The sequence below is a fragment of the Mesorhizobium sp. USDA 4132 genome (assembly GCF_056279545.1).
In genome coordinates this window covers 1-57,671 of record NZ_JBWCCP010000003.1, presented here as the reverse complement: position 1 = coordinate 57,671, position 57,671 = coordinate 1, and the positions used below count along the sequence as shown (strand labels likewise).

At 57.0% G+C, this 57,671-nt stretch carries 50 protein-coding genes and 6 pseudogenes (1 of these 56 running past the window's edge); 38 read left to right on the top strand and 18 right to left on the bottom strand.

Translation table 11 applies throughout. From position 1 onward, the window contains the following. The 3 genes in view from ACZ9IU_RS30755 to ACZ9IU_RS30745 are tightly spaced (at most 17 nt apart) and all read left to right on the top strand, a layout consistent with a single transcriptional unit that may run on beyond the window. Positions 1-1,383, top strand: partial view of a S8 family peptidase gene (locus ACZ9IU_RS30755; RefSeq protein ID WP_498957858.1) — the 3' portion only. 1,149 nt of this gene lie to the left of the window's left edge; 1,383 of the gene's 2,532 nt are visible here — the last part of the coding sequence; the start codon falls outside the window, past its left edge; it ends in the stop codon at positions 1,381-1,383. 17 nt (positions 1,384-1,400) lie between these two features. After that, positions 1,401-1,550, top strand: a complete 150-nt coding sequence (locus ACZ9IU_RS30750) for a hypothetical protein (RefSeq protein ID WP_157885369.1) — start codon at positions 1,401-1,403, stop codon at positions 1,548-1,550. Then, positions 1,525-1,947 carry a hypothetical protein gene (locus tag ACZ9IU_RS30745; protein ID WP_040125945.1) on the top strand — a complete coding sequence of 141 codons (423 nt, stop codon included), beginning with the start codon at positions 1,525-1,527 and terminating at the stop codon, positions 1,945-1,947. The genes ACZ9IU_RS30750 and ACZ9IU_RS30745 overlap by 26 nt, the downstream gene beginning before the upstream one ends. Positions 1,948-2,333: 386 nt before the next feature. Here the strand turns inward: ACZ9IU_RS30745 and ACZ9IU_RS30740 are convergent, their stop codons facing one another. Then, positions 2,334-3,500 (bottom strand): IS110 family RNA-guided transposase, encoded by a 1,167-nt coding sequence (locus ACZ9IU_RS30740; RefSeq protein WP_040125946.1) that lies wholly within the window; start codon positions 3,498-3,500, stop codon positions 2,334-2,336. Positions 3,501-3,639: 139 nt separating this feature from the next. Then, complete coding sequence (locus tag ACZ9IU_RS30735; RefSeq protein ID WP_040125947.1) at positions 3,640-4,545, bottom strand: LysR family transcriptional regulator ArgP; 906 nt, start codon at positions 4,543-4,545, stop codon at positions 3,640-3,642. Positions 4,546-4,639: 94 nt separating this feature from the next. Between ACZ9IU_RS30735 and ACZ9IU_RS30730 the strand changes: the two are divergent. The 3 genes and pseudogenes from ACZ9IU_RS30730 (at position 4,640) to ACZ9IU_RS30720 (ending at position 7,333) form a co-directional block, all read left to right on the top strand. Further along, positions 4,640-5,247: pseudogene (locus tag ACZ9IU_RS30730) on the top strand (LysE/ArgO family amino acid transporter). Between the two features lie 95 nt (positions 5,248-5,342). Further along, entirely contained in the window at positions 5,343-6,410 is a 1,068-nt protein-coding gene (locus ACZ9IU_RS30725; RefSeq protein ID WP_244447642.1) for an MFS transporter, read from the top strand. Positions 6,411-6,622: 212 nt separating this feature from the next. After that, positions 6,623-7,333 (top strand): annotated as a pseudogene (locus tag ACZ9IU_RS30720) (GSU2403 family nucleotidyltransferase fold protein). 100 nt (positions 7,334-7,433) lie between these two features. Here ACZ9IU_RS30720 and ACZ9IU_RS30715 read toward each other — a convergent pair. Both ACZ9IU_RS30715 and ACZ9IU_RS30710 read right to left on the bottom strand, forming a co-directional pair. Continuing rightward, positions 7,434-8,042 (bottom strand): J domain-containing protein, encoded by a 609-nt coding sequence (locus tag ACZ9IU_RS30715; RefSeq protein ID WP_040125948.1) that lies wholly within the window; start codon positions 8,040-8,042, stop codon positions 7,434-7,436. 114 nt (positions 8,043-8,156) lie between these two features. After that, on the bottom strand, positions 8,157-8,375 hold the full coding sequence (locus ACZ9IU_RS30710; protein WP_040125949.1) for a helix-turn-helix domain-containing protein: 219 nt from the start codon (positions 8,373-8,375) through the stop codon (positions 8,157-8,159). Positions 8,376-9,015: 640 nt separating this feature from the next. Between ACZ9IU_RS30710 and ACZ9IU_RS30705 the strand changes: the two genes are divergently transcribed. Then, complete coding sequence (locus ACZ9IU_RS30705) at positions 9,016-9,483, top strand: hypothetical protein (RefSeq protein ID WP_157885370.1); 468 nt, start codon at positions 9,016-9,018, stop codon at positions 9,481-9,483. A 535-nt stretch (positions 9,484-10,018) separates the two neighbouring features. Here the strand turns inward: ACZ9IU_RS30705 and ACZ9IU_RS30700 are convergent. Next, the gene (locus ACZ9IU_RS30700; protein ID WP_040125952.1) at positions 10,019-10,576 is read right to left on the bottom strand and encodes a TetR/AcrR family transcriptional regulator; all 558 of its coding nucleotides are present in this window, start codon (positions 10,574-10,576) and stop codon (positions 10,019-10,021) included. A 98-nt stretch (positions 10,577-10,674) separates the two neighbouring features. On the opposite strand from ACZ9IU_RS30700, the gene ACZ9IU_RS30695 reads away from it, so the two are divergent. From ACZ9IU_RS30695 to ACZ9IU_RS30625, 15 genes are all read left to right on the top strand, one after another. Continuing rightward, on the top strand, positions 10,675-11,958 hold the full coding sequence (locus tag ACZ9IU_RS30695) for an NAD(P)/FAD-dependent oxidoreductase (protein WP_040125953.1): 1,284 nt from the start codon (positions 10,675-10,677) through the stop codon (positions 11,956-11,958). 40 nt (positions 11,959-11,998) lie between these two features. Beyond that, on the top strand, positions 11,999-12,319 hold the full coding sequence (locus ACZ9IU_RS30690; protein ID WP_040125954.1) for a DMT family transporter: 321 nt from the start codon (positions 11,999-12,001) through the stop codon (positions 12,317-12,319). Between the two features lie 106 nt (positions 12,320-12,425). Beyond that, on the top strand, positions 12,426-12,611 hold the full coding sequence (locus ACZ9IU_RS30685; protein ID WP_040125955.1) for a hypothetical protein: 186 nt from the start codon (positions 12,426-12,428) through the stop codon (positions 12,609-12,611). A gap of 288 nt (positions 12,612-12,899) precedes the next feature. After that, the gene (locus tag ACZ9IU_RS30680) at positions 12,900-14,342 is read left to right on the top strand and encodes an APC family permease (protein ID WP_040125956.1); all 1,443 of its coding nucleotides are present in this window, start codon (positions 12,900-12,902) and stop codon (positions 14,340-14,342) included. A 63-nt stretch (positions 14,343-14,405) separates the two neighbouring features. Then, positions 14,406-15,893 (top strand): aldehyde dehydrogenase, encoded by a 1,488-nt coding sequence (locus ACZ9IU_RS30675; RefSeq protein WP_498957857.1) that lies wholly within the window; start codon positions 14,406-14,408, stop codon positions 15,891-15,893. A gap of 8 nt (positions 15,894-15,901) precedes the next feature. Further along, positions 15,902-17,122: an NAD(P)/FAD-dependent oxidoreductase gene (locus ACZ9IU_RS30670; RefSeq protein ID WP_040125957.1), complete on the top strand. Its 1,221-nt coding sequence runs from the start codon at positions 15,902-15,904 to the stop codon at positions 17,120-17,122. 2 nt (positions 17,123-17,124) lie between these two features. Beyond that, positions 17,125-18,516 carry an aldehyde dehydrogenase family protein gene (locus tag ACZ9IU_RS30665; RefSeq protein WP_040125958.1) on the top strand — a complete coding sequence of 464 codons (1,392 nt, stop codon included), beginning with the start codon at positions 17,125-17,127 and terminating at the stop codon, positions 18,514-18,516. 12 nt (positions 18,517-18,528) lie between these two features. Next, positions 18,529-19,815 carry an aspartate aminotransferase family protein gene (locus ACZ9IU_RS30660; protein ID WP_040125959.1) on the top strand — a complete coding sequence of 429 codons (1,287 nt, stop codon included), beginning with the start codon at positions 18,529-18,531 and terminating at the stop codon, positions 19,813-19,815. A 9-nt stretch (positions 19,816-19,824) separates the two neighbouring features. Continuing rightward, the gene (locus tag ACZ9IU_RS30655) at positions 19,825-20,145 is read left to right on the top strand and encodes a 2Fe-2S iron-sulfur cluster-binding protein (protein ID WP_046635191.1); all 321 of its coding nucleotides are present in this window, start codon (positions 19,825-19,827) and stop codon (positions 20,143-20,145) included. Positions 20,146-20,154: 9 nt separating this feature from the next. Further along, positions 20,155-21,102, top strand: a complete 948-nt coding sequence (gene speB, locus ACZ9IU_RS30650; RefSeq protein ID WP_040125960.1) for an agmatinase — start codon at positions 20,155-20,157, stop codon at positions 21,100-21,102. Positions 21,103-21,119: 17 nt separating this feature from the next. Continuing rightward, positions 21,120-22,340: a cytochrome P450 gene (locus tag ACZ9IU_RS30645; protein ID WP_040125961.1), complete on the top strand. Its 1,221-nt coding sequence runs from the start codon at positions 21,120-21,122 to the stop codon at positions 22,338-22,340. A gap of 7 nt (positions 22,341-22,347) precedes the next feature. After that, positions 22,348-23,154: a coniferyl-alcohol dehydrogenase gene (locus tag ACZ9IU_RS30640; RefSeq protein ID WP_040125962.1), complete on the top strand. Its 807-nt coding sequence runs from the start codon at positions 22,348-22,350 to the stop codon at positions 23,152-23,154. A 9-nt stretch (positions 23,155-23,163) separates the two neighbouring features. Further along, positions 23,164-24,543, top strand: coding sequence for an acyclic terpene utilization AtuA family protein (locus ACZ9IU_RS30635; RefSeq protein ID WP_040125963.1), 1,380 nt, complete (start codon positions 23,164-23,166; stop codon positions 24,541-24,543). Continuing rightward, on the top strand, positions 24,540-24,857 hold the full coding sequence (locus tag ACZ9IU_RS30630) for a DUF4387 domain-containing protein (protein WP_040125964.1): 318 nt from the start codon (positions 24,540-24,542) through the stop codon (positions 24,855-24,857). The genes ACZ9IU_RS30635 and ACZ9IU_RS30630 overlap by 4 nt, the downstream gene beginning before the upstream one ends. 4 nt (positions 24,858-24,861) lie before the next feature. Then, the gene (locus tag ACZ9IU_RS30625; protein WP_040125965.1) at positions 24,862-26,373 is read left to right on the top strand and encodes a fumarate hydratase; all 1,512 of its coding nucleotides are present in this window, start codon (positions 24,862-24,864) and stop codon (positions 26,371-26,373) included. On the opposite strand, the gene ACZ9IU_RS30620 is transcribed toward ACZ9IU_RS30625, so the two are convergent. From ACZ9IU_RS30620 to ACZ9IU_RS30610, 3 genes and pseudogenes are all read right to left on the bottom strand, one after another. Next, positions 26,370-26,972, bottom strand: coding sequence for a TetR/AcrR family transcriptional regulator (locus tag ACZ9IU_RS30620; RefSeq protein ID WP_040125966.1), 603 nt, complete (start codon positions 26,970-26,972; stop codon positions 26,370-26,372). The two genes, ACZ9IU_RS30625 and ACZ9IU_RS30620, sit on opposite strands and share 4 nt — an antisense overlap. A gap of 590 nt (positions 26,973-27,562) precedes the next feature. Further along, positions 27,563-28,113 (bottom strand): annotated as a pseudogene (locus tag ACZ9IU_RS30615) (transposase); the annotation flags it as partial. A 181-nt stretch (positions 28,114-28,294) separates the two neighbouring features. Continuing rightward, positions 28,295-29,020 carry a helix-turn-helix transcriptional regulator gene (locus ACZ9IU_RS30610; protein ID WP_040125967.1) on the bottom strand — a complete coding sequence of 242 codons (726 nt, stop codon included), beginning with the start codon at positions 29,018-29,020 and terminating at the stop codon, positions 28,295-28,297. A gap of 153 nt (positions 29,021-29,173) precedes the next feature. Between ACZ9IU_RS30610 and ACZ9IU_RS30605 the strand changes: the two genes are divergently transcribed. Then, the gene (locus tag ACZ9IU_RS30605) at positions 29,174-30,658 is read left to right on the top strand and encodes a DUF1254 domain-containing protein (protein WP_157885371.1); all 1,485 of its coding nucleotides are present in this window, start codon (positions 29,174-29,176) and stop codon (positions 30,656-30,658) included. Positions 30,659-31,171: 513 nt separating this feature from the next. Beyond that, positions 31,172-31,660, top strand: coding sequence for a transcriptional regulator (locus ACZ9IU_RS30600; protein WP_437179082.1), 489 nt, complete (start codon positions 31,172-31,174; stop codon positions 31,658-31,660). Positions 31,661-32,101: 441 nt separating this feature from the next. Here ACZ9IU_RS30600 and ACZ9IU_RS30595 read toward each other — a convergent pair whose 3' ends face one another. Further along, a complete protein-coding gene (locus ACZ9IU_RS30595; RefSeq protein ID WP_040125969.1) occupies positions 32,102-33,892 on the bottom strand; it encodes a sigma-54-dependent Fis family transcriptional regulator in 1,791 nt (596 codons plus the stop codon). 318 nt (positions 33,893-34,210) lie between these two features. Between ACZ9IU_RS30595 and ACZ9IU_RS30590 the strand changes: the two genes are divergently transcribed. Further along, positions 34,211-35,683: a benzaldehyde dehydrogenase gene (locus tag ACZ9IU_RS30590; RefSeq protein ID WP_040125970.1), complete on the top strand. Its 1,473-nt coding sequence runs from the start codon at positions 34,211-34,213 to the stop codon at positions 35,681-35,683. Between the two features lie 92 nt (positions 35,684-35,775). Beyond that, a complete protein-coding gene (locus ACZ9IU_RS30585) occupies positions 35,776-36,543 on the top strand; it encodes a coniferyl-alcohol dehydrogenase (protein ID WP_040125971.1) in 768 nt (255 codons plus the stop codon). Between the two features lie 544 nt (positions 36,544-37,087). On the opposite strand, the gene ACZ9IU_RS30580 is transcribed toward ACZ9IU_RS30585, so the two are convergent. After that, complete coding sequence (locus ACZ9IU_RS30580) at positions 37,088-37,777, bottom strand: class I SAM-dependent DNA methyltransferase (RefSeq protein WP_040125972.1); 690 nt, start codon at positions 37,775-37,777, stop codon at positions 37,088-37,090. A 102-nt stretch (positions 37,778-37,879) separates the two neighbouring features. Here ACZ9IU_RS30580 and ACZ9IU_RS30575 point away from each other — a divergent pair. Both ACZ9IU_RS30575 and ACZ9IU_RS30570 read left to right on the top strand, forming a co-directional pair. Beyond that, positions 37,880-38,106: pseudogene (locus ACZ9IU_RS30575) on the top strand (3-methyl-2-oxobutanoate hydroxymethyltransferase); the annotation flags it as partial. Between the two features lie 242 nt (positions 38,107-38,348). Further along, positions 38,349-39,029, top strand: coding sequence for a hypothetical protein (locus tag ACZ9IU_RS30570; RefSeq protein ID WP_040125973.1), 681 nt, complete (start codon positions 38,349-38,351; stop codon positions 39,027-39,029). A 336-nt stretch (positions 39,030-39,365) separates the two neighbouring features. On the opposite strand, the pseudogene ACZ9IU_RS30565 reads toward ACZ9IU_RS30570, so the two are convergent. From ACZ9IU_RS30565 to ACZ9IU_RS30545, 5 genes and pseudogenes are all read right to left on the bottom strand, one after another. Further along, positions 39,366-40,045, bottom strand: a pseudogene (locus ACZ9IU_RS30565) (transposase). A 44-nt stretch (positions 40,046-40,089) separates the two neighbouring features. After that, entirely contained in the window at positions 40,090-41,328 is a 1,239-nt protein-coding gene (locus tag ACZ9IU_RS30560) for an MFS transporter (protein WP_051900757.1), read from the bottom strand. Positions 41,329-41,735: 407 nt separating this feature from the next. Then, positions 41,736-42,719 (bottom strand): molybdopterin-dependent oxidoreductase, encoded by a 984-nt coding sequence (locus tag ACZ9IU_RS30555; protein ID WP_040125975.1) that lies wholly within the window; start codon positions 42,717-42,719, stop codon positions 41,736-41,738. Positions 42,720-42,723: 4 nt separating this feature from the next. After that, a complete protein-coding gene (locus ACZ9IU_RS30550; RefSeq protein WP_040125976.1) occupies positions 42,724-43,746 on the bottom strand; it encodes a carbon-nitrogen hydrolase family protein in 1,023 nt (340 codons plus the stop codon). Positions 43,747-43,809: 63 nt separating this feature from the next. After that, positions 43,810-44,193 carry a RidA family protein gene (locus ACZ9IU_RS30545; RefSeq protein WP_046636061.1) on the bottom strand — a complete coding sequence of 128 codons (384 nt, stop codon included), beginning with the start codon at positions 44,191-44,193 and terminating at the stop codon, positions 43,810-43,812. A gap of 168 nt (positions 44,194-44,361) precedes the next feature. On the opposite strand from ACZ9IU_RS30545, the gene ACZ9IU_RS30540 reads away from it, so the two are divergent. From ACZ9IU_RS30540 to ACZ9IU_RS30530, 3 genes and pseudogenes are all read left to right on the top strand, one after another. Then, positions 44,362-45,276 (top strand): LysR family transcriptional regulator, encoded by a 915-nt coding sequence (locus ACZ9IU_RS30540; protein WP_040125977.1) that lies wholly within the window; start codon positions 44,362-44,364, stop codon positions 45,274-45,276. 286 nt (positions 45,277-45,562) lie between these two features. Continuing rightward, positions 45,563-46,768: an aminotransferase class V-fold PLP-dependent enzyme gene (locus ACZ9IU_RS30535; protein WP_040125978.1), complete on the top strand. Its 1,206-nt coding sequence runs from the start codon at positions 45,563-45,565 to the stop codon at positions 46,766-46,768. A 225-nt stretch (positions 46,769-46,993) separates the two neighbouring features. Further along, positions 46,994-47,381 (top strand): annotated as a pseudogene (locus tag ACZ9IU_RS30530) (alkyl sulfatase dimerization domain-containing protein). A 292-nt stretch (positions 47,382-47,673) separates the two neighbouring features. Here ACZ9IU_RS30530 and ACZ9IU_RS30525 read toward each other — a convergent pair. The 3 genes from ACZ9IU_RS30525 to nodD1 form a co-directional block, all read right to left on the bottom strand. Continuing rightward, a complete protein-coding gene (locus ACZ9IU_RS30525; RefSeq protein ID WP_040125980.1) occupies positions 47,674-48,882 on the bottom strand; it encodes a beta-ketoacyl-[acyl-carrier-protein] synthase family protein in 1,209 nt (402 codons plus the stop codon). A 1-nt stretch (position 48,883) separates the two neighbouring features. Continuing rightward, positions 48,884-49,162, bottom strand: a complete 279-nt coding sequence (locus ACZ9IU_RS30520; RefSeq protein ID WP_040125981.1) for an acyl carrier protein — start codon at positions 49,160-49,162, stop codon at positions 48,884-48,886. Positions 49,163-49,810: 648 nt separating this feature from the next. Further along, positions 49,811-50,722, bottom strand: coding sequence for a transcriptional regulator NodD1 (gene nodD1, locus ACZ9IU_RS30515; protein ID WP_040125982.1), 912 nt, complete (start codon positions 50,720-50,722; stop codon positions 49,811-49,813). 245 nt (positions 50,723-50,967) lie between these two features. Here nodD1 and ACZ9IU_RS30510 point away from each other — a divergent pair, with 245 nt between their 5' ends. The 7 genes from ACZ9IU_RS30510 to ACZ9IU_RS30480 all read left to right on the top strand — a co-directional run. Then, positions 50,968-51,558 carry a NodA family N-acyltransferase gene (locus ACZ9IU_RS30510; protein ID WP_080719412.1) on the top strand — a complete coding sequence of 197 codons (591 nt, stop codon included), beginning with the start codon at positions 50,968-50,970 and terminating at the stop codon, positions 51,556-51,558. Continuing rightward, positions 51,555-52,193, top strand: coding sequence for a chitooligosaccharide deacetylase NodB (nodB, locus tag ACZ9IU_RS30505; protein ID WP_080719413.1), 639 nt, complete (start codon positions 51,555-51,557; stop codon positions 52,191-52,193). The genes ACZ9IU_RS30510 and nodB overlap by 4 nt, the downstream gene beginning before the upstream one ends. 23 nt (positions 52,194-52,216) lie before the next feature. Continuing rightward, positions 52,217-53,518: a chitooligosaccharide synthase NodC gene (gene nodC, locus ACZ9IU_RS30500; protein ID WP_040125983.1), complete on the top strand. Its 1,302-nt coding sequence runs from the start codon at positions 52,217-52,219 to the stop codon at positions 53,516-53,518. 2 nt (positions 53,519-53,520) lie between these two features. Then, the gene (gene nodI, locus ACZ9IU_RS30495) at positions 53,521-54,564 is read left to right on the top strand and encodes a nodulation factor ABC transporter ATP-binding protein NodI (protein WP_244447643.1); all 1,044 of its coding nucleotides are present in this window, start codon (positions 53,521-53,523) and stop codon (positions 54,562-54,564) included. Positions 54,565-54,566: 2 nt separating this feature from the next. After that, positions 54,567-55,355, top strand: a complete 789-nt coding sequence (locus ACZ9IU_RS30490; protein ID WP_040125984.1) for an ABC transporter permease — start codon at positions 54,567-54,569, stop codon at positions 55,353-55,355. Positions 55,356-55,785: 430 nt separating this feature from the next. Beyond that, positions 55,786-56,682 carry a nitrogenase iron protein gene (gene nifH / locus ACZ9IU_RS30485; protein WP_040125985.1) on the top strand — a complete coding sequence of 299 codons (897 nt, stop codon included), beginning with the start codon at positions 55,786-55,788 and terminating at the stop codon, positions 56,680-56,682. Positions 56,683-56,783: 101 nt separating this feature from the next. Next, on the top strand, positions 56,784-57,671 hold an 888-nt coding region (locus tag ACZ9IU_RS30480; protein WP_498957856.1), incomplete at its 3' end, for a nitrogenase component 1.

Genomic DNA, 57,671 nt, shown 5'->3' with positions numbered 1-57,671 from the left:
ATGCGTATGCGCGCTGGCGCTCAGCCATCGGCACCGCACGTCATCATCGTAAATATTTCGCTCGGCAACATCAGGCGACCATTTTACGGGCAGCTATCGCCTTGGGCACGACTTCTTGACAGGCTCGCGTTTCAATTCGGCATCCTGTTCCTCGTGAGTGCTGGCAATATCACGGCGCAATTTCCTGTGGCCGCCTTTGCAAACAGGGTCGCGTTTGAGGATGCCAACGCCGATCAGCGCGCACGTGGTGTTCTCCACGCCGTCGCGGCTATTGTTGCAGACCGCCGGCTACTATCTCCGTCAGAGACCATCAATGGGCTGACGATCGGCGCCCGTAATCTGGATTGGGTGCCTGAACTTGACCGGGCACTAGCGCGCGCAAACGTAAATCCGTTCTCGGACTTGGACACGGCAAACCCGTCCAGCGCTTTGGGGCCGGGTTTCGCAGGCTCGGTAAAGCCAGATATCCTAATGCCGGGGGCGCGGGAACATCTTCGCGTCGTTGCAAGCGCAGACAGCATCATGGTCTCGCCGGCGGGCCCGAGTCGAGGAGCGGGGCTCAAAGTCGCTGCGCCGCCGCGGCCGGGCCTTGAAAATGCCGAAGGGTTTACAAACGGCACAAGTGCGGCGACCGCACTGGCTTCCCGCACGGCGCATCGCATTCACGACGCACTAGAGACGGCTTACGGTCAGGAGTTCCTCCAGCTAACGAATGTGCAGCGAGCTGTTCTCATCAAGGCCTTGCTTGTACACCCCGCGCGTTGGCCGAATGCGGCGGCTGGTCTCGTCAAGCAACTCCTTGGGCCGTTTGGGCAGGGTCAGGCTCCCCGCCAAAAGGACAACATTCGCCGCTTTCTCGGCTATGGCGTATTTGACAGTGATGACGCGGTTGCCTGTGCTGCGGACCGCGCCACTTTCTGGTGTGTTGGTTCGCTCGGACGTGAACGGAGCGTCGATGTGCTGGTGCCGGTTCCGGCTGCGATTGGCGGGCAGGCACGCTCTCATTCGCTGTCCGCCACGCTGGCGTGGTTCACTCCGGTCATTCCTGGCCGCAAGTCCTATCGCGCTGTAAGGATGAAGATCCTCGATCCAGCCGAAATCGCAGGCCTTGGCGTTTCCGCAGAGGCCTGGCAACCGGACGGCAACCAGACCAATCGTGGCACCGTCTTCACTCGGGTGTGGAGCGGCGCGCAGGCCGCAGTTGTCGCGGACGGCATGAGCTTACGCCTGAAAATCCAACGAGAGCCTGACCCGGCGTCCCCCGTTGACGATCTCGTACCCTTCGGTCTGGCTGTCACGCTCGCAATGCCCGGTGAACTCAGGCTCTACGATCAGGTGAGAAACCGAGTTCAGCCGCGTCCGGCGCAGCGAGCTGCCCCGTAAAAAGGAAGATAGATATAGTGGTAGAGATCCCGTCAAATTTCATCGGCGATTTTAAAGTCGGCGACAATCTCGTCTACAATGCAGATGTGCTGCGGTCGGTCTGCGAGCATAATGGCGACGGCAGCCTGAACAAGCTTGTGGTTGTTCAAGTCGGCTCGATACTTTGAGGCGGCGCTTGGGCAAATCATCTATCGCGCCCAGAATTTCAACCGCGAAGGCGTGCCCAATATCGCGGAAGCCGATCGCCAAGAAATCGAAGGCAAAAAAGTCGACAAGCTCAACAACATCATCGATGTGATGCGTAAATACGAGCTACTTAACGCGCGCGGCGGAAGCATCTACGACGAGCTTCATATGCTGCGCAAATTTCGGAACAAAGTTCACATTCAGGACGATAATGCAGATGTGCCACGTGACGAGGAAATGGCATTTACGGCATCAAGGTGCGCTTGGTCTCTGGACCTTTGCACGACCGTCCTTACCTTTCTAAGTCAGCAGTTTCCACGCCCGGCCAACATCGACAATTATGTCCGCCCGCTCTGCATTCCGAACGCCCGACATTAATAACATTCGCCGTGCGAACTCGTATTATTTATGATTACAGGCGGTTAGCATAAATTACAGGCGGTTTTCAGTTCGAATCCTTTCACATCAGGTTTTTTGTCAATCGTTCATCCGAGTGGCATCGAATTTCTCCTTGGTAAGCGGATCCCGGTCTGAGCCCATAGTAATTACCGGCCCGATTCTCGGGCCTATACAACCTCACATCCGGTCGCCGTTCTTAGCGGCTGCACCATTATCCCGCATTCGACGGGCACGGGCTCAGGAGAACGGGACCAAACTCAAGATCGGCATTTGAGGGCCAAAAGGATCCCCGGTCCGTTCACCTGGATCCGTCAGGACTGATCAGGCCCTGAGGATTCGAATTTTCGTTATAGGCACGTCCGGCTTCAGGCGGTTTTCATGATCGCACCTTCGATCACGACGCCGGAACTCACATACTTCCAGAGAGCCACGAGCAGCTTACGCGCGAGCGCCACGACCATCGGCGTCTTTAAGCGACCGGCGTTTTGAGCGATGCGCTCTTTGAACCATATCGCTAGCGTCGATTTTGGTTGATGTCGCAACCAAAGCCAGGCGAGCTCGACCATGGTTGCTCGTAAACGCGGATTTCCCGCCTTGGACACACCCTGTTCGCGATTGACGTTACCGCTTTGCCAAGGGGAGGGGGCAAGGCCTGCGTACGATGCGATTTGGCGTCGGTTGTCGAAGTGTCGGAATAGGCCTTCGGTGTAGAGTATAGTAGCGAATTCCGGCCCTATTCCTTTGACGCCGAGAAGAGCGGTTGCTTCCTTCGGTGTCTCAGATGTCTCACGGACGATCAAGGCATCTCGCTCTGCTTCGACCGCCTTGATTTGTGTGAGCAACAATTCCAGGCGATCAAGTTCTCTGGAGATTTCGGCCTTCAGGTGTTTGGAGAGCGGCCGACCATCGCCAGTCCGAAGCTCGTCCAGACGCTGCCGTCGATCTCGATTGACCGGTTGGTAGTCCCGAATTCCTTGAGTGAAGAGCAATCCCTTTATGCGATTGACGTGGAAGACCCGCTCGGCAATCAGAGTTTTCCGTTCCCGCCCAATCCGTCGGTTGTCCTCTTCCTCGGCGGTGAGAAGCTTGACCATCGAGCAGGCGCGGGGCTCGCCGCGCTTCCATGCAATCAAAGCGCGGATCAGCGTTTCGCCATCGATGCGATCTGTTTTCGCTCGGCGGTGCCGGCGCGGCATTGCAATCGATGCGGCCTCTACGATGTGGCTCTCTATCCAAGCTTCCTTGCTCAGCATTCGTCCCAGCCAGAAGCCATCCAGCCCGGCCTCTTGAATCACCACCATTGGGTAAAGCATACTCTTTCGCCGTTTGGCCTTCAGGCGAAGCTCAGCGAAGCACGAGAACAGGCCGGCGATGTCGCCTCCGGTGACGGTGTAGCGGGACATCTTCTCGCTACACGGTGACAGTGCCGTCACCAGCCAAGTCGATTTACTCAATTCCAACGAGACGAAAATTGCGCCAAGATCGACGAGAGTAGCGGTTTGCTTTTGAGATTGATCTGCTGTCATCGGCATGGTTGGCCTCCAGAGAGTTTTCTAGCGACCTCACTCTGCCACGGAGCAGGCCGCTACTCACCCCTGATGGGATCTCAAGAGCCCACTTATGTCGGCCGATCCCAAGCTCTTGCTTATCTGAGATAGGCTCGGATACTTGTTATTCCATTCGAATTAAAGTCCGGCCGGCCACTTCGCTGACACACCGGGTCAAGGCATTGAGACGGTCTGCGGCCAGCCGATTGATGTGCCAGTACAGCGGCACGTCGAGCGTCTTACCTGGCAGGAGTTCCACCAGGCGTCCGGCCTCCAGGTGGTCCCTGACGAGCTGGATGGGGTTCATTCCCCACCCCATACCCATAAGGCTCGCCTCGACGAAACTTTGTGTAGACGGCAACCAGTGCGTCGGCAGACTGACGGATTCGCCTAACGTTTGACGAACCCAATCGGACTGAAGCCGGTCTTTCTGGTCGAAGGTCAGGGAGGGCGCATCCGCCAGGGTTTCCGGCGTGACGCCTCCCGCGAAACGGCGGGTGATGAACCCAGGACTGGCGGTCGCATGGTAGCGAAGCGCCCCCAGCGGAAAGCGCCGGCATCCCGAAATAGGCTTATCGGAGCCGGATACCGCCGCGATCACCTTTCCCTGCTGAAGCCAGTCGGATGTATAATCCTGATCATCCACCGAAAGGTTCAACAGGTAATCCGACGACTTCGAGAACTCCGCCATCGCCTCCAGAAACCATGTTCCGAGACTGTCGGCGTTGGTCGCGATCCGCAGCGTGACCCGTTGCTGGGGGCCGTGCGGGTCGGCCAGAGACGGCAACTCCTTGAGCAGATCATGTTCCAGAATGCCGACATTTTCCATATGGCTGCAGAGCTGATCACCTTTTTCCGTGGCCACACATGGAGTGCCACGCACGACAAGCGCCGCACCCACCCGCTCCTCCAGCTGCTTTACTCGCTGGGACACCGCTGAGGGGGTGACATTCAAAACGGTGGCAGCCTTTTCGAAACTGCCGGACTGGATGACGGCGTGGAGTACGCGGAGGGCGGTGTAGTCGATCACGGATTAGTTACACTTAATCTAGGTTATGATCTTTAATTAGCCTAACTTGCTGAGGTGGTCTATCGATCTGTCAGATCGGAGTGCGACTGGCAAAATGGACCTTACAATTTATTTTACCGGGATGATGATGGGACTTAGCCTCATCGTCGCGATAGGTGCGCAAAATGCTTTTGTGCTGCGGCAGGGACTTCGCAACGAATACGTGTTCGCCGTCTGCCTTTCCTGCGCTCTTTCGGATGCCATTCTGATCGTTCTCGGGGTCGCCAGCCTGCAGCAGATCGTCGGGGTGCTTCCGTGGCTTGACCCTGTCATGCGGTACGGCGGCGCGGCATTCCTGGTCTGGTATGGCGCCAAAAGCCTACTTTCGGCGCTGAGAGGTTCCGGAGCTTTGGAGGTAAGGGACGGCACGCCGGCCAGCTTCGCAGGAACAATGGCGATGTGCCTCGCGCTCACCTGGCTGAACCCGCACGTCTATCTGGATACGGTTGTGCTCCTCGGCACAGTTGCGACCCGGTTCCCCGGACATCAGTTCGCGTTCGCGGCCGGTGCAACCACGGGATCCTTCCTGTTTTTCTTTCGCTCGGATACGGCTCGACACGCCTTGGGCCGGTGTTTTCCCGTCCATCGTCTTGGCGCATCCTCGAAGCGGGCATCGCATGTGTTATGTGGCTGATTGCGTTCGAACTGCTGAGTGGGATCTGAAAGTGACGGGAACGTCCCTGCTGACAAACTCATGGCCGCTACTCCGGTGGTTCGTATCCTCCGCGACGCTGACCGTCCCGCAGGCGGCAGGTCCGGTGGCTTTCTCGTTCATTGCCCTAAGCCTGACCGGCAGCACCAGTGGCGGCGCGGCCATGATTTTGGCCATGACGCTGGCGCAGATTGCCGGCGCCGTACCTCTCGCGCGACTAGGCAGAAACCTACCTGCGGCGACAACGTTCAGGCTGCTGATCAGCTTCCGCGCGATGGCATTGGCATCGATCACGGTCTGCGCGGCCTACGGGGCTTCCTTTGAATGGCTGGTTCTGTTCGCGGCCGCAGCGGGCTTGGTCAACGGGGCGGCCTATGGCTTTCTCCGGACGTTGCTGAATCACTTCGTTTTAGCTTCGCGATTACCCCGGGCACTTGGGATCGCGTCCACGCTCAATGAAGTGACCTTTGTTTTGGCGCCCGTAGCCGCATCCGGCCTTGCGACCGTTTCGCCGCTCCTCGCACTCCTGGCCATGACGACACTGGGCGCCTTGCCAGCCATAGTCGTTCCATGGACGGCGGCTGTCGCTCGTGTAGAAGGCTTACCCACGTTACATGGGAAGCTGCTGTCGCCGGAAGTCCTACTTTGGTTTGCCTGTGCGGCCGCCAGCGGCGCGACTGTCGCATCCATTGAAATCGGCGCCGTCGCCCTGGCGCTGAATTTCGGGTACGAGCCGGCTTTGGCGATCACGTTCACGGTCCCGCTGTGCCTCGCCTCGGTGGCGGGTGGGATCTGGATCAGCGTGCGCAATCGCATGGCATCCAGAACGGCTGTGGTGGTCCAACTGGCCGCCATGGCCTTGGGGTCCGCACTCGCGGCGGTGAATCATTCCATGGTTATGACCGTCGTCGGGACGGTCCTGATCGGCGTGGTGCTTGCCCCTCTGGGCACCTATTTCTCGCTGGCCCTGGATACCCTTGCCCCTCCGGAACGACGGCCGGAGCTGTTCGCTCTTCTGCGGACCTCGCAGGCAGGGGGCGTCGTGTGCGCGAGTGCGCTGCTGACGTTCGTGTCGTTGTCCTCGGCGCTGGTCTGGGTGACGGCATTGATGACCGCCGTGACACTCGCGGTCGCGCTCGCACCAACCCGATTGAATATCCAAAATCGCGCTTAGCCGCGAATTTCGAAACCATGAGACAGCGTCTCGATGAAGAAAGACCAGCGGCGTCCCGCTGCAGGTACAACTGCAACCAACTGTGTTGATATGAGCGGCGACCGGAGCGCGTTGGATCGCATGTGCCAACTCGGCGAACGGCTTGTAGGCGTATGGTGGCATCCGAAACTGGTCGTAGGTTCATTACCTTTTAAGGCGAGCATCGCTCACTTTTGCCATGGGGCCCAATCGGAAATAGAAGATTAGCTCGCCGAATAGGTCAGCGCTCGCTAGACGCCGCATGGACGGCGGATTTCCCTTCGGAGGGTCGGTTCACCCCGGCGAACATCAAGGGGCGCAAGTACTGGTACTTCGACATCCCAGCAGACATGGTGGTACCAAACGTCGTTACGTCGGTTCTGCTGATGATCCGGATATCGCGCAGCGCGTAGCCGATCATAAGCGGGACAAGGACGACCTACGCGCTCGCAGGCGTTTGGTAAATACCCTGACCCGCGAAGGTGGGATGATCGCCCTCGGCGGCAGCGCGGATCCACTGCGCTTTCTCGACTTCCTCATAAGGGAACCGGTCAGGACAATGCTCCACCGAAGCGGTGTCCCGGTCGTTGTCCCCGATCCGTCCGGGTACGCGATCCACAAGCTCATCGTCGCCAGCCGCCGGCACACTGACGGGCAGGGGGCAGCGAAGCGGGAGAAGGATGTCCGCCAAGCTGCGCTGCTTTTGAGGCCCTGCTGCAGACGAGGGGGTTCGCCGAATTGGCGCTCGTCTACAACGAAGCATGGGAACGCGGGCCTGCGTGGCAGGAAGGCATTCGAGCCGGGGCTGAGATGCTGCCGGCAGAAGATGCCGAGCGGTTTAAGACGGTCCTGATCGAGGGCGCAAAAAAAATCGCGAAGAAATTGAACTTCCGTTTGGAGAATAGGTTGTCTATCGCCTTAAAAGCCAAGCGGTTGATTTGAAGTCGCGGACAAAGGAGTGCCGGGAATCCGGGGCTTCAACAGAAGAAAGCACCGTCGCCAGTTTCAACAGAAGCCGTTGAGCTTGAGGATCTTATGAGCTTCTATGGCCGCCCGGAGCTCGTCTTCCGAATTGCGATCGCCTTGATTGGCGTCCGGGTGGTGCATCTTGAGTTTCTCCTTGTAGCGCCTCCTGATCTCTTCAGGTGTCGCGTCGGGTGAAATGCCGAGCGTCTCGAATGCTTTTGCTTGAAGAACCTTGAGCTTGCGAACCCGTTTCGCAGCGCTTGCCGCTTGCCGCTCGGCTGCACTCTTTCGCGCATTGATCGCTTTTGCTGAGCCTGATCGGGCCGTGGATGGGAGAGGGGGTTCTGTAACTCGATTGATCATTACGCCAATGGTTGCCCGAAGACCGCTGGCGGCCTCCCGCTGATAACGGGCGGTCACGGGGTCGGACAGGCTCGATGAAAAGTTGTAGCCCTCGGTATATGCCACCAAATGCGTGGGACAGAATAGCAGAAATAGCCCTTCTGCTTCACGCCCCACCGGCGCACGGTGCGTGCCGCTCTTTTCGCATCGGTCCCATTGGCACTTTGGCCCATCTGGTTCCTGATGTTTAGGCTGGCTTTTGCGGATTGGCCGCAGGCTCACAAAAATCTTTGAGTCAGAGGTCATGGCGCCGTTGTAGGACGGCCCCGCTTCACGAGGCAAGATAGGAAAGAGACCGAAAGGCCCGGCTCTTGTCGGGGGCGGGATCTAACTGCCGTCGGGGCGTCTCGAACAGTGGCGCTACTTCTCGTGCTCGGTCGCCCGCGCGAAACGTACACCTACGCCCCCGCCATTCTCCGGAATGAATTCGATACCGGCTGCTTCGATGGCGCTCTGGACAGCAAAAATTGTCGAGGCGCGCAAGTTCTCACCTCGTTCGAGTCTCGCAATCGTGTCTGGGGAAACCCCGGCATTCCTGGCCAGATCACGCGTGCCCCAGCCTAGAGCTGTCCGAGCCATTTTGCACTGGATCGGTTTCAATTCGTATCACCGATACGATTTTTTATTGAAATGCAAATCATCTACCGTTATCGTATCCCTGTTACGAATTAATCCAGCCTTCGTCCCTTAGCGTAAGGCTCAACCACAACCTGGTTTCTGGAGCTTGGATCATGGCTGATTCTGAGAATAGCAGAACTTTGTCTGCAATCACCCGCCGAAAGTTACTGTATGCACCGACAGCTCTCTCCGTGACATGCGGGCTGGCGGGAAGGCTCTGCGTCGCGGCAACAGCCGCGGGGTCGGAGCGGAGAGCTAGGCGCACGGCAACGCTCGGCACAAGATCGCGTCTCATCGAAAGGACTCGCCTGTTGCCACGATCGAACGCAACTACATCCAGAGCTGTGTCGCCACAGCGAACCGCGGTTTCCGGACCTGCGGGTGATCTTCACGGATCTTGATACCACCGGAGGTGTTTCCAATGGCTTGTTCTGGGAATAAGGGCGCCGTACTCAATACAACGCGCCGAACGTCCCTGGCCGCGGCTGCTGCGTCGATTGCGGCGACGTCAGCGGCTGGCAGGTCTGCGAGGGGAGGGGATCGAACCGATCAAGTCGACCCGGCGGTCTCGCTGTGGAGGGACTGGCTGGCAGCCCACAGATTGTACAGTGAGGCTTGCCGTCGTCAGCAGAAGCTCGAAACCGAGATGCTTCGGGAACTTGGCAGCTTCCCACGTGTGAAAATCGGCTTCTCCGAGGGCGACGGCTTCATGTGGGCCTACACCACGGAAGAGATCGATCGCCTTCTCCCGAACCCCGATCAGACGGAGACACGACGAGCGGCCCGAGCGAAGCTGGCGGAACGCCGTGCCGACTGGAACGCGGTGGACGCCCGGATCGGTTACTCCCGCGCCAAGAAGGCGGAGGCGGAACTCGCAGAAGTCGAAAGCGCCTTGGCAAAGGAGTTGTGGAACACCTCATCTCAATCCGTCGCCGGCATCGCTGCGAAGCTGCACTGTGTGCTGGAGACAGAGGACCCCGGATCGGGCCTGGAGGAGGCGCCGTGGCCAGAGCTCAGAACCATCCTTTCTGATTTGGTGCAGATTTGCGGGAGCCGGCATCCAGGGTGACCGCCGAGAAAGAGCCTGACTGATCGCGTTCCGGAATCAGCCAGCCGGCGCGGCAAGCTGCCTGCCCTGAGATTGCCGCGTCGCTGCTCCGCTGCTTGCATTGCGGAAGGTGTCAAATGTAGCGCACGGTCATCCAGGATCTCAGATCCGCCGATGATGGCAACGTTCAGTCATTAAGGTGCTAGACAATGTACGATTTTACGGTGGTCCATTCCAGTCGGGAGATCGACCGTCTTTTGCCCAACGCTTGATCAGGATGAAATGCGGCGGCAAGCAAAGGCCGTATTGGCGGCCCGCCGGAGTGAGTGGAAGAAAGGCTGACAAGCGGGTCGGATATACGACGGCGAAGAAAGCCGAGGAGGAAATCGCAGATGTCGAGGAGGCGTTGGCAAAGGAATTGTGGAGCACCACGCCTCGATCCGTCGCCGGCGTCGCGGTGAAGCTGCATTCCCTCCTGGGAATTGAGGATCCGGGCTCTGCCCTAGGTGGCATTTCGTAGTTTGATCGTCAGGCGACGCACTTGACCGCATCGGCGCTACACGTCGCCCTCTCCATGGACGAGAAGCTTGTCGATCAGCGTGAAAATGCGGTCCCAGCGGTCTTGATCAATATCAATCAGCTTGAGAAACTTTAGAAAAAAGGCGCCTTCCGCAGCAAGGAAGGCGAGCAGAGCGCGTTCGTCATTCTCATTATCGTCCTGCAAGCCGTCGATCCGTCGCGCGTACCACCTGCGAGCGCTTTCGAGATGCTCCGTCGACTGCAGGAGGGATATCAGCAGGCTTACTGCGCGCGAGTGTGTGGCTTCATCCTGCTGATGTGTGACCTTCACATGGGCGGCGACCTTCCTGGCTGGGGACGCAGGCCCGTCACCCAGATAGTCGCGAAAGCGCCGGTCGTCTTCCGACATCCACTTATCAAGCATGGCGGCAATCAAAGCGTCCTTCGTGCCGAAGGATGACTGCACGCCGCCCTTGGTAATGCCTGCAGCCTTGGCAACCGCGTCGATCGTCAAGGCGGCCGCGCCCCGTTCACTGACGATCCCTTCTGCAAGCGCAATCACTCGGTCCTTATCAACGGTGTGGCGTGCGCCCATGCAGGAACTCCTTGAAATTTTCAATTACGAGCGTATTTTCACATTCAAAATACGCTCGTATTTTAAGGTATGCGCGTTAAAGATCAAGGAGAATGCACATGCAGAGCCACCATCGAAAAAGGGTGATTATCGTTGGAGGGGGCTTTGGAGGCCTTGCTGCGGCGAACGCGATGTCGGGCTCTGAGTTGGATGTAATCCTGATCGATCGCACCAATCATCATCTGTTCCAGCCACTGTTGTACCAGGTCGCAACCGCCGCGCTTTCGCCAGCGGATATCGCCTCGGCGTCCCGCAGCCTGCTTGCAAAGGCCGGCAATGTGTCGGTTATCCTGGAAGAGGTTGTCGGCGTGAACGCCGACCGTAAACAGGTCCTGACAGCGAAATCCGGCAAGGTCGCGTTTGACTACCTGGTCCTGGCAACCGGTGCGGACTACAGTTTCTTCGGCCACAACGAGTGGCAGCCCGTCGCGCCGGTTCTCAAGACACTTGACGACGCATTGGGCATCCGCGAGCGACTTCTGTCGGCCTTTGAGGCTGCAGAGGGTGCCGACAACACTACGGACGTAGAGCCGCTGCTGACGTTCGCGGTGATTGGTGGCGGGCCGACCGGTGTCGAGCTGGCGGGCGCGATCGCGGAACTCACGCGCGCCATGCTCAAAAGCAATTACCGGCGCCTGTCCTCATCCAAGGTCCGCATCCTGCTGGTTGAGGCAGGCCCCCGTGTGCTGTCGGCCTTCACTGAAAACCAGTCGCAGTATGCCCTCAAGGCGCTGCGCGCACATGGGGTTGAGGTTATCCTGAGCGCAGCTGTCGAACACATCGACGCCTATGGGATGGTGGTTGCCGACACACGGATCTCCACCCAGAACGTCTTTTGGGCGGCCGGAACACAAGCCCGGCCGGCCGGCGCCTGGCTGGGCGCGGAATGTGCACGTAACAACTCGATTAAAGTGCTGGATGATTGCTCGGTGCCAGGTCACCCGGATATTTTTGCGATCGGGGACGTTTCGAGCTACCAGATCGGGGGGAAGCCGCTGCCCGGACTGGCGCCCGTGGCTAAGCAGCAGGGCCGCTACGTCGGGTGCCTGATCATCGCCCGCGCGGCCGGCCGCAAGACGTCCCGGGCGTTCCGCTATCGCAATTGGGGCACCATGGCTGTCATCGGGCGATCCAAGGCCATTGCCGATTTTGGGTGGCTACGCCTTCGCGGCTACCCGGCATGGGCGGCCTGGTCAATGGTGCATCTGTTCCTGCTCATCGATTTCCGCAGCAAGCTCACCGTCTATGTGAACTGGGCCTGGGCTTGGTTTACACGCGGGCGCGGAGCGCGGCTTCTAACGCGGACGGTGGCGCGTCGGCCGGACGCCACAAGGACTCGATAGCAGTCCAAAACTCTCCCACATTCACAGCATAGGTGTAAAAATGGCTTGGCTCTATCTGATACTTGGCGGCGTCTTCGAAGTCGGATTCACGACCTGCATGCGCTTCACGGACGGCTTCCGTAACATCCCCTGGACGCTCGCGTTCATGGTGTGCATCATCCTGAGCATGGTGCTGCTGGAAATGGCAACGCGGGTAATTCCTCTAGGCACGGGATACGCGATCTGGACCGGAATCGGCGCCCTTGGCACAGTCGCAATCGGCATGGCATTTTTTGGTGAACCGGCAACTCCGGTCCGCATCCTGCTGGTGCTGGGCGTCGTAGGGTGCATCGCCGGCCTGAAGCTGACGTCCGGCCACTAGTTCTCCTCGACCGGCCGGATTCGCGTCTTTCCCCTCGCAATAATATATCTTGGTGAGCTCGTGCAAGCGCTGCTAAGGGAGCACTCTTCCTTGGCATAAAAGCCCCATGATTGACCGGCGCATCTCTCTCTCATTACCTTACTGCCGCTTGTTGGGGGCCATGCTGATCACGCTCGCGGGCATAAACATGATCAATGCGCACCACCACGCCTATCTGGTCGCTTTGTTTACCTCCGCGATGAAGCTCGTAGTGGCGCCGGAGGTGTGGTTCGTGATCGACCCGATGCAGTGATAGGCTTCTGCCAGCCAGCCGGACCGGCCGCCTTCCTGCAGCAAGGTGCTAGGCTCGACCCTCCGATACCGTAGGTTTGATCAACCGATGCGGCCAGTCGAGACCCGCAAATATCGTCCTTGTTCTTGAACCCACTCCGACTGCCACCGCCCGTTGCACGCGGGCGGTGATTAATAAACAGGCAGCGTCAGCAATTGCTAAATTTTGTGCGTCGCAGCAACGAATTCCTTTGACAACAGTTACTAATTCTTTTTTAAAACAACCGTTGTATAAAAAAGAGGGAACAACATGTCGCACGAAGCGTCCGCTCCGACGCTCAGGAAAGACGCGCTGGGCGTCCTGAGCATTGTGCTTCTCGTCATCGCAACAAACGGACCGCTGACGGTCATCATCGGTGCGGTTCCAACTGCCATCGCCTTCGGCAACGGTTTGGGCTTGCCGTCGGTCTTTCTGCTGATCGGTCTAGCGTATCTGATCTTCAGCATCGGCTTCGCAGCGATGTCTCACCACATCAAGAATGCTGGCGCGTTCTACGCTTACGTTTCCAATGGTCTGGGGCATCCGGCCGGGGTAGGGGCTGCATTCCTGGCAGTCGTCGCGTACGCCAGTTTGAATCTAGCCCTATACGGCATGTTCGGCCTCTTCGGCTCGATGCTCTTCACGAGGGTGACTGGTCTCGAACTTCCCTGGTGGATCATCTGTGCCGCCTTCGTCGCAATCGTTCACGTGTTCGCAAGCCGAAACATACAGTTCAACGGTCGCGTCCTCGGTCTGCTGATGCTGGCGGAAGTCGGCATTGCGCTAGTCTTCAATGTTGGCGTTCTTTTCCAGGGGCCCGGACCGGATGGTTGGGTCATGGAGTCGTTCCAGCCTTCCGTTGTCTTTACGCCGGGTTTTGGCTCCGCAGTGGTATTCGTCATCGCCGCGTTCATGGGCTTCGAAACCGCCGCAATCTATTCAGAAGAGGCCCGTAACCCGAAGCGAAACATTCCTCTCGCCCTTTTCTTTGCTGTCGCGGTTATCACGCTTCTCGATGGCTCGGCGACCTGGTTTATGATTTCCGCCTACGGCACGGAGCTGGCCCTTGCTCAAGCCGCCAGCAACCCCGGGATGATCTGGTTCGATATCGCTACTAAGGTCTTGGGTGGTTGGGCTGCAACCGCCATGGAACTGCTTATGATCACGTCGCTATTTGCTGCGATCTTGAGCTTCCAGAATACGCTTTCCCGCTATTTCTTCTCCTTGGGTCGTGAAGGCGTGATCTGGACCGGTTTTGCCAAGCTGCATCCGACCCAGCAATCACCGCATGTGGCCAGTGCATTTCAGAGTGGCCTCATGCTGGTGGCCGTATTGGTTGCAGGTCTGCTCGGCGTCGATCCTATCACCCAGCTTATGCCTGTCGCAGCAGCTCCGGCTTCCATCGCAATTGTCGCTGTGCAGGTTCTCACAGCTATCGCAGTCATTGGCTTCTTTCGCTCCAATCCGCGCGACACCAATCTTTGGCAGCGCCTCATCGCGCCGGCCATCAGCATTGCAGTTCTGGGTTGGATCCTCTGGATGATGGTCACAAACGTCGCCTGGCTCACCGGTGGCCAAACGCCCGTTCTCGACATCTTCATTCCGGTCTTCGTCGCCGTGATCGGCGTCGGTGGAGTGGTCTACGCCATGTGGCTGCGCCAGGCTCGCCCGGAGTCATACGCAAAGCTCGCCCGACTTCTCGAAGAAGTTTGAGGGTCTTGCCCGGGGGCTAGTCTCCGGCCCCCGTCTATTTCAGAATTCAAAGGAAATTCCAACGTGTCTATTCGCAGCCTCGACTTCTGGACTCGCCGCGCCACGGAGCTGAAACCTGATGGTCTCGCCTTCATCGCTGGTCAGTTCGTGCAATCGGCGTCTGGCAAGACCTACGAAAATCGGAACCCGGCTACCAATGGGCTGATCAATCTCGTTGCTGAATGCGGGCAGGTGGATGTCGATGGAGCAGTATCGGTAGCTCGTGCCGCATTCGAAGCCGGTGTTTGGTCACGTCGCAGCCCGACGGAACGGAAGCGGGTTCTGTTACGCTTGGCTGATTTGATCGAGCGTGATCTTGAAACGATTGCGTTGCTCGAATCCCTGGATATGGGAAAGCCGGTTCAGGTCGCCTTCTCCTATGAGCTGCCTGATCTTGTCGAATATGTTCGCTGGTTCGCTGAATCCATCGACAAGATTTATGACGAGATCGCTCCTGCGCCACGGGGCAATCTAGCCCTGATCCGACGCGAGGCAGTTGGTGTTGTGGCTGCTGTTGTGCCGTGGAACTTCCCCCTCGACATGGCTGTCTGGAAATGCATTCCGGCCCTGGCAGCTGGCAACTCGGTTATTCTGAAACCTGCTGAGCAATCGCCACTTACTGCGCTTCACCTGGCAAGGCTCATAGCTGAAGCAGGCGTGCCCGATGGCGTGTTCAACGTTCTTCCCGGCTTCGGTGCAGCTGTCGGTCAGCCGCTTGGCCTTCACATGGACGTCGATTGCCTCGCGTTCACCGGCTCCACTGAGGTCGGCAAGAGGTTTCTATCGTATTCCGCTCAGTCCAATATGAAGCTCGCCTGGTTGGAGTGTGGCGGCAAAAGCCCGAACATCATCTTCGACGACACCGACGACCTGGACGCAGCAGCAGAGCTGGCGGCTCGGGTTCACTACAATCAAGGTGAAATTTGCTCTTCGCCGACGCGTCTTATTGTCCAGAAGGGCGTTCATGATGCGTTCCTAGAGAAGGTGATCGCACATTCCCGAGCTTATGCGCCCGGCAACCCTCTCGACCCGAATACGCTCATGGGCTCCATGGTAGATGCCGAGCACTGCGGGCGGGTTATGTCCTACATCGAGAAGGGGCGTGCCGAAGCGAGCCTTGTGCTCGGTGGGAATCGCATCACGATTGGATCGTCAGAGAATTTTATCGAGCCGACGATCTTTGCCGGTGTCACGCCGGGGCACATCATCGCCCAAGAGGAAATCTTCGGGCCGGTACTCTCGGTTCTGTCCTTCGAAACCGAAGCGGAAGCCGTGAGGATGGCCAATGACTCCATCTACGGACTGATGGCGTCGGTGTTCACCTCAAACCTTTCCCGGGCTCATCGAATGTCTGAGTCCCTGCGCGCAGGCACTGTCGCTGTCAACACGGTCGACCTCATTTCGCCGCTGGTTCCTTTTGGAGGCATGCGCCAGTCCGGCAATGGCCGCGACAACTCGCTGCACGCATTTGAGAAGTACACCCAGATGAAAACGACGTGGATCAAATTTTGAGGTTTCCTATGGCAATCGTAATTCTAGGTGCCGGACAGGCCGGATTGCAGATCGCAACCTCGGTTCGTCAGAAGGGCTACACTGGCAAGGTGGTCCTTATCGGCGATGAGCCGCACCCGCCCTATCAGCGTCCTCCGCTCTCGAAGGCCTTCCTCAAGGGCACAACAGACGCGGCGAGCCTGATCTTCCGTCCGGCAGAAGCACTCGCTGCCCAAGGCATCGACCTTATTCTTGGTCAGAAGGCACGTCGCATCGACCGTATCGCAAAGACTGTCGAAATCAACGATGGGACCGTCTCGTATGAGAAATTGGCACTTGCCCTAGGAGCAAGGCCTCGGCAGCTCGCTGTGCCTGGCGCAGATTTAGAGGGCGTCTATTCGCTACGAGGCCTGGCCGATGGCCAGAAGCTTATGTCTGCCCTGACGTCAGCGAACAACGTGGTCATCGTCGGTGGCGGCTTCATCGGCCTTGAGGTTGCCGCAACTGCAGTCGCCGCTGGTAAGGTGGTGACCGTTCTGGAAGCTGGCCCCAGGGTGATGGCGCGTGCCGTCGCACCTCAAATCTCCACTTGGTTCGACAAGATGCACCGCGACATGGGAACGCGGATTGTTACCTCGGCAGTGATCGCGTGGATCGATGGCACTGATCACGTCAAGACCGTTACCCTTGGAGACGGTGAGGTCATTGCCGCCGATCTCGTTCTGGTTGGCATCGGAGCTGTGCCCAATACCGAGATCGCAGCAGAGGCCGGTCTCGAATGCCCCAATGGCGTGCTTGTCGATGCAGTTGGTCGTACCGCCGATTCTGATATTTTCGCCGCCGGTGATTGCGCCTTCCATCCCAACAGGTTTGCAGGAAGCTACGTCCGGTTGGAAAGCGTGCAGAATGCTATCGATCAGTCGAAGACTGTTGCTGCGGCAATGTTGGACGAAACTGCGTCGTACGATGCAGTGCCATGGTTCTGGTCTGACCAGGGTCAGGCAAAATTGCAAACGACCGGTCTGCCGTTCGCCGCCGAGAGACACGTCGTTCGTGGTGATCCCGAGGCAGGAAAGTTCACGGTTTTCCACCTCAAATCCGGGCGGGTGATCGCAGCCGACAGTGTGAATAGCCCATCTGATCATATGTGCGCTCGCCGCATGGTCGCAGGCGGAGTTCCGGTCATCCCAGAAGTACTGGCTGATCCGGCGACTGATCTCAAAACTCTTGCAATGCAGAGGACTGCGTAACGATGACCGATAAATTCGACGTACGAGCACCCTTTGACGGAGCACTTCTCGAGACGTTGACGGCTACCACCGCTGGCGAGGTCGAGAACGCCTTCGAACGCGCCTACCGGGCGTACCGCAACAGGAAAGGGTGGTTGCCAAAGGTTGAGCGCATCGCGGTTCTCCGCCGGGTTGCGAACATCGTTCGTGAACGCCGCGAACAGCTCGCTCTTCAGGTTTCTTCAGAATCCGGCAAGCCGCTCAAGGATGCGCTGATTGAAGTTGACCGTGGGATCGATGGCATCGAGCTTTCTATTGAGATCCTTCGCAACGAAGGCGGTCACGTTATCCCGATGGACATCAATGCGACTTCTGCGGGTCGGGTAGCGTTCACGCAGATGGAACCGATTGGGGTTGTCCTGGCGATTGCCGCCTTTAACCATCCGTTCAACCTCGTCATCCACCAGGTTGCGCCGGCTGTTGCCGCCGGTGCTCCGGTGATTGTGAAACCATCTCCCAAGACGCCGCTGAGCTGCCGCGCGGTGATTGAGATTTTCCGTGAGGCTGGCCTTCCTGAAGTCTGGGCGCAGATGGTTCTGCCCCTCGATATGGAAGTCGTCGGTCGTATGGTATCCGATCCCCGCGTGGCATTTCTGACCTTCATCGGTTCGGCTGCGGTCGGTTGGAAGCTTCGGTCAAACCTCGCTCCGGGTGCACGTTGCGCGTTGGAGCACGGGGGCGTGGCTCCTGTCATCGTTGCTGCTGATGCTGACCTCTCGTCCGTCGTTCCGCGTCTCGGCCGTGCCGGTTTTTGGCATGCTGGCCAGGCATGCGTGTCGGTTCAGCGAGTCTATTGTGCCAACTCTGTCCTCGACGACGTTGTCTCGGGCCTGTCGGGCGTCGCAGCGGCAATGAAGATTGGTGATCCGACAAAGATTGAAACGGACGTCGGTCCGTTGATCACTCATGCGGAGGCGGACCGCGTTGCTGATTGGGTTGCTCGTTCTGGTGCCAAGATCGCGGCGGGTGGCGACCGCCTGACGGAGAGCACATACGCGAATACGGTTCTCGTAAACCCTGATGCGCATGCTGATGTTTCGCGAAGGGAGGTCTTCGGTCCCGTTATCTGCGTCTATGGATTTGACGATATCGACGCTGCTCTCGCGCAGGCGAACGATCTTCCGTTCTCGTTCCAGGCTGCGGTCTTCACCCGCAACATCGATACCGCGATGCACTGCTACCGCCACTTGGATGGCACAGCCATCATGGTCAATGAGCACCCGCTCTTCCGCGTCGACTGGATGCCTTTTGCAGGTGCTCGGCACTCCGGCCTCGGCGTAGGCGGTATCCCCCACACCATCCGCGACATGCAGACCGAGAAGATGATGGTCTGGCGGTCTGACGCACTGAATTGAGGACGACTTGAGATGAGCAACAATCAATCGCTTTTGGCGCGGCGCAAGGCAGCCGTTCCGGCCGGTGCAGCATCTGCATACACCATATTCGCTGCGCGTGCCGAAGGTTCCCAAGTTTGGGACGCAGATGGCAAGCAGTACATCGACTTCGCAGCGGGAATTGCCGTCATGAACGTCGGGCACCACCATCCGAAGGTGACTGCCGCCGTGACCCAACAACTCGGCCACTATGCCCACGTGGCCTATCCGGTCCAGGCCTATGAGCCATATATCGCAGTTTGCGAACGCCTCAACGAGGCTGCCCCGATTGCCGATGCTACTTCCGTTCTCTTCACGACGGGTGCTGAGGCAACCGAGAATGCCGTGAAGATTGCTCGGATCGCAACCGGTCGGCCCGGTATCATCGCCTTCACTGGATCATTCCATGGCAGAACGAACCTGGCGCTTTCGCTGACAGGGAAGGTTGCGCCGCTGCGCGCGAACTATCCTCATTTCCAACCGGGCGTCTTCCATGTCCCGTTCCCAGTGCCAGCACATGGTATGAGCGAAGAAGATAGCCTGAAGGCGCTCGACTATCTGTTCAAGTCGTCGATCTCTCCGGAACAGGTAGCAGGCATCATCATTGAGCCAGTGCAGGGTGAGGGCGGGTACTACCAAGCCCCGGTCGCATTCGTTCGGCGTCTACGTGAGATCTGCGATCAGCATGGCATCCTCCTTATCGCTGACGAGATTCAGTCGGGGTTCGCCAGGACCGGACGATTTTTCGCTATAGAGCATGCCGAAGTTGAGCCCGATCTCATCGCCGTCGGGAAGGCCATCGGTGGAGGTCTGCCGCTTGCAGGTCTTATCGGTAAGCGGTCCATCATGGATACGACGCAGCCAGGTTCTCTTGGCGGCACCTATGCCGGGAACCCGCTCTCCTGCGCCGCAGCCCTCGCTGTTTTCGATCTGATAGAAGAGGAGAACCTCCTTCAACGGTCAGTTTCCGTCGGCGACAAGTTGAAGATTGAGCTGGAGAAGATCGCGGCCCGCAACGACGTCGTTCCTGTCGGCGCGATCCGAGGCGTAGGTTCGATGGTAGCCTTTGAAATCTTCAAGGACGACGGCGAGACCCCTGATCCCGACGCAACTAAGGCTCTCGCCAATCGTGCCGTCGCCGAAGGCCTTCTCGTACTTCCGTGCGGCTTCTGGGGAAACACGATCCGCATCGCGCCTGCGCTGACAATCACCGACGAAGATCTCGAAGAGGGCGTCGCTCGGTTGGCTCGTGCGCTTCTGTCTGACTCCGTCTCGAAGTGAGGTGACACCATGACAACGATCCATTTCCAATCGCCAAGTGGCGAAGTAACGACCCTGAAGGGTGTAGTCGGGCAATCCATCATGGAACTCGCGACATCAAACGGTGTGTCAGCTATCGAGGCAGATTGTGGTGGCGCTTGCGCTTGCGCGACCTGTCACGTGATCGTGGACCAGTCGTGGACCGAGCGTCTGCCTGCACCTGGTGTTATGGAACGGGACATGCTGGACTTCGTCGCTGAACCAACATCCACGAGTCGTTTGTCCTGCCAGTTGCACATCACTGACGACCATGACGGTCTTCTGCTTCATCTCCCCAGCAAGCAATCGTGAGACTCAGTGATGGGTAACTTCAATCAGCCTTTGGGCGGAAACGAAATGCCCCGTTTCGGTGGGACCGCCACCATGATGCGGTTGCCGAGCGTGCCCACGCCGGAGGGCTTGGATGCCTGCTTCATCGGCGTCCCGATCGACATCGGTGCGTCCTGGCGCGCTGGCACACGGTTTGGCCCCAGAGCTATCCGTGCGGAATCCTGCTTGCTCCGTCCGTTCAACGTCGCCACGGGAGCTGCTCCGTTCGAAAGCCTCCAGGTAGCTGACGTAGGCGACGTGGCGATCAACACGTTCAATCTTCCGGACAGTTCTCGCCGCATCCGCGACGCGTATGAGGAACTGCTTCGCTATCCTGTCCGTCCCATCACCTTGGGCGGCGATCACTCCATTACCTTCCCGATCCTGCAGGCCGTCGCAGATAGGCACGGTCCGGTAGCGTTGATCCATATCGATGCCCATGCCGACATCAACGATTCGATGTTCGGAGAGCCGATTGCTCACGGGACGACGTTCAACCGTGCCTACGAAGCAGGGGCAATCATTCCGGAATTGACGTTCCAGATCGGATTGCGCGGGACCGGCTACTCTCCAGAGGACTTCAATTGGTCTCGTAGCCGAGGTTTCACGGTCGTACCTGCTGACGACTGTTGGGGCAAATCCTTGGTGCCGCTGATCGATGAAATTCGCGCTAAGATTGGCAATGCCAAGACTTACATCAGCTTCGACATCGACGCGCTCGATCCGTCGTACGCGCCGGGGACCGGCACGCCTGAGATTGGTGGCCTGACGTCGTGGCAGGGCCTTCAGCTTATCCGTGGTTGCCGTGGTCTCGATGTCGTCGGTGCCGACATTGTCGAAGTCTCGCCACCCTATGACCCTTCCGGGAATACCGCGCTCGTTGCTGCGAACCTCGCGTTCGAGCTTCTCTGCGTCCTTCCCGGCGTTTCCTACAACTGAGTCTGGAGGAGGCTCCCATGACCATTGATGTCAATGAAATCAATCTGGCGGATCACAGCTTCTGGCGACGTCCAGACCGTGATGAGGGTTTCGCAATCCTTCGCCGCAAACGGCCGGTCAGCTGGCATGAGTTCCCCGAAGGCCCGGAACAGGGCATGCAAGGTTTTTGGTCGGTCACGCGCTACGATGACATCGTCGCTGTGAGCCAGGATGCCAAGACCTTCCGGAACAGTCCAACCACCTATATCGGTGACCAGTCAGTCGAAGAGGCCCGCCAGGAAGGCTGGTTCCTGAACATGGATGCACCCGAGCACTTCAAGCTTCGCCAGGTGGTCTCCAAGATTTTCTCGCCAACTGGTGTTCAGACTTTGGCTCGCACGGCCGCTCAGCACGCGGAAGGACTGGTACTCGCCGCAAAGGAAAAGGCCGCATGTGACTTCGCCACCGAAGTTGCCCAACCGTTCCCTGTCGCGGTCATCTGCGACATCCTTGGTGCCCCGGCAAGCGACCGCAAACACCTTCATAGACTAACGGTCACCGCACTTGCTGGCGATGCACCTGAGATGGGGGGGGCCGACAAGGTTCCTGCTGCCTTCGCTGAACTGAACGTGTACGGCGCAGAGCTGTCGCGTGAACGCCGTAAAAACCCGAAAGACGATGTGGTCTCGCTCTTCATCGCCACCGAGATCGACGGCCGCAAATTCAACGATGACGAGGTCGGATATTTCTTCCAGCTTCTGGTGACGGCGGGCATGGAAACGACAGGGACTGTGGGCGGTCATATGATGCGTCTGTTCCTGGAGAACCCCGATCAGATGGCGATATGGGCTGCCGATCCGGACGCAATTGCTCAGACCGGCGTCGAAGAACTGGTGCGCATGGTATCGCCGGTGCAGCATATGCGCCGTACCGCGGCAGCCAACATCGAAATCGGCGGTCAGCAGATCGCCGAGGGAGACAAGGTTGTCGTGTGGTACAATTCCGGCAACAAGGACGATGCCAAGTTCGAGAATCCCTTCAGCTTCGACGTGAAGCGGAACCCAAACCCTCACATTGGATTTGGCGGTGGTGGACGTCACACCTGTCTGGGCGCGCATCTAGCTCGCCTCGAACTTCCAATGCTGGCCAAGGCTTCGTTGCAACATCTCAAAAACATAGAACCAGCGGGCGATGCCGTGTTTGTGCCGTCCCGCTTTGTGAACGGTTTGGCGTCGCTGCCGATCCGGTACACTGCGTGAGGCTCACATGACACATGAAAACAAGACCTACGTCCTGACGGGCGTTTCCTCCGGTGTCGGTGCAGCGGTCGTGGCAGACCTTTCGGGCCGTGGTGCCAAGATCATCGGATTGGATCGCGTTGAGCCGAAAGGCAGTGTCAGCACATTCTTCAAGTGCGACTTGGCTGACCCCCATCAAATCGATGCAGCGGTTCAGGCTATCGCTGAACCTATCGATGGGCTGGTGAACATCGCGGGCGTCCCGGGTTCGTTCAAGGTCGAAACCATCGCGCAGGTGAATTACCTGGCGGTTCGTCGCCTGACCGACGCGTTGCTGCCTCGGATTCGTGACTTCGGAGCCGTCGTAAACATCGCGTCGACAGCCGGTGCAAATTGGCGGGCGCGAACAGGGATGATCAAAACTCTGATCGCAAAAAGCGACTGGAAGGAGGGGCTCGCGCACTTTCTCTCTTTCGGTCTCGATAGCGTGAGGGCTTATGACGTCTCCAAGGAGGCCGTTATCTTGTATTCGATGCTGGCGTCCAGTCGTGAGCGTCACCGTGGGGTGCGGGTGAACACTGTAAGTCCAGGAGCCGTTCAGACCCCAATCCTCGACACCTTTTACGAAACAATGGGCGAAGACCTGCTGGGTCGGCTCAGGTCGCAGGCCGGGGGCAGGGATGCTCGTCCAGGTGAGATGTGCGGTCCGATTGCCTTCCTGCTTTCCCAAGAGGCGTGCTGGGTGAACGGAACCGACATCATCATCGACGGCGGAGCTGAAGTCCTAATGAATCTCGATGACCTCGCCATCCCGGCACAGTCCCTCTCTTTCTAAGGTGTCAGTATGACCGCGAACGCGTCGATCAAGGTTCTCTCACCGACGGCTATCCTGGGATACGGTTTCCCAGAGAAGTCGTTCGCCGCAGCCATGCTTCTTAATCCCGACGTTATCGCGGTCGATGCTGGATCCAGCGATCCCGGCCCGTACTATCTCGGAGCGGGGGTTTCCTTCACCAATAGGGCTGCGGTGAAGCGTGACCTTCGGATCATGCTGACCGCTGCTCGCGAGCGGAACATCCCTGTTCTCGTCGGCAGCGCCGGTGGTTGTGGTGCACGACCTCATCTCGATTGGACTGTCGATATCGTCAAGGAGATCGCCGCAGAAGAACAGCTATCAGGAAGACTAGCCGTCATCCCAGCGGATGTTTCCAAAGAACTTCTGGTATCATCGATGGCCTCGGGGAGGTTGGTGGCACTGCCTCCGGGTGATCCGGCGAGCGAGGACGATGTTGGATCGTCCACGTATGTGGTTGCCCAGATGGGCGAGGAACCTTTGATCGCTGCGTTGCAGGCCGGCGCAGACGTGATCATCGCGGGCCGGTGCTACGATCCTGCCGTTTTTGCAGCGGTTCCAATCAATTGCGGCTTCGACAGAGCGCTCGCGCTTCACATGGGAAAAATCCTGGAATGCGCTGCGATTGCGTCGACACCAGGCAGCGGATCCGACTGTATGATCGGCACACTCGATGCCGAGGGCTTCGTGCTTGAAACCGTAAATCCAGAGCGCGTCTGCACAATCTCTTCGGTCGCGGCGCACACTCTTTATGAGAAGTCTGACCCATATCGACTGCCCGGACCTGGGGGTGCGCTCGATCTACATCAGACCAAATTCGAACAGCTGGAGAATGGGCGTGTTCGCGTCACAGGAACACGCTTCATTCCTAGTGACGACTACTTCGTTAAGGTGGAAGGTGCTCGTCCTCTGGGCTTCCGCACAGTTTCCATCGCAGGCGCTAGAGGACCTGACTTCATAGCAAAGGTCGACGAAATCATTGCCGGCGTGCGAGCCCGCGTCGAAGACAACTTCAGGCAAATGCCGACAGGTAGCTGGGAGCTGATTTTTCGGACCTATGGTCGGGATGGTGTTATGGGTGCGCTGGAGCCGCAGCGCGATCTTACGCCGCACGAACTGGGCATAGTGATCGAGGCAATTGCCAAGACGCAAGACGATGCAGACACTATCTGTTCATTTGCGCGGTCAACGATGCTCCACTTCGGCTACCCTGGTCGTGTATCGACGGCTGGAAACCTCGCATTTCCGTATTCCCCTTCGGATTTCAAGGCAGGACAGGTCTATGCCTTCAGCTTGTATCACCTGCTGAAAGTTGCCGATCCAGTATCTCCGTTCCCTTTTCAGCTTGTGAACCTGGAGGACAGGGCATGACACGTCTGATCGATGTAGCAAGCGTCATTCGGTCGAAAAACGCCGGACCTTACGAGTTGACGTTCGACATCATTTTCCAAGACCGCTTTTGGTTCGAAGAGGCCAAACGGGTCAATCTCATCAATTCTGGACTCATTTGCTCGTTGTACGGCATCGAGGAAAAGGACGTGTTGGACATCATCGCCTTCGAGCCAGCCAACGCAATCAAAGCCACGATCAAACGACCTCTCGTTTCGGGTGCCATCGGGGAAACGGACGTGTACGGCGCTCAGCAGCACGCGCCGCTGTTGTCACTGAAATTTGGGGACGATTGAAATCATGGCCGTCATCTCCGAGCAGGACCTCCGCCAGAGTATCGCCGACGCGCTGCAGTTCGTAAGCTACTTCCATCCAGCTGACTTCATCCGCCACCTCGGCGCGGCTTACGAACGTGAAGAGAGTCCTGCGGCACGCAATGCGATTGGGCAAATCCTCAAGAATTCCAGGATGGCAGCTCTCGGCCGTCGTCCCATCTGTCAGGATACAGGCACGGCCAACATCTTCTTCAAGATCGGCATGGGTGCCCGTATAGACACAACGCGAAGCCTGCAGGAAATCGTCGATGATGCCGTGCGGGATGCCTATCAGGCTGAAGATAATCCGCTTCGAGCCTCGATGGTTCGCGACCCGCTTTTCGACCGGGGAAATACAGGAGACAATTCACCTGGTATCATGCATGTGGAGATGGTTGCGGGAGACGTAATCGGTATCGCCGTCTCGGCCAAAGGTGGGGGCTCGGAAAACAAGGCTAAGTTTGCAGTGCTCGACCCCGGTGAAAGTGTTACCAACTGGGTAGTGAAGACTGTCCAGACGATGGGAGCGGGGTGGTGTCCTCCCGGTATCCTCGGCATTGGTGTAGGAGGGAGCGTCGATAAGTCGATGATCCTGGCCAAGCAGGCCCTGAATGAGCCTCTCGATATGAATGAACTGCTCGCACGTGGACCGAAGGACAAGGCCGAAGAATTCCGCCTGGAAGTTTACCGCCGTGTGAACGACCTCGGGATAGGGGCTCAGGGTCTAGGCGGATTAACGTCGGTTATGGACGTCAAACTCAAAACATTCCCCTGTCACGCCGCATCTTTGCCGGTCGCTCTGATCCCGAACTGCGCCGCGACGAGACACGTCCATTTCACTCTTGATGGCACAGGGCCTGCTCGTTTCGATCCTCCAAATTTGGCCGACTGGCCCGACGTTGGTCTTGAAGCTGGCGCAGACATGCGTAGGGTGAACCTCGACTGTCTCGATAAGGACGTTGTTGCGGACTGGAAGCCCGGCGAGACGCTGCTTCTGTCCGGCACCCTGTACACGGGACGCGATGCTGCTCACAAACGCATGGCCGATGCAATCAGCCGTGGACAGGGGCTGCCCGTCGATCTACGGGAGAAGGCCATTTATTACGTTGGCCCGGTCGATGCAGTGGGTGACGAAGTCATCGGACCGGCGGGGCCAACCACCTCCACACGCATGGATCGTTACCTGGAAACCGTGCTTCCGGCAACTGGACTGCGGGTTATGGTCGGCAAGGCAGAGCGCGGTCCTGCCGCCATTGAGGCGATCAAGAAGAACGAGGCCGCTTATCTCGTGGCGGTTGGCGGTGCGGCATATCTGGTATCGCAGGCAATCCGGTCAGCCAAAGTCGCCGCTTGGCCCGATCTCGGGATGGAAGCAATCTACGAGCTGAAGGTCGAAGACATGCCGGTGATGGTGGCGGTGGATACGAAAGGGAACTCCATCCACGCCCTTGGTCCGGCGGCTTGGAAAGGTCGAGCATTCGCAGCCTTCACTTTCTAGGCGGCAGCTTCCTTCATATCCTCCACTCCCAAGTTTGTCATCAGGCGATCAAGCAACATGATCCTACGCTCGCTGCTGTAATCTTCTCCGTCGAGCGCAAAGGTGATGAGCAGGCCGTCGGTGGACGCAACCGCGAAATCCACGCGGGTTTCGATCTCCGTAGCCGAGATACCCGGAAGGAGGTTACGCATTTCAGTGCGTAGCCGGTCGCGCCATCTGCCGTAGTTCTTTTTGAATTGCACTCGCAGCTGAGGGTCATGCATCGCTACTTCCCAGAAGGCCAATGCCACGGCGGTTTCGTCGTCATGATCGTAGATTGGCAAGTGTTCTTCGAGGATAATCCGAAGTCTTTCTGGACCTTTGGCATTTTGAAGTCGTTGATCGATTCGGCTGAAAATAAGGTCTGCCACCCCCTCGAACGCGAACTTGATCATCTCGTCTTTGTCGGAAAAGTAATGCGACAGGACGCCGCTACTGAAGCCGCCCGCCCGAGATATAGTGCGCACGGTCGTGCCATTGAGGCCGTGTTCCGATATAACTTTGATTATAAGCCGGACAATCTCGGTCCGGCGCTGATCGTGGTCTACAATCTTTGGCATGATCTCGTTCACACAATTGTTGTGCGATAATAATCTCTCGATTAAGAAATGTCACGCCTTGCTCAGGTTACGACTACATATTGGCTCGTCGCACCGGAAACGCTCTCGTGACCTTCATGCCTTGTGATCGTAAGGCCTGTTTAAGCAAATGACGAGTTGATGCGTGTCGTAGCAAAAGTCACAGCGCTGACACGCTGAGCTTAGAATACTCCAAAACCGCCGAGGTTCTAATTGCACGGGTTGAAACTTCAGTGGCATGTATGGACGGCCCTCGCGTGGCAAGCGCAATTTGGCGGGTTCGGCGGATTGACAGGTGCAGAGGGATGTATTCGGCCTTTAATTGCGGCGTATCCATACCGTTGGCCCTGATGTAATCGGCAGATCGGATCCCAGACGGGTCAACGCGCTTTCAAGCTACACCACTAACCGAGTTTGTCCGGTTCCGGCTCGACCGTCCACCATCACGCCATCAGCACCTATTGGGTGAAGCGAAGCACCGCATGCCCTTCGACGACGAGAAGTCGTCGGAGATAGGCGTTACTTTGCTTGCCGATCCTTCAAAGCCTGTGTTTGCCGCCCGATAAGTTCGGTCGCGGCACCAGGCCTATCCTCGCCGCCGATTGTCTTCCGGATTTAAAGAGAGATCCGTCGCTCACTGTCGCGGCGATTGCGCTCGCAATGGTTGGGCCAATTCCAAGGATTGTCTCAAAGCGACGGCTCAGTTCGTTCGAGCGATCCCAACCGTGGATCTACGATCCATGTCGCTGACCGTCTCGTGTACCTCCCCCAACGCGTAGCGTGAGCACGTTCTGCTGCTCTTCACAGGAACAAACGGCATCGTCGGCCGCGTCACCCCCTCGCAGATCGCCTCGGCATCCGTCGCATCATTCTTCTGCCGCTAGGCATAGGGTTTGACGTAAGAAGCGGGCATCAGCCTCATTGCCCAGTGACGTAAGAACCCGAGCCCAGCGGTGTCCGGTCGCGCAAGCCTCCATTCCGATCAAGCACGGCGCCAGCGCCTTGAAAAATCCCACCACAACGTCGCGGCGCAGCCGGCGGCGGCAGACGATCGCACCAGCACAATTGACTCTCTGAATCTGAATACCTGCTTAGCGATATCCAGACCGATTATCGTAACCATGCTCCATGGCGGGCTCTCCTCATGTGACTTCGACAACCACACTTTGGCACATTGCGATGCCGGGAGCGGAGGCGGTCCACCACATCAGGTTAATCTGCCTAGAGGCGTCAGAAAGATCTTATCAAACCATTGCTGCCAAAATCCCCCAATAAACGCAAATCTGCCGCGCAAAGCTTTGGCGTTAGGAGTGAGCGACAACACCCATTCCGTCGACGCCCAGCTTTGATTCCATTTTTTCGTGATGCCACCAGTCCGCATAGATCCGCTTTCGCGAGCGAGGGACCTTCACAGGGAGCAGGTTGACTTCCAGCATCCTATCAGTCCGGAAATATCGATATGCCTCCCGAAGTTCGCACCACGCGGCGAGCACCCGGACGCAATCGAAGAAGGCGATAACGATTGGCCAAACAGTGCGCCGCTCAGGTTCACGGTCTGCCGTGTGGTAAAGGATCTCTACTTTGCAATTAACCTTCATCGCACCCCGCAATTGGAGCAGCACTGGGCCATCCTTCGGTAAGACCTCCGGACCAGGCGCAAGTAAGGGTGCGGTCCAAAATTCTGAGCGCTTCGCATCCGGCAAAATGGCGGAGATTTTGGCGACAACGTCGCGCGCTGTGGTGTTTATTTCTTTGCCACCCCGCGCCCCGACCATGCGTAATCCCAGCATGACGATCTCCAGTTCGTTCGTCGAAAACATCAGTGGTGGCAGATCGTAGCCGTCCTGCAACACGTACCCGACACTCGGCTCGCCAAAAACAGGCACTCCGGATGCTTCCAGCGCTGCCATATCGCGGTAAATCGTTCGCAACGACACCTCAAGTTCCGACGCAATGGTGCGGCCGCTGATCGGTCTGCGTTCGCGGCGTAGGATCTGTATGATCTGAAGTAGTCTGTCTGCTCTACGCATTACGCCCCTTTTGCTTCCCATCGAGATGAACGGACATCACCTTGTGAGTCGTTTAACCGATCAACCGCTTATGGCCATGCCCTATGCTGACATCATGGTGACAGCATGACTGTTGTAAAGGTGCAAGAAATCGAACAGTAGGGAGTATCATTCATGGAAATCACTCGGAGGGATGCGTTCAAGATGGCTTCATCGGCTACAATTCTTGGAGCGGTCGGCTCTACCGCGGCAGCAGCACACGATGCTGCTGCCGAAGCAGTCCTGCAGGGTGCCGACTTGGAGTTCGACCTCGGAATTCCGACGCCAGATACGGTTGATAAGCTATATGATACCATGGATTTTCAACGCGCAGTGCAAGCCTATCTCTGGGCGGTTCCGATTGTCGGCATGGAAGGTGCGCGCCGGATGCTTATCGACAACGCCGACGCGAGGAGCGGCGATCTCGTGCTTGTTGCCGGGTATCGGGACGTCAGCGTCATGCTCGGGTCGAATGTAACGACGCCCTATGTGTTCGCGTGGTTTGATCTTACGGAGGGACCAATTGTCATCGACTATCCCGAAGGCGCTACTGCGGGCTCATTGATCGACTGGTGGGATCGTCCGCTCATTGATGTCGGCATTTCGGGGCCAGATGGCGGCAAGGGAGCGGAATTCATATTGGTCGGTCCGGCGTATGAAGCTCCGGAAAATTTGCCCGATGGCGCAAAAGTGCTGCGTTCCCGGACCAACAAAGTCCTGATGTTCTGCCGGGGACTCGATAGTGACCTCACGAAGGTCGAGGCTGTTTTCTCTAAAATTCAGGTCTATCCGCTTGGCGCAACAGGGAGCGGCGCGAAGGCGCTTCTTAGGTTCAAGACCGGGGGCGAGTTGACCAGTATGGCTCATCCTAAAGGCCTCGCGTATTGGCAGTCGTTGGTTCAGGCGCTGAATGGTGAGCAGATCGAGGATCGAGACCGCTTCTTTGCAGCTATGTTGAAGCCGCTTGGTGTCACCTATGACGGATCGTTTTCGCCAAGTGACCGGCAGAGAGGGCTACTTGAGAAAGCCGCAAAGCTCGGCGAAGCGATGGCGAAGGCTAGTGCCTTCAGCAAGCGCATTCCAGGGATGCGCTATCGGGACGATACGCATTGGGAATATTTGATACCTCAGGACTTTGTCAACGAACAGGACGTGCCGAATGGTACTCTGCTTGATGAACGGATGGCGTTCTTCTACGAGGTCACAGGCACTTCCGCCGCCGTTCTCACCAAGACACCCGGAACTGGCTCGGCATACCTCACCGCCTACTGTGATCCCGACGGACACGCCTTTGATGGCGCAAAGTCTTACCGGTTGCGCGTTCCAGCCAATGTCCCTGCCAAGTCCTTTTGGTCGATCACGCTGTACGACACCGAGACCCGCGGTCTCATTCAGAACAAGCAACAGATCGTGGATCGATCTTCCCGGCAAAAACTCAAAGTCCAAAACGACGGCTCGATTGAGATTGTTATGGGACCGCAGACTCCGAAAGGCCTGGAGCAGAACTGGATACCGACAACGCCGGGTAAAGCTTGGTTTATGTATTTCCGCTTGTTCGGCCCGCTAGAGCCATATTTCGACAAGTCGTGGCGCTTGCCTGATATCGAGAAGGTCATTTAATGGTTTTTTCGGAAACGGCTGAACTTCTCCTCAATAGGGGCCGGTTCTGGTAGAGGACCGTGAGAAGGATAAGCTGTCGCAAGGACCCCTTTTGCGACAGCGCAACAGGCGCAGGCCCCGGGATTTTCGATAACGTCTAGACTGGGGCTTCGAGGTTAGCTCGGTCATCTGCATTGGCATTTCAGTTTCATACGCGAGGTCCGTTCGATGCAGGCGGATAGGTTACTCCAAGGCCTAAAAGGCGGAGGTGGAAATCGCGAAAGTCGAAGGCGCCTTGGTGAAGGAGCTGCGGACCACCCCTATCTCGATCTGTCGCCGGCGTCGCCGCAGATCTGCACTGTGAGCTGGAGACAGAGGATCCCCGCTCCGACCTGCCGGAAGCGCCGTGGCCAGCGCTCATAATCATTCTTTCTGAGCTGGATCAGATTCGCGGAAGCCGGCAACTGGAGTGATTGCGGACATAGGCTTTGAAGAAGCAATGCCATTCCTTCCCCAAGCTTAGCCGCCGCCTGAATGTCTTTCGTCGGAGAACAACAGGCTGCGGTGTTGTTGACACCGTCGATTGAGCAGGAGACAAATGCAGCGGCTTTACAGGAGACCATAATGGCCGACGATATGAATACGACGATTGATGCTGACACACCGACGGTTGCGGCGCCCGCACCGAAGAAGGAGCGCAAACCTCGCGCCAAAAAGGCGGCGGCTGAAACGGCCTCAGCCGCAGTTTCGGCGCAACCGGCAGCGACTTCGAATGCCGCAGCGGTCAAGCCGAGGAGAGGCCGCAAGGCAAGGTCCGACGAAGGTGCGCCAAGCGCCAAACTTGCGCCTCTCAAACGTGCTCCGAAGGCGGTGCAGGCAGCGACTGCTCCGTCGGTGGCAGCAGTTGACGAGTTTGCGGATCTTCTGCAGCTGGAAGACGAAAACCAAAGACTGCGCAAGCAGCTGTCCGAGAAGCTGCGTGCTGAAAATGCCGATCTGCGAAAGCGGCTCAACCTCGGTTGATCGGCAGCCGTGGGTCAAGCGCTGGCCGCATTGTCATGCTCACCGAGACGATTATCTCGGCGGCGGTTAGGTGAAGGCGTTTCCTTCTTTCGCCAAGGCGAACTGCTTTTCCTCACCCGTAACGTCAATGCTGATTCTCAGGATACCGACCTCGGATCAAGCTCCGCCCTGAGCCAGCTTTAGTGAGGGCCGGCCTCGTCCGAGAGGGGTCGATCAACGAGGGTAAGGGCAATACCGTACCCGAACCGATCTCATGCAGCAAATTGACCAAATTCGGTACAGGCAGACAATGCGGGGAGCGACGCGCGGGGACGTGCATCCGCCAAGGCCGCAGACAGTACAACCCGTACGCATCAAGCCGGCCCGCCGGGCGACATCGACGCCTCGGCCAGTTGGCTCGCACGATGAGCTACCAAAGCGGGACAATCCGGCGCCGCGATGTTAGCGAGCGCCGGCAAGGCCATGCTTCTTCAGGCGGTAGTCGAGCTTTGCCCGTGTCAGGCCAAGGCGACGGGCAGCTGACGAGATATTGCCTCCCGCGTCGGCCAGCGCAGCACGATAAAGCGCCTCTTCGGCTTTGACTAAGTCGTCGGTGGAGGTGATACCCACTCCCAAGGCAGTATTGGCTGCGTGTTTGCGCGGCGCCGGAAGCCAGATTCGGCCGTCCTCGCTCAATTGCTGCGGATAAACGCGTGACATCTCGCGACCTGAAAACAAATGCTGTATGTCGATCTGGGCGCCAGCATCGGCAAATATCACGCCGCGCTCAATCATGTTCTGCAATTCTCGGATATTGCCCGGAAAATCATAGGCCAGCAGCGCATCCATCGCCCGATGCGTCAGCCCGCTACAGTCGCGACGATGGCGGATGTTGAACTGTCTGAGGAAATGCGATACCAAGAACGAGATGTCGTCGCGGCGTTCCCGAAGAGGCGGGATTGCGATCGGAAAGACGCAGAGGCGGAAATAGAGGTCCTGGCGAAACCGTCCGGCCCGTACCTCATCCGCCAGTTCCACGTTGGAGGCAGCAATTACCCGCACATTGGCCGGCACCGTGCGGGAACCGCCGACCCGCTCGATCTGCCGCTCCTGAATCGCGCGCAGAAGCTTGCCTTGGGCCGCGTAGGCAAGCGAAGCAATCTCATCGAGAAAAATTGTGCCGGAGGCGGCCCGCTCGAAATAGCCTGCGCGAGAGGCGACTGCGCCGGTAAATGCACCTTTTTCGACGCCGAACAGTTCTGACTCAACCAAGTTATCCGGGATGGCCGCACAGTTGATAGCGACGAAAGGACCCTTGGAGCGTGGGCTTAAGCGGTGCAGTTTTTGCGAAAAAAGCTCCTTTCCGACGCCGGATTCGCCGATCAAAAGCACAGTCGCATCGGTGTCGGCCACTTTCTCGACCATGGCGCGCGCCCGCAGGAAGCTCGCAGAAGCGCCGATGATCTCGTCCGTGGTCTTGGACTCTGTGGGTTCGCGTGAGCCGTCCTTGTCGCCGTTCTGCTCCGGTGTAGCGTCCCCCATCGTCTCTCGACGCCGGGGCTTCCATTCGAGCCCGAAATAGGCGCGCTCCGGCGCGTCGTTACCCCATTCCTCGGCATTTTGGCCCACAACCAGACAGCGCTGCGCGCCCATGGCTGAGCATTCGATCTCGCGGAAGATCACCGGTCGCTTGAAAAGCTTGCTCGTGTAGCCGGTTGGATAACCCGTCTGCATCCAGCAGACGGGCTCGGTTGCGAGCCCGTGATGGGCAATATGTTCCGCCGCTTCGGAGGAATCCTCCCAAAGAAACTCCCCGAAATAGGTGCCCTTCATAACGTCGAAGCGAAAATGCCGCGTCGTCACCTTCACAAAACCTTCCAGAGTGTGAACCCGCGGGCCGGCCGCCAGAGCATGGGTCAGATCCTCGTTTGGGAAGCGCTTTTGGATCAGTTCCGCATCACGCACGCCCTGCATGTAGCCGACCCGCATGAACATGCCTTTGGCAGCCTCCACTCCGAAGGCTTCGATCACCTCCTGCCGTAGGCGGCCGAGCACCTGCGCCTGCATCAGCAGCATGCGCTGATCGTTGAGCCAGATACGGCCGTCGCCCAGCGAAAAATGAAGGGCTTGCGCCAATTCGCTCAGCGTGGGGGACGCACCGGTGTCCAGTTCGTCAAAGGCACCCCGAGAAACCATCTTGCCGGTCTTCCTGGACGCATCAGCGAGCGAAATCAGTTTTGGCAGTCGATCCATCACCACGCGAGCACCTTCATCAATTTATCGATCATGATCATGTTTTTTATCATTTGATGAAGTTTCGCAAGCAAGGAGTAGAAAGGGCGAAATGGGTGATATTCCGAAAAAGCCAAGCCATTCCAGTTCGGTACGGTGGAGGGAGGCTGTAGATTTGCCTTTGTCTCGACCTGGCACGCGGTTTGCTGCTGACTGCCATCCGTTGAGGAGACGGGTCGGAGGACGACAACACAGTAGACCGAGCGAAAGGGTCAGACGACGATCCCCGCCCACGGCAGAGCGTTGTCCCCAAAAACCAAAGCTGAGGAGAGCTTCATCGTGAACGTCCACAAACCCAACTTTCTGCAATCCGACCGCTGGGATGGCCTAGCCTTCTTCTCCGGCTGGCAGGCGACAGCTGCTGGAACCCTGAACGTTACGGATCCTGCTACCGGATTGCATGTTGCCACTGTGGGTTTCGGTGGGCCGGCAGATATTGCCCGCGCCGCCCGCGAGGCAAAGGCAGCTCAGAAGAGCTGGGCGGAGACGCTCGCCGGCGAGCGCGCAAGAATACTCAGTAGGGCCGCCGATCTGCTGGAGAAACATGGCGAAGAACTGGCACCGTGGATCATGCGGGAATCCGGTTCAATTCACGCTAAGGCAATGATCGAAGTAGAGCATGGCGCGCTCTTCATCCGCCATGCCGCAACGCTTGCCATGGCTGCCACCGGCACCTTCCTGCCGGGCATGGACACGCGCACGCATTATGCGCGCCGGGTGCCGCACGGCGTAGTCGGTGTGATTTCACCCTTCAATTTCCCGCTCGTGTTGTCGATCCGCTCGATCGCGCCGGCCTTGGCCCTTGGCAATACGATAGTTCACAAGCCCGATCCACGCACCCCCATTTCCGGCGGCTTCATCATTGCCCGTATATTCGAGGAAGCCGGACTACCGGAAGGCGTGCTGCACATCATTCCCGGTGGCGCCGATGCCGGCGAGGCACTCTGCATCGATGACAATGTCGCCATGGTCTCGTTTACAGGATCGGTACGTGGCGGCTCAAAGGTCGGCGAATTATGCGGCAAGCACCTGAAGAAGGTGCAATTGGAACTGGGCGGCAAAAATGCCCTGATTATCCTCGACGACGCCGATCTCGATGTCGCTGCTTCTAACGCCGCCTGGGGCGCCTTCTTGCATCAAGGGCAGATCTGCATGGCAACCGGCTTGGTCCTCGCCGACGAGAAGATCGCTACTGGACTCAGTGAACGGCTGGCGACGAAGGCTGGGCATCTGCAGGTCGGCGATCCCTCCGGCCACCAGGTGGCGCTCGGACCGATTATTTCGGATCAACAGGTGGCTTCTATCCAAGCTATTGTCGATGATGCCATCGCAAAAGGCGCTCAGCTTTTAGCGGGTGGCACCCATGATGGGCGCTTCTACAAGGCGACGGTTTTGACGGACGTCAGGCCGGACATGCGGGCGTTCAACGAGGAGATCTTCGGCCCCGTCGCCTGCGTCGTGTCCTTCCAGCGCGATGAAGACGCGGTCGCAATAGTGAATCGTTCAGACCACGGCCTTGCCGCCGGCGTTATTTCGCGCAATGTCGCGCGCGCCATGGCGCTTGGCAATCAGCTGAATGTCGGTCAACTCCACATCAACGACCAGACGGTGAATGGTGGCCCCTATGCGCCGTTCGGCGGTCGCGGCAAATCCGGTAATGGCAGCCGCATGGGCGGTCCCTCCGATATTGAGGAATTGACCCAGTGGCAGTGGGTCTCGGTCAAGGACCAAGCCACCGCCTATCCGTTCTGACATCGTGGGCGTCTCCCAAGAATTCCTTTTCGGTCGGTCCCGCCGCACCCCACCGGGCCGGTCGATACCTCAGACGTGTAAGGAGCTTAACCATGAAACTGCATGGCAAGACTATCGTGATTACTGGGTCGTCCTCCGGCATCGGCGGGGAAGTCGCGCGGCTTGCACGTTTTGAGGGCGCGCGTGTCATCGGTATCGACCGCAATGACACGCTTCTCACACTTGACGGCTTCGTCAAGATGGACCTCGGCGATCCGGCCGTCATCGACGCCGCCATTACCGCGCTTCCCGATCGCATCGATGGCCTCGTCAATGCCGCGGGCGTGCCCGGTACAGTTAACAGCGACATTGTTGCTCGGGTGAACTATCTCGGCCTGCGCCACCTGACGGAAGCGCTCGTGCCGCGCATGCTGAAGGGCGCCTCGATTGTCAATATCGCCTCTATTCTCGGCGCCGACTGGCCGCACCGTCTCGACGCGCACAAGGAACTGGCGGCAGCGGCAAGCTTCGTACTGGGCAAGGCCTGGCTCGACACAAACCCGGTGCAGCAGGAGAACTGCTACCAGTATTTCAAGGAGGCCCTAATCGTCTGGACCAAGAAGCGCAGCTTAGAACTTTTCATGCAGGACAACATTCGCATGAATTCGGTGGCACCGGGTCCGGTTTTCACGCCCATCCTCGGCGATTTCGTTTCGATGCTCGGACAGGAACGCGTCGATCGCGATTCGGCCCTCGTGAAGCGTCCGGCGCTTCCCGATGAGATAGCAGGGCCGATCGTGTTCCTGTTGTCGGACGATGCCCGCTGGATCGTCGGCGCCAACTTGCCGATCGATGGCGGTATTGAAGCCGCCTATGTGTGAGCGGAACGCTACACCTGTGCCGACCGGAGGACCACGCCAACCAGCGACAAGGCTCACAACCTATCTACTGCCTGGCCACGATCGCCTGGAGAGCGTTCACCTTAAAACCTTTCGCCCGATTAAAGAGCTCACCGGTTGCCCCAAAGCAGTAAAGCTGTCATCGGGCGCTGGACGCGGTCCCGCTATGAGTTAACAAGTCGTCACGTTGTCAGCAGGGTTCAGACTTTGGTTTTCGGACGTGCAGTCATATGTTCGGCCGATCTAACGCGGTCTATGCCGCTGGCCACGATGAGATCCGCCATGTCGATCGCCTTATCGCTGTCACGCTCGAGGACGCATTGAGGAAGACAGTCTGATCCGTATCGAGATTTGTCCGTTGGGATCATGGCGCATTCGCCTCCTTGCCACTTGATCCGGCGACAGAGCGCCGGAACTCTTCTGTTCCTAAGCGGTCCGATCCAACGCGTGCGCTTCCCGTTCGGGCACGAAGGGCGCATCGGTGATCGCCCGCCACACCGCCGATCTGCCGACAATGGATGAACATCTAGCCGCTGCGCGAAGGGCTCATACGACAGCATAGGAAAATCTGTTCCTCCGGCGGCATATCGATAGCCGTGGCACAGGTATACGAGGTCTCCTTCACTATTTGGAAGCCAGCCTCTGCGATAATTGTCCGCAGATCCTCGCGCAGGTAGCCGGAGACACGGATGTTGTTTCCGAGGAACGTTATTGGGAAATCGTCGACATCGGCCTCCACCATGGATAGGGCGAACAGGCCACCAGACACCAGCAGATTGCGGATCGTCAGGAGCGCGAGGGGAATCTCCGCACGGGGCAGCATTAGCAGCGAGAAGAAGGCCGCGACAGCGTCGAACTGGCCGAGTTCCCGCGGTCCACCTGGTCGCAAGTCGGCAATGTCCATTTGGTGGAATGTTGCGCCAGGCACACAGTCCTGGCTGAGTTTCACCATCGCGCCGGACAGATCGATGCCCACGACCTCAAAACCGGAGGCCACTAGCTGGCGGGAAGTTGGCACGCCAGTACCGCAGCCCAGATCCAGAACGCGAGAACCGGTCGGCAAGGACCTGATCAGCCAATCGCCCGCTGAGACTTGACCCTGTTTGTGTGGAAAGGCCTCATCGTAGTGCGCGCCAATGGCGTCGAAGGCTTCTGCCTGGCCCTCGCGATTTATCCAGAGGTTGTCGTAGCCGCCCGCGCTGCGTTGATTGTCCACCTGAATTGTCCTTCCTCAAGAGTTGCCTGGCAGATAATACCCTGCAACGACACTTCTGCGATGAATGTTGCGCTCTGCGTGCCATTCGTGTGAGCGATACAGACGGCAGCTATCGCTGTTCCGACCATCGGAATCGCCGCATCGGTCGCCTGTGACGGCCAGGTTCTCTTTTCGGAAGAGATGCTTTAGCTGCTCAACGATTTTACGCCCCGCTTCGTCAAGCATATGGCGATCTGGGCAAGAGGGTAGGAGCGGCCGCGGCTTATGCGCGCGAGGTTCGCGCCCGTGCATTTCTCGCGGAGGAGCTTATGTTCCAACGCCGGTCGTGATGGCGCGCGTTGTTGAGGTGTAGAGACACGATGATCCGCACCCGTCTCAGATGCCTAGACAGGTGATTTCCGCTGGTCAACATTCTCAAATGCCTCATTTCAGACTATCCCGGTTCCAACAGCTGCGTCCGGCTGGGAAATCTGCGAATGACCTAGACCGTCTGTGAAGTAAGTTTTATAGGCGACCTATCACCTCAGTCATACCGTTGAGCCTGCGGCTCGGAAGTTTCGGAATCAAAATTATGAAAAAGCCCCAACGGCACTTTATCGTCGAACGTAAGCTCTCTCGAAAAACTCAGCGGCCAATTTCAAAGACCATCTGGGGAGACGTCGACCTCAGATCAATCACGCGTGCAGTGCAGGACGACGCGACGCTTTTCTCCAAGTTTGTTCGGAAGCAAAATATGCTTGCGGATGTGACTTCGGCCGAGTTGACAGACCAAGCGCCATCGACACTGTCTCTAGAGCCTTGGAAAGAGAAAAGATTACTCGAACCAGTGACATCCGTCGTCAACCCGGTTGATCCGACACTCAATACCGATACTGAAGGATCACAGGCTGTACCGGATTCAGTATCGAAGAAGCAGCGCAAACCGCGTATCAAGAAAGCGGTTAGTGAGACGGCATCCATAGTCAACGCGGAAACTTCCACTTTCTCAGGTGCAGCGGGCGTAGATCGCGGCAGACAAACAAGGACGCGCAAAAAGGAACTCAGCTTCTCGGCGGGCGCCAGCGTCAGGAAAAACACTGGAGAACCGGCTATAAAACCTGATGAGATGGTTGCTGTATCGGTCAATTTTGCAACTGATGAGCTCGTCGATCTTCTTCAGCTGGAGCAGGAAAATAAGCATCTACGCAAATTGCTGGCAGAAAAACTGCGCGTAGAAAACGCTGATTTGCGTAAGAGGCTCGGTCTCGGATAAGGCCACGACTCACGTCGGCAGAGAGCTCTTGGCGTCGCCGCCAGAAAGGTAATCTGTAGCATGGACATCCTCCTGTGTTTTTCGGCGGGGTAGAGGGTCTAGACCAAGAAACGGGTGGATACGAACCAATTTCCATGGAACGTCAGGTCCAGAATGGCCCGCTCCTTTGAAACCAGCCGCAGCGTTTGAGTGTCTAAGGAACAACGCGCTAGCGACCGTATCCCATAACAGCATAATCGCGAGACTTTAAAAGCTGCAGCAGCAGATCAGCAGTATGGAACTCATTGGGCTTTGGCCGCGGGTCGACCGGTCGTTGGGAGCTAGGACGATCGACATTCATCGCAGCCAGAGCATTGCGGCAACCAGATAGAAGAAGCCTTGGGAATGAATGGTTCTGCGATCGTATCGGGTTAAAAAACTGCGGAAGTGCTTCATTCGGTTGAAGCACCTCTCTATACGGTTGCAATGCATGTACGGGAGTTCATCGTGCGGAATGATGATCTTGCGCGAACAGTTTGACGGGATAACGGCTTTGGCTCCGATGCTGGCGCATTGCTCGCAAAACATTGCTGTCATAGGCCTTATCGGCCAGCACGACATTGCCGATCTGCCCTTCCAGAGGCGCCGGAGCTTGCATGACGTCGCCGAGTGGTCAATCCAACTCGGGAACGCCTGAGCGCCGGATCCTTGGCCCCTTTTTCCGGATGCCGCCTGCTGATGAGCACAGACGATCGTGCTGTCGTTCATCAGATATTGGTTGTCTTAGTCTGCCTTCAGCGTCTCGAACACCTGCTCCCAGATGCCGGCATGGCATCAGCGGCTGAAACGCTTATGCACCGACTTCCACTTGCCATACCGCTCCGGCAGATCGCGCCAGAGCGCAACACCCAAAGACAACTATTCATAAACAGCCGGTTGTCCGATCCAGTGCGCCCCGAATCCTCAGCTTTATCAGGCAACAACGACGCAATCTTCGCCAACTGAGCATCGCTCAATTCATATCGTCTGGCTGCCATCCACAAACCTCCGTGATCAAACACGGTCGTCTACCAATCAGTCTTCAAGCGATTTGGGAATCCTGAATGTCGATAGGTCCTAGGATGTGTATTGCGACAAGAATGATCACTGAAAATATGGACGGGACCGCCGCCATCAGGACAATCTGCTGTGTCGACCAGCCTAATGCGATGACCGCGCCTCCAAGTCCCGGGCCGACCACAGAACCGATCCGGCCTGCGGCCGCAGCAAAGCCAACTCCTGTCGCTCGAAGGTGTCCGGGGTAGAACGAAACAGCGAGAGCGGCCTGCCCCATACAACAAGGAACCAGTCCGGCTCCAATACCGAAGACAACCATCATTATTGTCTTGTCCAGACTTCCGTGTGCGAAGATCAGAATGCAGCCGAGCCCGAAGGCCCCGTACACCATAAGGGATCTCACGACACTCAGTTCCACTACCAGGAAAACGAGGATCACGCCTCCGAACAGACCACCCATGGACAATACTGCCGCGCTCGCTGGAGCCATTTCAGATGGCATGCCCCAGTTGATCAACAACGTCGGCGTCCAGTAGAGGACGGCATAGGCTTCCACAAATACGACGAAGGCGAAAAGCCAAAGAAGAATCGTCCGAAGTGCAAGCTGCCCCGCAAACAGCCCCAGGATCGCATTTTCTTTGCCGGCTACGGTATGCTCACGGCTCGAAGCAGGAAAAAAGCAGACGATGGCCGGCAATAGAAGCAGGGGCAGTATTCCACCGACTATAAAGATTGATTGCCAGCCATAGTTCTGGATCAGCGGCCCTCCGAGAATACCCGCCAGTACGCCCCCTGCTGAAAGACCGGTTGTGATAAATATGGCCGTGGTGGACCTACGTGCCGGTGAAACGACGGACGACGCAGCGCCCACAGCAAGAGGCAGAACCGCTCCCAACCCTACGGAGGTCATTAGCCGCAGGGTAGCGAGACCCATGATATCGGTGGCAGTTGCACTGGCGAGGCTGCCAATGCTAAAAACTGCGACACTGAGAAGCATCACTCTGCGGTCTCCAAGGCGAATTGCCATTGGACCTGCTGCAATGTAACCAATGACCGCGCCAATACTGGCAGCCATGAAGACTGGCGCCATGGCGGACGCCGGCATGTCCCAGATATTGGCAATCTTTGGCGCCACGAAGGTTATTGAGATGGTGTCGAGGCCATCAAAGACGACGATCGTAAAGCAGATAACGATGATGGGCCAAATGGAAACGGCGCTATTGGCGACATGATCGCCCCCTTCCTGACTGACAGGCTTGCACATTCTCTTGTTCCCCGTATGTCGGTTTGTTTTCTTGAGCTACCTTGCGTGGCAGGGTTCGTCTGACGTGTAAGACCAATCGATTCCGCAAGGCGACTTTCCGCCTTGCCTCGCGCCTCCCTCGACGTCAGAAAAGGCGGCGGCTGGAACGCGCTCTTGTTGACGATCAGTGCGGCTTGGCTCCTCCTGTAGACTGGACGATGCGGCACGCCTGCCACACTGGGTTTCCGCGGAGCCAGGGACTGAAGCCCTCCTGGACAGAAAATAAAGGGCGGGCGCCTTGCCCCCAGACCACGGTCAAGGGTATTGGCTCAGACGTCCGGGTTGCCGAACAGGAACGGGACGTTAAGGCAAATTCATGCGCCGGGGGGGCCAGTGATAACTATAACATTGCTGCAGATGAGGGCTTATCATGCGACGTTTATTTCCACCGAGTGCACCGCGTTTCTCGCGCCAGCTAACGGCTGCCCTTCCCCGACTTCGTTCGTGCACTGGCAAATTAGGAGGTGCTGACCCGCTCGAGGCGACCATGACAACTCGAACCTTTGCCAGCTTCTATCCTCGCGTGGCCCGACTGTTGCAGCTTGCCACGAGCCTCCTCCATCCACACTCACCTCGACACTCGAAATCTGATTGTCTCCCCAAGCCCAGCCCCATATTGTTGTTGGCATGTCAGCTGAGAGTATATCACTTGGGGACGGCGACACGATGACCGACTCCGGGGCGACATGCCAAACCGGTCTCACACCCCAAGCCGTGTGGTCGTTATAGAAACGCGTCGTATAGGCGCTTCGCGACCGCCGGTCTGCGGCAGTGATCGAACCAAGCCATTTTACGGAGTTCGTGCCGTACCATCCTGGCACGACCAGCCGAACCGGACCTCCGCGCTCCATGGAAAGCGGCCGGCCGTTGATCTCAAGTGCAAGAAGGACCTCTTCTGCAAGTGCTTTCGCGATCGGCAGATCCTTTTGATAAGGTTCTTCGACTTCTGCGTACGAGCCCCACTCAAGGCCGGAAGTCCATACGTAGGACGCATCGCTGCTGATCTTCGCGCGCTCCAGAACAAGCGATAGCGGCACCCCTTTCCAAACCACATTTCCAATCCTGCGCTTGGCGATTGTCGGAGCAAGAGGGCTGCCAGCGCATTCGTGAAATGACATATACTCGCGCTGCGGCATCGCCAGGAGATCAGCCAAGCGCAGCTCCACCGGGTTTCCCACGAGGCCATCGACATCCAGATGCCAATGGTTAGGGTCGATTTCCAGGAACCCCATATGAGTGACCAGAAAAAGATCGTCTTCAGCGGTGATCCAGGAGTTGAGGGCATGAACGCCTTCAGCAGGGCCTTGGAATGAGAACCCCTTCTTGGTCATATGCATGCCCGTCCGTGTCATCGCCTTACTCCGGTAACGCTTGCACCTCAGTGTCCGTTGAAGATTCCGTAGTGATGTCTTTTACAAATTTTATCGGCTTTCGACGCGTCCGGTTCACAGCTACGTCGAATATGTCAAAGCGGTTGTAACCCGCAACGACGTCGTGAAACCGCTTCGGTTCAATACAATCCTCCAGATCGATATGGGCGTACCCGATACCTTCGTCAATCAATTCATCACCAACGGGCGCCCCCGTTGGTCCGAGGAAAAAGCTGCTGGCCTTCGGACTGGCATCTATGACCGCCGCGACCGTGGGGTCATTCAAGGCTATGGACTGGCGCGCGCTTTCATCCAACCGCCCGGCTACAATGATGCCGAAGCACTTGGCCTCGAAACAATGGGCCGAGGCACGGATTCGATTGGCCGCCCGGTTGTCGTAGTTGTCTCTTTCTGTAGGAACACGAGTAGGCCATATGGGGGGATAAGTGCTTATGTGGACCTGTTCTGCTTGCGTCATCAGAGTATACCGCGCAAGCGGATTGGTATTTTCCCCGCAAATGAGACCGCCAATACGTCCAATTCTTGTATTCGCGACGACCAGACCAGCGCCGTCGCCGGGGTCCCATACCAATTTTTCGAAAAAGGTCGCGACCAGTTTTCTGTGGTGGATTAGGATTTGGCCAGTATCTGAGATCAAGATGTTGCTATTCCACAGTCCTCCGACACTTGCCGGATTGCGCTCCGAGAAGCCGATCGAAACGAAAACACCATAGTCAGTCGCCGCTTTCCGCACGCGCTCAATTTCCGGGCCATCCACGTATACCGAAGCATTCAAGAAGCGCCTGAAATGTTCGTGCGATTGGATCGGCGGGTAAAGTGCTGCCCAAATAGGGAAACCGGGAAGAAAACTCTCCGAAAACACCACCAGGGAAGCGCCGTTGCGGCTCGCCTCAGCAATCACGGAGCAAGCTTTGTTTGCGCTTGCCAAGGGATCCAAGTACACCGACGCGGTATGAGCGGCGGCGGCCTTAAAACTCACGGTTCTCATCGATTTCCATTGCCGATAAAATCGGCCCTTCCCATCTGGAGCATCGCGACAAGCGCGGCGTGTTCAGGATTGTCGTTGTGCCGTTAGACTGATTTCTATTCGCGCTCCTAGCTGCAGACTGGAGCAGCCAATGGTGGTGCGCGAGGGATAAGGTGCTGAAAAGCGAGTGGCGTAAACCCGATTCATATGGCTAAAGTCGCTCATGTCGGTCAAATAGACGTTGACTGAAACGACGTCGTCGCCCCCTAATCCTGCCGCCTCGAGAACCTGAAATAGCTTGTCAAAGCACTGGCGTGTTTGATCGGCAATGCCGCCATCGGCCAGTCTGCCGGAGCTCGGGTTGATCGGCGTTTGGCCAGAGCAGAACAGCAAGTCGCCAGCCCATGTCGCGTGCGAGTATGATCCCACAGCGGTGGCGTGCGAAGAGTTCACAGTTTGTCTCGACATGGTCTTCTCCTAGGTTACCTTAAGCAGACCAACTTTTGGGATCAGTCCGCCTGCCGAAGTTTGCTTCACACGGACTAACTGGGGGGTCGGGTCCGAAGCTAGCAGAGCGAATCTGCGCGCCAACCCCAATAGAATGCACTATGCTGTGCAAAAATAGACGGGGGGAGCATGGCGACGGCAATTGACCACCTTGATTGGGATGATCTCAAGCTTTTCCTTACCGTAGTCCGGTGCAAGAGCGTGACCGGCGCCGCCCGCGAACTGAAGGTCAGCCACTCTACCGTTTCGCGCCGGCTTGCTCGTTTAGAATATACGGTGGGCGGCGCGCTCGTCGAGCGGAATCCGGACGGACTTTTGCTGACACCGGCTGGGCTAATTACCATGCGACGGGCGGAGGAAATTGAGAACGGGGTGAATGCCCTTCGAAGTGACGTGAGCAATCGCGACGAGATCCGCGGTACCGTCAGACTCGCTACGATGGAGGGTATCGCAACACTTTATCTCTCAAAACGGCTTGTGGAACTCAGTGAGCGGCATCCTGATCTTGACCTCGAACTGGTAACATCCCCTCAGTCGGTTCGCGTCGCTCGCCGCGAGGCGGATCTATTTCTAAGTTTTTTTAAACCCCGTGGAACTGCGCTGGACAGTCAGCTGATTGGGCGTTTTAAAACAGGGCTGTTCGCTTCCAAGGCTTATCTTGAGCGCAATGGAGTTCCTTGTTACGCGGCAGATCTTCGGGAGCACCGCTTCGTCGGCTATATCGATGAGCTTGTCCAGCTCGAAAGCGTTCTTTGGCTCGAAGAGCTTGTATCGGCTCCGAAGATCGTGTTCAGCTCAAATAGCATGATGTCGCAGATGTTCGCCGCATCCGCGGGGGCGGGCATTGTGGCGCTTCCGGAATTCGCACGCAGCCTGAACGTTGGTCTCATTCCAGTGCTCGAAGAGCTGCATGGTGTGCGCGAAATTTGGATGTCGGCGCATCAGGACCTAGCTTATCTTCCGAGAGTGAGAGCGGTGAAGCAATTCTTGAAGGAACTGGTTCGCCGAGACGAACAACGCCTTCTGAGAAAAGCACAGTGGTGACTGTGATTTTTTGTCACACGAGCGCGAACGGACATAATGGTCTGCTGTCGTGGCGGGCGATTGCAAATGGCAGCTGGTTGTGGAACACGCGGCGGAACTATAGATCGATGCCCTCTGCGAACACAAAAGGAGTCCGGTGAGCACAATCTTACGTGTTGATGAGGCACTGGCAGTGAGTGTTTTCCCGTCGTTCAAATCTGCACAGCCGGTTGCAAAAGTAGGGGGTTTCGCGACAGTGCGGATAGCGTCAACTAAATTGGTGGTTCGATGAAAGGAAGGAAACAGCATGTCGCAATTTATCGGCGACGCTCACAAGGCGTTGGATCTTCTGCGCTTGCGTGCTGAAACGCCCGGGACAAAAAACAGAAACCACCTTAACAATGCTGGGGCTGCCTTGATGCCCAGCCCGGTTATTGAAGCGGTAATCGGGTACATAGGCCGTGAAGGAGAGATCGGCGGATACGAAGCCGCCGCCGAGGCCAGCTCTCTACTTGAGGGGACATATGACAGCTTGGCCACACTCGTAAACTGCACCCGCGATGAGATAGCGATAGCTGAAAATGCAACAATCGCCTGGCAGCGCGCGTTTTACTCCCTCTCCTTTGGTCCAGGGGACCGGATTCTGACGGCAAGTGCCGAATTTGCAGCCAACTACATCGCCTTTCTGCAAGTCGCTAAGCGCACCGGGGTATCTATCGAAGTCATCCCGAATGACGCCTCTGGCGTCCTCGATCCGACCGCACTGGTGGGAATGATCGATGATCGCGTGCGGCTGATAGCGGTCACTTGGATACCGACGAATGGCGGCCTTATCAATCCAGCGGCAGCGATCGGTCGAATAGCGCGAGAAAATGGCATCCTCTATCTACTCGACGCATGCCAGGCGGCGGGTCAGATGCCGATTGATGTCAACGCGCTTGGCTGCGATATCCTCACCGCCACGGGTCGGAAGTTTCTCCGTGCGCCGCGGGGAACTGGTTTCATGTATATGCGTAGATCAGTCCTCGAGAAGATAGAGCCAGCGATGATAGACCTCTATGGTGCGCCCTTGACAGCTCCTGGCCGATACGAATTGCGACCCGATGCCAGGCGTTTTGAAACGTGGGAGAAGAACTATTCGGTTCGTCTCGGCCTGCGGGCGGCAGTTGACTACGCGCTGGGCGTTGGACTCGACAACATTGAGCAGCGTTGTAATCGCCTTTCATCCAGGCTGCGCGAGGGCCTGAGAGAGTTGCGTTCCGTATCGATCCATGACCTTGGGGCGCCGCTCGCTTCCATCATCTCATTCACCGTTAGCGGTTGGGCCTCGTCAGCGGTCATGGCCTATCTGACAGATAAAGGAATAAACGTCTCCGTGTCACCTCCCTCCAGCACGCCCGTTGACGCCTATTCGCGACAGCTTCCGCCGGTCGTGCGGGCATCGCCGCATTACTACAATACGGAGGAAGAAATCGATGCGTTTCTCGAAGCGATTGCTGGTCTTGCGGCATAACGTCTGCCCGACTAACGAGTGAGGCCACCTGAGACATGGATCGCCAGCCTTGAGAAGATGCTCACCTTGGATGCCAGCTCCATGGAGCAGGGGAATATTGCGTCTGAGCCTCGGGAAGGATGAGGGGAGAGATGCTCCCACCCACTAACCGGAATCAAGAGCATTCTTGATCAGTCCCTGGCAGGCCTTGAGCACCGCAAGACGCCGGACTAATTTGCCCGGGAGGTGAACCTATCTTCAGAACTTGCATATAGCCCGTACCTTCAGGAATATTATGGTAGCGTCACTTGGGCCGTCTGTAGCATCGATGGCGACTATGTGGAGTGGTTCGATCGCACTGCGACCAATCTACACCCTCTGCCGGCGATGGAGCGCGCGCAAGATCCTCGACATGGCCGGGGCAAAGAAGGCGCTCGATCTTGCCAAGGAAGCGGTTGTGGTGCGGGGGCCCCAATGGGCTGCGGAAATGGTCGGCCATATGCTTGCTCTCGACCCAGAAAGCGAAGCGGCAAAGGCAATCAAGGCCTTGGCTCTAATCGAACGGGGTGATCGCCAGATCAACGCCACAGCTCCCAACTCAGCGCAGTATCTATCGAAAAACGACGAGTATTGAGGGCAGGGGAGGTTTACCGACACTCCCCACCACGGCCTGACCTGTACAGGCCCCGGAATGGCTAATTCGGGGAGTGTTGCGAGCCGATCTGGTACAAGGCGTACCAGTCGGCTCCTTGGCTGATAGGCTAGACCGAGCCATCGCAGATGGACAGCCGTCGCACCGGCGAGATCTTAGATGCGCAGCATCAATTCTCTTCTCGCTTTATTTCCACCCCGCTAGTTATGGTAGATTTGATGATGGCCGCCTGTACAAATCGCTCAGGGGAGCAGGAAATTGGCGGTCCAGGACCCTACACGCCCTTAAAGGCCAATACGGCGTTGGTGCCACCCATCGCAAAGGAGTTGCTTAAGGCAACACGTACCTTACGTTGGCGCGCCACATTGGGCGTAACGTCTAGATCGCAGTCAGGGTCATGCTCTCGATGGTTTGCGGTCGGCGGCACTACGCCCTCTCTGATCGCCATCACGCATGCAATCATTTCCAGTGCGCTTGCTGCGCCAAGGCAATGCGCGTGCATCGACTTCGTGGAGGAAATCGACATTGAATATGCATGGTCTCCGAAGACACGTTTAACTGCTGCTGTTTCCGTTAGATCGTTAGCCTTGGTGCCGGTGCCGTGAGCATTAAGGTAATCGACATCTTCGGGGTTTAAACCGCCGTCAGCAAGGCAATTTCGCATCGCTGACTCTGGTCCCTCAACTGATGGGCTCGTGATATCGAAAGCGTCGGCGGAAAGGCCCACTCCGACGATCTCGGCAAGTATGGTAGCGCCGCGAGCGGCAGCATGCTCGTAGCTTTCCAGTACCGCCATGCCAGCGCCCTCTCCCAGAACAACACCCCTTCGATCGGCGGAAAACGGGCGGCATGTATCCGGCGCTAGTATCCGCAGAGCCTCCCAAGCCTTTAGTACTCCGTAGGTGAGCGGGGCATCGCTACCGCCAGCGAGCATCACATCGGCGCGGCCCAGCTTGATTTGATCCACCGCCGTAGCGATAGCGTGATTTGCCGACGCGCAAGCGGAAGTAACTCCAAATACCGGGCCCATTAGGCGCAGCACCATGCTTACCTGTGCTGCTGGCGCGCTTGGCATGGCTTTCAGGGCACTAAAAATGGGTACGCGGCTTGCTCCCCCCAAAAAGAGGCCGCGATAGCTCTGCTCGATTGCATCCCACCCGCAGCCGCAGACGCCAACGGTTGCGCCGAAGCGGGTGCGGTTTCCTTCATTGACCGAAAGCCCTGCATGTCGCAGCGCTTCCCATGCTGCAATCACAGCCAAGAGGCTGAAGCGGTCCATTGAGGCAAGCTGCTTGCGGCTGATCTCGTGCTCGGGCAGCCCCCCTATCTCGGACCCAACAGTCCCCTCCAGATCGTAAAGCGGGGTGTTAGCAATTGGACCGATTGCTGCGCGACCTTCCCGCATTTCTGTCCAAATTGATTGTGCGTCGGTGCCTAAGCCGCAAAGCCCACCCATCCCGGTGATGACTACCCGTCTGTTCATTTTAAACTTCCTTCGCAATCAATCCGCGGACGGCCTCGACAACGTCACCAACATTGCTGAGATTTGACCACGCATCGGATGTGTTCAGCTCAATTTTGATCCCGTGGGCCTGCTCCAGATCCCAAAGGACGTCAGCCAAACCCAAAGAGTCGATGCCCAAGGACGTCAATTCAGTTTCGATGGTTATCTCGGTCATTGATGCAGCTGCTATCCCGCCCTGCTCCGATTCAACGCGCCGCTTGATCGTGGTGATAACTTCAATCGCGAGTTCATCAGCCATTCTTTTCCTCCATGCGTTCTGGTTTGAGAGGGCAAATCTGCGCGTTCAACGACACGCGACTCCGCTCCGTTGGCAAGCAAACATATGAGCTAGTCCCCAGGCGCGAAGTGCTATGAGTTGGCTCTTGTCAGATCCCCTATGTTGCATCTGCCGCCATTAGTAAAATTGATTGCGTGGATTTGATGTATTTGTCCGGCGAATGTGCCGTGTTACGTCGAGTAAGAAGTCGCTTGGTGGAGCAAGCTCTTCGTGACGCGACCTCTATCCCCGGCCGCTACGGTAAAAGCCTGATCAGCGGACTGGCACTTGATCGCTAGACGTAAGCGAAGTTGCGAGATGGACATATGCCTCCGTCGGCTCGGGGCAAAATTGTCGATCGCCCACCATCGGAAGGGATCAAGAGGTTGAGCGAAATGTTGGCAGCTAGGGGAACGGGAAGAATTGGTGTTCGCGCGCCGTTCTTACGCTAGCGATGCTCTGAAGAGCTGGCTCCGCCAAGCGTCATCCAGCTAACAATGGTTGAAGAAAGAGTAAAATCACATTGGCCAAACATTACAGTATCGTCGCGATGATCCCGCCTGTGACTTCCATGGGGTCAGCATCATCCGTCCTAGCGAACGGTGCCGCCTAAACAGCCAATGTCTCCGATCAAGATTCCATCCGGGAAGCTTCATCAAACATGATCTCACGCATCCAAATGTTGCCTGGGTCGGTGTTATGAAGCGCGGGCCATTGGACTGCCAGGGGGAAGTGGAGAGGTGGAAGGGGATGCTCGACGATTTTCAGGGGTATCGTCTGCTCAAAATGTTTCACCAATCGCATTGGAATGGTCGCAATTCGGTCCGTCCCCACCAGCAGTGGCGGGATTAAAGTGAAGCCCGGTACGACGAGCTCAATCCTTCTTCTGAACCCATGTTCGAGCAATAGCCATTGCTCAACTGAAGGCTTCATTAAACGGCCAAATTTGGCCGCGACGTGCCCCATCGACATAAACTGTTCCATGGAAAGCCGATCTTCCAACTGCTTGTTCATTGGGCATCCTACGCAAACAAGCGTCTCATCGAAGAGCTTCGCTTTGGGATGGATGTTCGGCATCAACAAATCCGGCAGAATCAGAAAATCAACGTCACCCCGGCGCAGAAGCTCATCGGGATCGTCATCAAGGGGCAACAGTTCAAAGGTCACACGTGGCGCCTCCCGCGCAATCCGCTTTATCACCTTCTCCATGAATATCAGTGTCATGAAGTCGGATAGGATAATCCTGAACCGACGATCGGACTCCGCGGGTTTGATTGGATCCCAGGCGATAACAGAGAGTTGGATATGGAGCAGGGTGTCTCTAACAGCAGGCGCAAGTGCTTCGGCACGGGGGGTCAAAATGAGTTCGCGCCCTTGCATTACGAAGAGATCATCATGGAAATAATTTCGGAGACGGGCAATAGCCGCACTCATTGCCGGTTGACTGAGGTTGATGCGCCGGGCCGCGGCAGTCAACTGCCGCTCGGTCATCAGAGCGTCAAGCGCTACAAGCAGGTTTAAGTCCAAGCCTCTGAATCGCATCCGATATCCATCTCCTAAATGCTTTGTATCCAAACAATAGATTTTACCGATATCATCTCATCGAACTAGAAGACCCACTATCCTGCAGAAATCAAGGTGCCTCTCGCCGAAACCGGGGGGCAACAAGGAACGCTGCTGTGCATTGGTGGACCAAGCCAGCTCCACAGCCCAAAGCAGCTGTACCGTGCGTTGGTTGCTGCTGTTTATGGTTGTTTCCTTTGGTCAAACAACAATTGGAGCGCTGCATGTCTTCCGGGGTACATTGGAAATTACATTGGGAAACTGAGTTGGCTTCCTCCGACCACGTGGAGCTCGCATCATTCTTTCGGAATACATATGGCCCAACCGGGAAGTTTAACGCCAAACCCTTTGAGGATGGTCGTAGCTGGGCCGGCGCTCGGCCTGAGCTTCGCGCTATTGCCTACGATTCCAAAGGAATAGCCGGTCATCTAGGGTTGTTACGGCGTTTCATCAGAGTGGGTGAGACAGAACTGCTTGTGGCTGAGTTGGGGTTATATGGTGTTCGGCCGGATCTAGAAAAACTGGGCATCGCTCACTCCATTCGAGCCATGGCTCCGGTCGTGGAAGGGCTTGGCGTGCCTTTCGCATTCGGAACTGTGCGATACGCGATGCGAAATCACATCGAGAGATTCTGCAGGGATGGCGCGGCAAATATCGTGTCCGGCATTCGCGTAGAGTCTACTCTTGCGGATGTCTATCGTGATTGCCCGGCCACTCGAACCGAAGACGTTCTAGTTGTTGTAGTTCCGGTTGGGCGCACAATGAGCGACTGGCCGTCGGGGTCCCTCATACAGCGACGCGGGCCGGAACTATGAAGAACCTCAATATCATAGATAGAGTGGATGCGGGTGCGGACGATCAGTGCGTCTACCTGACGTTCGATGACGGTCCCAACCCATTTTGCACACCACAGATTCTGGATGTCCTAGCACAACATGCCGTGTCAGCAACGTTTTTTGTCATTGGTGCTCACGCGGAAGCACATCCGGGCCTTGTTCAACGTATTGTTTCGGAAGGCCACGGTGTCGCCAATCACACGATGACGCATCCCGATCTGGCCCTCTGCAGCCGGCCACAGGTGGAACGTGAAATAGATGAAGCAAATAGGGCTATTCTCTCCGCATGCGCTGGCGCTTCTATCCGCCACATTCGAGCCCCGTATGGCAAGTGGACGGAAGAGGCTCTCGTCAAATCGGCGAGCTTAGGTTTAGCACCCGTACATTGGTCAGTTGACCCTCGAGACTGGTCTTGCCCGGGCGTCGACGCCATCGTTGACCGCGTGCTTGGCGCTACCAAACCCGGGTCCATCGTGCTTCTGCATGATGGATGCCCCCCCGGTGCTGCGGACCCGGCCAAGCTTCCAACGCTGCGTGATCAAACGCTTGCAGCCATATCCGCAATCATCAAATCACTGCGTAGCCGTGGACTGACGATCCGTTCACTTCCTTAGCATTGATCAACACACGAGATACTATGACCTTGCTTGAAACAATCGGTATCGCAGCCGCCACGCTTCATGCGCTGTTATCGGCAATCTATAAAAGTATGCAGGCTTTCTACGCGAGCAAAGCCAGCGGCTCACAGCCGAGGTCAAAGGGGATTGATCCTGCCCATTTGCCCAGCGTAGACATCATTGTCCCATGCTTCAACGAAGATCCGGCCATTCTTTCGGCCTGCCTCGCCTCGTTGGCGGGGCAGGACTATGGCGGCAAGTTTCGAGTATATATAGTTGATGATGGCTCCAGCAATCGTGAGGCAATCTTGCCTGTTCACGGGCTTTACACCTCGGATCCGAGGTTCGAATTCCTGCTGCTGCCGAAGAATGTCGGAAAGCGCAAAGCACAGATCGCTGCAATAGAACGGTCATGTGGAGACTTGATCCTAAACGTTGATTCGGACACTTCTATCGCCTCGGACGTCGTGACTCTGCTCGTCGAAAAAATGCGCGACTCTGACGTTGGCGCCGCTATGGGCCAATTAAAAGCGAGCAATCGCGACCAAAACCTGCTGACGCGCTTGATTGACATGGAATACTGGTTAGCCTGTAACGACGAACGCGCCGCCCAGGCTCGATTTGGCGCGGTTATGTGTTGCTGCGGCCCGTGCGCCATGTACCGCCGGTCCGCACTTCTCTTGCTTCTTGATCAGTATCAAACGCAACTTTATCGAGGCAAGCCAAGTGACTTTGGCGAGGATCGCCATTTAACGATCCTCATGCTAAGTGCAGGATTCAGAACCGAATACGTTCCCGAGGCAATAGCGAAAACTGTCGTACCAGACCGCATAGGGTCCTACCTACGTCAGCAACTACGTTGGGCACGCAGCACCTTCCGTGACACCTTACTCGCTTTGCCTCTCCTGCCTAGCCACAATCGCTTTCTGACATTGGATGCCATTCACCAGAACATCGGACCATTGCTCTTGGCGGTGTCTTCAGCCACGGGCATAATCCAGTTCGTGCTAACAGCAACGATGCCGGGATGGACGATCATCATCATTGCGTCGATGACAATGGTGCGATGTTCAGTCGCTGCCTACCGCGCGCGCCAGATCCGATTTCTGGCATTCTCAATTCACACGCTAATAAACCTGTTCATGTTGATCCCTTTGAAGGGCTTTGCCCTGCTCACCCTCTCCAATAGCGACTGGCTGTCTCGCGGTTCGACGGCCGACGGACCGGCAATTGCCAAAGGTAACGGCGCTCCGAATGAAGCGGAGATCGTGACCTCCGAATCCCTTTTTGTGGGCGATACTTCGTCGCGCTTTCGGAGGTAGCTATGGGTGAGAACATGGAACGTGAAAAGTTGAGACCGAAGACTATATCAACGGACCGAAACTCAGCCTCCGCTCGATCCAATCCCGAGCGCGAAATCAAGACGGGCCATCTTGAACCGGAGCCCAACTCTGCGCCTACCATGGCGATCGATCTTCAGGCCGTTACTATGATCTACCGCGAGAAAACGGTCGTCGATTCCTTGTCGTTCGGCGTGAAAGCTGGAGAGTGCTTCGGATTGCTAGGGCCAAACGGTGCAGGCAAAAGCACGATTACGCGTATGTTGCTTGGGATGGCGACACCGAGCGCGGGAAAGATATCTGTGCTTGGACTGCCGGTACCAGGGAAGGCTCGTTTAGCGCGAGCGGGCATCGGGGTAGTGTCGCAGTTCGACAATTTGGACATGGAGTTTACCGTCCGCGAGAATCTACTGGTCTTTGGTCGTTATTTCCAAATGAGTACCGGCGCGATCGAAGAGCTCATCCCATCGCTACTAGAATTTGCACAGCTTGAGGCCAAAGCTGATGTTCGCGTATCAGACTTATCGGGCGGCATGAAACGCCGATTGACGTTGGCGCGAGCACTCGTAAACGATCCGCAACTGCTTATACTGGACGAGCCAACCACTGGCCTGGATCCGCCCGCTCGCCACCAGATATGGGAGCGGCTGCGCTCCCTGCTTATTCGCGGCAAGACCATTCTTTTGACAACGCATATGATGGATGAAGCCGAGCGGATGTGTGACCGGTTGTGCGTACTCGAAGGTGGGCGCATGATCGCCGAAGGCCCCCCTCTCTCCCTGATTAAAGATATAATCGGTTGCCCGGTTATTGAGGTTTACGGGGGCAACCCTGACGAAATCAGTTTGATAGTCAGACCACATGTCGAAAGGATCGAGATTAGTGGAGAGACGCTGTTCTGTTACACAGTTAATTCCGATCAGGTCCGTGCCAAGCTGCGGGAATTTCCCGGTCTGCGCCTGCTTGAACGCCCGGCTAATCTGGAAGACGTTTTTTTGCGGCTGACAGGGCGCGAGATGGAGAAGTAGCGATGGGTAGATTTTCTACAGAGGCACTTCCCTCGGGATTGCTGAATTGGGTCGCGGTCTGGCGGCGAAACTTTCTGGCATGGAAGAAAGTCGCTCCAGCATCACTCCTGGGTAATCTTGCCGATCCCATGATTTACATCTTCGGATTAGGGTCAGGACTCGGCGTGATGTTGGGCAATGTCGGCGGCGTCTCCTATTCTGCATTTCTGGCGGCCGGGATGGTCGCAACGAGCGCGATGACCGCATCTACTTTTGAAACGATTTACGCTACGTTTGCTCGCATGCGAGATCACCGCACTTGGGAGGCGATGCTATACACCAAACTTACGCTTGGGGATATCGTCCTGGGGGAAATGGCGTGGGCGGCAACGAAGGCGTCTATAGCAGGTACGGCGATTGGTATCGTGACAGCCACGCTAGCCTATTCGGAATGGGACTCCCTGATCTATGTTCTCCCAGTCATCGCGCTGACGGGTCTTGCCTTCGCGAGCTTATCGATGGTCGTGGCGGCACTGGCACCCAGTTACGACTATCTGGTTTTTTATCAGTCGCTTGTCATTACCCCAATGTTGGTCCTGTCGGGATCCGTCTTCCCGGTTGATCAGCTCCCGCCCATGCTTCAGCGTATAACGCACCTTCTCCCACTCGCACATTCCATCGATCTCATTCGTCCGGCAATGCTTGGGCATCCCGTTCCAGATATCACGCTGCATCTTGGAGCTCTTTGCCTTTACATTGTGCTGCCCTTTTTCGTGTCGATCGCGTTGCTGCGTCGTCGCCTAACCCAATAGCCGCAAACGGTTGGAACTATGGAAGTACTGACTCTCGAATTGGCCCGTGGGTTTCGACCGTTATAGAGACTGAAGATGCGTTCGCAGTGCATTCGGTTCGCCTAGGATGAAATTCCCTACGGAATATACAGCGCTGGTGATATCGAGGGGGAGCTGAATGGCCCTGCCGATGCACAAAGATCTCGGCCCCCATATCGTATGGTCGTCTCGCGTGTGCGACAATGCACACGACTTTTGTCGCTTCCACGACATTTACCGAGGTGGTCCGACGTCGGTTCAGTCCATTTTTATCTTTGAAATCTAATTTAAATCTGCCTTTCCTCGAATCGCGTCGCAATTTGGCACGTATCTTGCTGTGTTTTATGCGGTGGCGAAAGCTGCCGGCAATCATTGACGGGACAGGGCGAAGTTCCATAGGGAAGGCAGAAGCATGGCAGGTTTGCGTCAAATCGCATTCTACGGAAAAGGCGGGATCGGTAAATCGACCACTTCCCAAAATACTCTCGCGGCGATGGTCGAACTGGGGCAGAGGATCCTCATCGTCGGCTGCGACCCAAAGGCCGATTCAACTCGCCTCATCCTGAACGCGAAGGCGCAGGATACTGTTCTTCATCTTGCGGCGACAAAAGGTTCGGTTGAAGACTTGGAACTCCAAGATGTGCTCAAGCTGGGATACAAAGGCATTAGATGCGTGGAGTCCGGTGGACCGGAACCTGGCGTCGGCTGCGCTGGCCGCGGTGTTATTACGTCGATTAACTTTCTGGAGGAGAACGGCGCATATGATGATGTCGATTATGTCTCCTATGACGTCCTGGGCGACGTGGTGTGTGGCGGCTTTGCGATGCCAATTCGAGAAAACAAGGCCCAAGAAATCTACATCGTGATGTCCGGCGAGATGATGGCACTCTACGCCGCCAACAATATCGCCAGAGGCATCCTTAAGTATGCGACGGTCGGCAGCGTGCGCCTAGGTGGCCTGATTTGCAATGAACGTCAGACTGACCGTGAACTGGATCTTGCCGAAGCACTCGCTGCAAGGCTGAATTCAAAGCTCATTCACTTTGTGCCACGCGACAACATCGTGCAGCACGCCGAGCTTAGAAAGATGACGGTGATCCAATATGCTCCAGAATCCCAACAGGCTGCGGAGTACCGGAAGTTGGCTGAGAAAATTCACGCCAACTCGGGCCAAGGGACAATTCCGACTCCGATCACGATGGAAGAGTTGGAAGACATGTTGCTCGACTTCGGAATCATGAAGACAGACGAGCAGATGCTCGCGGAGCTTCAGGCCAAGGACGCGAACGCGCCGCCTTCTAGTCGCTGACTCCTTCCGACGAGGTTTGCGCAGTTGATCCATGCGCGTTGAAACCGATGGCGGCTCGCTCGCGAGGCGCCACTATTATCTTGGAAGCAGGGCAGGATCGAATGAGCGCGAACTACGAAAATGACAGCGCCTTTCACACGAAGGTGATAGAGGATGTGCTGTCTGGATATCACGATAGGACGGCAAAACGCCGCAACAAGCATCTCAACGTGGCAACGGGTGAGGATGCGAGCAGCCTGGGCAACTCCTCAACGTCCCGATCCGACGTGAAGTCGAACGTTAAGTCAATTCCCGGCGTGATGACCATCCGCGGCTGCGCCTATGCAGGCTCTAAGGGTGTCGTTTGGGGGCCGATCAAGGACATGGTCCACATCTCGCATGGACCGGTTGGGTGCGGTCAGTATTCGTGGTCGCAGCGCCGCAACTACTATATGGGTCAAACAGGCATCGACACTTTTGTCACCATGCAATTTACTTCGGACTTTCAAGAAAAGGATATTGTTTTCGGCGGCGACAAAAAATTGGAAAAGGTTATCGATGAGATCGAAGAACTGTTTCCGCTGAACAACGGCGTTACAATACAATCCGAATGCCCAATCGGCCTGATCGGCGACGACATCGAGGCTGTATCCCGGAAGAAGGCAGCGGAATACAAAAAAACGATTGTGCCAGTGCGTTGCGAGGGCTTTCGTGGTGTTTCTCAGTCTCTCGGCCACCACATCGCCAACGATGCCATACGAGATTGGATCTTTGACAAGAAGAACCCGGATTTTACGCCCGGTGCATTCGACGTTAACGTCATAGGCGACTACAACATCGGTGGTGACGCATGGGCATCGCGCCTGTTACTCGAGGAGGTCGGACTGCGAGTGATCGGTAACTGGTCTGGAGATGCCACGCTCGCTGAAGTAGAGCGCGCACCGAAAGCCAAGCTAAACCTAATCCACTGCTACCGCTCGATGAACTACATCTCGCGGCACATGGAAGAG

Bases quoted from the DNA above. Each gene is read 5' to 3' on its own strand.
- ACZ9IU_RS30740 (WP_040125946.1), bottom strand. From the start codon at position 3,500: ATGCCGATGACAGCAGATCAATCTCAAAAGCAAACCGCTACTCTCGTC.
- ACZ9IU_RS30715 (WP_040125948.1), bottom strand. From the start codon at position 8,042: ATGACCTCTGACTCAAAGATTTTTGTGAGCCTGCGGCCAATCCGCAAA.
- ACZ9IU_RS30710 (WP_040125949.1), bottom strand. From the start codon at position 8,375: ATGGCTCGGACAGCTCTAGGCTGGGGCACGCGTGATCTGGCCAGGAAT.
- ACZ9IU_RS30700 (WP_040125952.1), bottom strand. From the start codon at position 10,576: ATGGGCGCACGCCACACCGTTGATAAGGACCGAGTGATTGCGCTTGCA.
- ACZ9IU_RS30695 (WP_040125953.1), top strand. From the start codon at position 10,675: ATGCAGAGCCACCATCGAAAAAGGGTGATTATCGTTGGAGGGGGCTTT.
- ACZ9IU_RS30690 (WP_040125954.1), top strand. From the start codon at position 11,999: ATGGCTTGGCTCTATCTGATACTTGGCGGCGTCTTCGAAGTCGGATTC.
- ACZ9IU_RS30685 (WP_040125955.1), top strand. From the start codon at position 12,426: ATGATTGACCGGCGCATCTCTCTCTCATTACCTTACTGCCGCTTGTTG.
- ACZ9IU_RS30680 (WP_040125956.1), top strand. From the start codon at position 12,900: ATGTCGCACGAAGCGTCCGCTCCGACGCTCAGGAAAGACGCGCTGGGC.
- ACZ9IU_RS30670 (WP_040125957.1), top strand. From the start codon at position 15,902: ATGGCAATCGTAATTCTAGGTGCCGGACAGGCCGGATTGCAGATCGCA.
- ACZ9IU_RS30665 (WP_040125958.1), top strand. From the start codon at position 17,125: ATGACCGATAAATTCGACGTACGAGCACCCTTTGACGGAGCACTTCTC.
- ACZ9IU_RS30660 (WP_040125959.1), top strand. From the start codon at position 18,529: ATGAGCAACAATCAATCGCTTTTGGCGCGGCGCAAGGCAGCCGTTCCG.
- ACZ9IU_RS30655 (WP_046635191.1), top strand. From the start codon at position 19,825: ATGACAACGATCCATTTCCAATCGCCAAGTGGCGAAGTAACGACCCTG.
- speB (WP_040125960.1), top strand. From the start codon at position 20,155: ATGGGTAACTTCAATCAGCCTTTGGGCGGAAACGAAATGCCCCGTTTC.
- ACZ9IU_RS30645 (WP_040125961.1), top strand. From the start codon at position 21,120: ATGACCATTGATGTCAATGAAATCAATCTGGCGGATCACAGCTTCTGG.
- ACZ9IU_RS30640 (WP_040125962.1), top strand. From the start codon at position 22,348: ATGACACATGAAAACAAGACCTACGTCCTGACGGGCGTTTCCTCCGGT.
- ACZ9IU_RS30635 (WP_040125963.1), top strand. From the start codon at position 23,164: ATGACCGCGAACGCGTCGATCAAGGTTCTCTCACCGACGGCTATCCTG.
- ACZ9IU_RS30630 (WP_040125964.1), top strand. From the start codon at position 24,540: ATGACACGTCTGATCGATGTAGCAAGCGTCATTCGGTCGAAAAACGCC.
- ACZ9IU_RS30625 (WP_040125965.1), top strand. From the start codon at position 24,862: ATGGCCGTCATCTCCGAGCAGGACCTCCGCCAGAGTATCGCCGACGCG.
- ACZ9IU_RS30620 (WP_040125966.1), bottom strand. From the start codon at position 26,972: ATGCCAAAGATTGTAGACCACGATCAGCGCCGGACCGAGATTGTCCGG.
- ACZ9IU_RS30610 (WP_040125967.1), bottom strand. From the start codon at position 29,020: ATGCGTAGAGCAGACAGACTACTTCAGATCATACAGATCCTACGCCGC.
- ACZ9IU_RS30605 (WP_157885371.1), top strand. From the start codon at position 29,174: ATGGAAATCACTCGGAGGGATGCGTTCAAGATGGCTTCATCGGCTACA.
- ACZ9IU_RS30600 (WP_437179082.1), top strand. From the start codon at position 31,172: ATGTCTTTCGTCGGAGAACAACAGGCTGCGGTGTTGTTGACACCGTCG.
- ACZ9IU_RS30595 (WP_040125969.1), bottom strand. From the start codon at position 33,892: ATGGATCGACTGCCAAAACTGATTTCGCTCGCTGATGCGTCCAGGAAG.
- ACZ9IU_RS30585 (WP_040125971.1), top strand. From the start codon at position 35,776: ATGAAACTGCATGGCAAGACTATCGTGATTACTGGGTCGTCCTCCGGC.
- ACZ9IU_RS30570 (WP_040125973.1), top strand. From the start codon at position 38,349: ATGAAAAAGCCCCAACGGCACTTTATCGTCGAACGTAAGCTCTCTCGA.
- ACZ9IU_RS30560 (WP_051900757.1), bottom strand. From the start codon at position 41,328: ATGTGCAAGCCTGTCAGTCAGGAAGGGGGCGATCATGTCGCCAATAGC.
- ACZ9IU_RS30555 (WP_040125975.1), bottom strand. From the start codon at position 42,719: ATGACACGGACGGGCATGCATATGACCAAGAAGGGGTTCTCATTCCAA.
- ACZ9IU_RS30550 (WP_040125976.1), bottom strand. From the start codon at position 43,746: ATGAGAACCGTGAGTTTTAAGGCCGCCGCCGCTCATACCGCGTCGGTG.
- ACZ9IU_RS30545 (WP_046636061.1), bottom strand. From the start codon at position 44,193: ATGTCGAGACAAACTGTGAACTCTTCGCACGCCACCGCTGTGGGATCA.
- ACZ9IU_RS30540 (WP_040125977.1), top strand. From the start codon at position 44,362: ATGGCGACGGCAATTGACCACCTTGATTGGGATGATCTCAAGCTTTTC.
- ACZ9IU_RS30535 (WP_040125978.1), top strand. From the start codon at position 45,563: ATGTCGCAATTTATCGGCGACGCTCACAAGGCGTTGGATCTTCTGCGC.
- ACZ9IU_RS30525 (WP_040125980.1), bottom strand. From the start codon at position 48,882: ATGAACAGACGGGTAGTCATCACCGGGATGGGTGGGCTTTGCGGCTTA.
- ACZ9IU_RS30520 (WP_040125981.1), bottom strand. From the start codon at position 49,162: ATGGCTGATGAACTCGCGATTGAAGTTATCACCACGATCAAGCGGCGC.
- nodD1 (WP_040125982.1), bottom strand. From the start codon at position 50,722: ATGCGATTCAGAGGCTTGGACTTAAACCTGCTTGTAGCGCTTGACGCT.
- ACZ9IU_RS30510 (WP_080719412.1), top strand. From the start codon at position 50,968: ATGTCTTCCGGGGTACATTGGAAATTACATTGGGAAACTGAGTTGGCT.
- nodB (WP_080719413.1), top strand. From the start codon at position 51,555: ATGAAGAACCTCAATATCATAGATAGAGTGGATGCGGGTGCGGACGAT.
- nodC (WP_040125983.1), top strand. From the start codon at position 52,217: ATGACCTTGCTTGAAACAATCGGTATCGCAGCCGCCACGCTTCATGCG.
- nodI (WP_244447643.1), top strand. From the start codon at position 53,521: ATGGGTGAGAACATGGAACGTGAAAAGTTGAGACCGAAGACTATATCA.
- ACZ9IU_RS30490 (WP_040125984.1), top strand. From the start codon at position 54,567: ATGGGTAGATTTTCTACAGAGGCACTTCCCTCGGGATTGCTGAATTGG.
- nifH (WP_040125985.1), top strand. From the start codon at position 55,786: ATGGCAGGTTTGCGTCAAATCGCATTCTACGGAAAAGGCGGGATCGGT.